The organism is Pseudomonas sp. RW409, from assembly GCF_003184125.1.
Lineage (GTDB): Bacteria > Pseudomonadota > Gammaproteobacteria > Pseudomonadales > Pseudomonadaceae > Aquipseudomonas > Aquipseudomonas chlororaphis_I.
The window spans coordinates 855267-910860 of record NZ_QHHP01000021.1 but is presented as its reverse complement, the minus strand read 5'-3'; the positions used below and the strand labels follow the sequence as shown (position 1 = coordinate 910860).

54 protein-coding genes (1 of these 54 running past the window's edge) are annotated in these 55594 nt (G+C 64.8%); 18 read left to right on the top strand and 36 right to left on the bottom strand.

Annotated features, from left to right (window positions below; genetic code table 11):
- The 8 genes from DK261_RS12920 to DK261_RS12885 all read right to left on the bottom strand — a co-directional run.
- Nucleotides 1-776, bottom strand: partial view of an alpha/beta fold hydrolase gene (locus tag DK261_RS12920; protein WP_110175810.1) — the 5' portion only. Its footprint begins 250 nt before the window's first position; 776 of the gene's 1026 nt are visible here — the first part of the coding sequence; it begins with the start codon at nucleotides 774-776; its stop codon lies beyond the left edge, outside the window.
- 134 nt (nucleotides 777-910) lie between these two features.
- Nucleotides 911-1348 carry a YqaA family protein gene (locus tag DK261_RS12915; protein WP_016704753.1) on the bottom strand — a complete coding sequence of 146 codons (438 nt, stop codon included), beginning with the start codon at nucleotides 1346-1348 and terminating at the stop codon, nucleotides 911-913.
- Nucleotides 1345-1794, bottom strand: a complete 450-nt coding sequence (locus DK261_RS12910; RefSeq protein ID WP_016704754.1) for a DUF411 domain-containing protein — start codon at nucleotides 1792-1794, stop codon at nucleotides 1345-1347. Before DK261_RS12910 ends, DK261_RS12915 begins: the two co-directional genes overlap by 4 nt.
- A 363-nt stretch (nucleotides 1795-2157) precedes the next feature.
- A complete protein-coding gene (gene copD / locus DK261_RS12905; protein ID WP_110175809.1) occupies nucleotides 2158-3072 on the bottom strand; it encodes a copper homeostasis membrane protein CopD in 915 nt (304 codons plus the stop codon).
- A 3-nt stretch (nucleotides 3073-3075) separates the two neighbouring features.
- Nucleotides 3076-3459 carry a copper homeostasis periplasmic binding protein CopC gene (gene copC, locus DK261_RS12900; RefSeq protein ID WP_038579289.1) on the bottom strand — a complete coding sequence of 128 codons (384 nt, stop codon included), beginning with the start codon at nucleotides 3457-3459 and terminating at the stop codon, nucleotides 3076-3078.
- Between the two features lie 57 nt (nucleotides 3460-3516).
- Nucleotides 3517-4446 carry a copper resistance protein B gene (locus DK261_RS12895; RefSeq protein ID WP_110175808.1) on the bottom strand — a complete coding sequence of 310 codons (930 nt, stop codon included), beginning with the start codon at nucleotides 4444-4446 and terminating at the stop codon, nucleotides 3517-3519.
- Complete coding sequence (locus DK261_RS12890; protein WP_110175807.1) at nucleotides 4443-6179, bottom strand: copper resistance system multicopper oxidase; 1737 nt, start codon at nucleotides 6177-6179, stop codon at nucleotides 4443-4445. Before DK261_RS12890 ends, DK261_RS12895 begins: the two co-directional genes overlap by 4 nt.
- A gap of 122 nt (nucleotides 6180-6301) precedes the next feature.
- Entirely contained in the window at nucleotides 6302-6757 is a 456-nt protein-coding gene (locus DK261_RS12885; protein ID WP_009048832.1) for an SRPBCC family protein, read from the bottom strand.
- A 528-nt stretch (nucleotides 6758-7285) separates the two neighbouring features.
- On the opposite strand from DK261_RS12885, the gene DK261_RS12880 reads away from it, so the two are divergent.
- Entirely contained in the window at nucleotides 7286-7816 is a 531-nt protein-coding gene (locus DK261_RS12880; protein WP_009048833.1) for a hypothetical protein, read from the top strand.
- Nucleotides 7817-7877: 61 nt separating this feature from the next.
- Here DK261_RS12880 and DK261_RS12875 read toward each other — a convergent pair whose 3' ends face one another.
- A complete protein-coding gene (locus tag DK261_RS12875; protein WP_009048834.1) occupies nucleotides 7878-8873 on the bottom strand; it encodes an aldo/keto reductase in 996 nt (331 codons plus the stop codon).
- Between the two features lie 119 nt (nucleotides 8874-8992).
- Between DK261_RS12875 and DK261_RS12870 the strand changes: the two genes are divergently transcribed.
- On the top strand, nucleotides 8993-9910 hold the full coding sequence (locus DK261_RS12870) for a LysR family transcriptional regulator (RefSeq protein ID WP_009048835.1): 918 nt from the start codon (nucleotides 8993-8995) through the stop codon (nucleotides 9908-9910).
- Between the two features lie 92 nt (nucleotides 9911-10002).
- Here the strand turns inward: DK261_RS12870 and DK261_RS33540 are convergent, their stop codons facing one another.
- Nucleotides 10003-10134 carry a hypothetical protein gene (locus tag DK261_RS33540; RefSeq protein ID WP_009048836.1) on the bottom strand — a complete coding sequence of 44 codons (132 nt, stop codon included), beginning with the start codon at nucleotides 10132-10134 and terminating at the stop codon, nucleotides 10003-10005.
- Nucleotides 10135-10332: 198 nt separating this feature from the next.
- On the opposite strand from DK261_RS33540, the gene DK261_RS12865 reads away from it, so the two are divergent.
- Complete coding sequence (locus DK261_RS12865) at nucleotides 10333-10521, top strand: hypothetical protein (RefSeq protein ID WP_007928588.1); 189 nt, start codon at nucleotides 10333-10335, stop codon at nucleotides 10519-10521.
- Nucleotides 10522-10540: 19 nt separating this feature from the next.
- On the opposite strand, the gene DK261_RS12860 is transcribed toward DK261_RS12865, so the two are convergent.
- Nucleotides 10541-10921 carry a hypothetical protein gene (locus DK261_RS12860; RefSeq protein ID WP_009048837.1) on the bottom strand — a complete coding sequence of 127 codons (381 nt, stop codon included), beginning with the start codon at nucleotides 10919-10921 and terminating at the stop codon, nucleotides 10541-10543.
- Between the two features lie 305 nt (nucleotides 10922-11226).
- Here DK261_RS12860 and DK261_RS12855 point away from each other — a divergent pair, with 305 nt between their 5' ends.
- Entirely contained in the window at nucleotides 11227-13575 is a 2349-nt protein-coding gene (locus DK261_RS12855) for an acylase (protein ID WP_110175806.1), read from the top strand.
- Between the two features lie 52 nt (nucleotides 13576-13627).
- On the opposite strand, the gene DK261_RS12850 is transcribed toward DK261_RS12855, so the two are convergent.
- Nucleotides 13628-14626, bottom strand: a complete 999-nt coding sequence (locus tag DK261_RS12850; RefSeq protein WP_110175805.1) for a FecR family protein — start codon at nucleotides 14624-14626, stop codon at nucleotides 13628-13630.
- Nucleotides 14627-15007: 381 nt separating this feature from the next.
- On the opposite strand from DK261_RS12850, the gene DK261_RS12845 reads away from it, so the two are divergent.
- The gene (locus tag DK261_RS12845; RefSeq protein ID WP_009048840.1) at nucleotides 15008-16045 is read left to right on the top strand and encodes an Ldh family oxidoreductase; all 1038 of its coding nucleotides are present in this window, start codon (nucleotides 15008-15010) and stop codon (nucleotides 16043-16045) included.
- A 75-nt stretch (nucleotides 16046-16120) separates the two neighbouring features.
- Here the strand turns inward: DK261_RS12845 and DK261_RS12840 are convergent, their stop codons facing one another.
- On the bottom strand, nucleotides 16121-16441 hold the full coding sequence (locus tag DK261_RS12840; RefSeq protein WP_009048841.1) for a YqjD family protein: 321 nt from the start codon (nucleotides 16439-16441) through the stop codon (nucleotides 16121-16123).
- 155 nt (nucleotides 16442-16596) lie between these two features.
- Between DK261_RS12840 and DK261_RS12835 the strand changes: the two genes are divergently transcribed.
- Nucleotides 16597-16851 (top strand): hypothetical protein, encoded by a 255-nt coding sequence (locus DK261_RS12835; protein ID WP_007928582.1) that lies wholly within the window; start codon nucleotides 16597-16599, stop codon nucleotides 16849-16851.
- On the opposite strand, the gene DK261_RS12830 is transcribed toward DK261_RS12835, so the two are convergent.
- Nucleotides 16823-17758: a LysR family transcriptional regulator gene (locus tag DK261_RS12830; protein WP_110175804.1), complete on the bottom strand. Its 936-nt coding sequence runs from the start codon at nucleotides 17756-17758 to the stop codon at nucleotides 16823-16825. The two genes, DK261_RS12835 and DK261_RS12830, sit on opposite strands and share 29 nt — an antisense overlap.
- Nucleotides 17759-17843: 85 nt before the next feature.
- Between DK261_RS12830 and DK261_RS12825 the strand changes: the two genes are divergently transcribed.
- Nucleotides 17844-18764, top strand: a complete 921-nt coding sequence (locus DK261_RS12825; protein ID WP_028682401.1) for a carbon-nitrogen hydrolase family protein — start codon at nucleotides 17844-17846, stop codon at nucleotides 18762-18764.
- On the opposite strand, the gene DK261_RS12820 is transcribed toward DK261_RS12825, so the two are convergent.
- Together DK261_RS12820 and DK261_RS12815 are read right to left on the bottom strand one after the other, a co-directional pair.
- The gene (locus DK261_RS12820; protein ID WP_110175803.1) at nucleotides 18757-19302 is read right to left on the bottom strand and encodes a GNAT family N-acetyltransferase; all 546 of its coding nucleotides are present in this window, start codon (nucleotides 19300-19302) and stop codon (nucleotides 18757-18759) included. The genes DK261_RS12825 and DK261_RS12820 overlap by 8 nt on opposite strands.
- A 39-nt stretch (nucleotides 19303-19341) precedes the next feature.
- Entirely contained in the window at nucleotides 19342-20238 is an 897-nt protein-coding gene (locus DK261_RS12815; protein WP_009048845.1) for a LysR family transcriptional regulator, read from the bottom strand.
- Between the two features lie 114 nt (nucleotides 20239-20352).
- Here DK261_RS12815 and DK261_RS12810 point away from each other — a divergent pair, with 114 nt between their 5' ends.
- Complete coding sequence (locus DK261_RS12810; protein WP_110175802.1) at nucleotides 20353-21876, top strand: MFS transporter; 1524 nt, start codon at nucleotides 20353-20355, stop codon at nucleotides 21874-21876.
- 6 nt (nucleotides 21877-21882) lie between these two features.
- On the opposite strand, the gene DK261_RS12805 is transcribed toward DK261_RS12810, so the two are convergent.
- Complete coding sequence (locus DK261_RS12805) at nucleotides 21883-23136, bottom strand: ferric reductase-like transmembrane domain-containing protein (RefSeq protein WP_110175801.1); 1254 nt, start codon at nucleotides 23134-23136, stop codon at nucleotides 21883-21885.
- Nucleotides 23137-23271: 135 nt separating this feature from the next.
- Complete coding sequence (locus tag DK261_RS12800; RefSeq protein WP_110175800.1) at nucleotides 23272-24159, bottom strand: LysR family transcriptional regulator; 888 nt, start codon at nucleotides 24157-24159, stop codon at nucleotides 23272-23274.
- Nucleotides 24160-24405: 246 nt separating this feature from the next.
- Between DK261_RS12800 and glsB the strand changes: the two genes are divergently transcribed.
- On the top strand, nucleotides 24406-25314 hold the full coding sequence (gene glsB, locus DK261_RS12795; RefSeq protein ID WP_009048849.1) for a glutaminase B: 909 nt from the start codon (nucleotides 24406-24408) through the stop codon (nucleotides 25312-25314).
- Between the two features lie 232 nt (nucleotides 25315-25546).
- Here glsB and DK261_RS12790 read toward each other — a convergent pair whose 3' ends face one another.
- Together DK261_RS12790 and DK261_RS12785 are read right to left on the bottom strand one after the other, a co-directional pair.
- On the bottom strand, nucleotides 25547-26020 hold the full coding sequence (locus tag DK261_RS12790; RefSeq protein ID WP_009048850.1) for an LEA type 2 family protein: 474 nt from the start codon (nucleotides 26018-26020) through the stop codon (nucleotides 25547-25549).
- A 219-nt stretch (nucleotides 26021-26239) separates the two neighbouring features.
- A complete protein-coding gene (locus tag DK261_RS12785) occupies nucleotides 26240-27679 on the bottom strand; it encodes a nucleobase:cation symporter-2 family protein (RefSeq protein ID WP_009048851.1) in 1440 nt (479 codons plus the stop codon).
- Nucleotides 27680-28139: 460 nt separating this feature from the next.
- Between DK261_RS12785 and DK261_RS12780 the strand changes: the two genes are divergently transcribed.
- From DK261_RS12780 to chrA, 6 genes are all read left to right on the top strand, one after another.
- Complete coding sequence (locus DK261_RS12780; RefSeq protein WP_009048852.1) at nucleotides 28140-28856, top strand: YafY family protein; 717 nt, start codon at nucleotides 28140-28142, stop codon at nucleotides 28854-28856.
- 54 nt (nucleotides 28857-28910) lie between these two features.
- The gene (locus DK261_RS12775; protein WP_009043734.1) at nucleotides 28911-29252 is read left to right on the top strand and encodes a nuclear transport factor 2 family protein; all 342 of its coding nucleotides are present in this window, start codon (nucleotides 28911-28913) and stop codon (nucleotides 29250-29252) included.
- Between the two features lie 281 nt (nucleotides 29253-29533).
- Entirely contained in the window at nucleotides 29534-30646 is a 1113-nt protein-coding gene (gene zapE / locus DK261_RS12770) for a cell division protein ZapE (RefSeq protein ID WP_103331876.1), read from the top strand.
- A gap of 32 nt (nucleotides 30647-30678) precedes the next feature.
- Entirely contained in the window at nucleotides 30679-31284 is a 606-nt protein-coding gene (locus tag DK261_RS12765; protein WP_009048854.1) for a DinB family protein, read from the top strand.
- Nucleotides 31285-31378: 94 nt separating this feature from the next.
- A complete protein-coding gene (locus DK261_RS12760; RefSeq protein WP_009048855.1) occupies nucleotides 31379-31870 on the top strand; it encodes a GNAT family N-acetyltransferase in 492 nt (163 codons plus the stop codon).
- A gap of 21 nt (nucleotides 31871-31891) precedes the next feature.
- The gene (gene chrA, locus DK261_RS12755; protein ID WP_110175799.1) at nucleotides 31892-33094 is read left to right on the top strand and encodes a chromate efflux transporter; all 1203 of its coding nucleotides are present in this window, start codon (nucleotides 31892-31894) and stop codon (nucleotides 33092-33094) included.
- 25 nt (nucleotides 33095-33119) lie between these two features.
- Here the strand turns inward: chrA and DK261_RS12750 are convergent, their stop codons facing one another.
- From DK261_RS12750 to DK261_RS33185, 6 genes are all read right to left on the bottom strand, one after another.
- Complete coding sequence (locus tag DK261_RS12750; RefSeq protein WP_110175798.1) at nucleotides 33120-34538, bottom strand: heavy metal sensor histidine kinase; 1419 nt, start codon at nucleotides 34536-34538, stop codon at nucleotides 33120-33122.
- Entirely contained in the window at nucleotides 34535-35209 is a 675-nt protein-coding gene (locus tag DK261_RS12745) for a heavy metal response regulator transcription factor (protein WP_009048858.1), read from the bottom strand. The genes DK261_RS12750 and DK261_RS12745 overlap by 4 nt, the downstream gene beginning before the upstream one ends.
- A gap of 594 nt (nucleotides 35210-35803) precedes the next feature.
- Nucleotides 35804-36025, bottom strand: coding sequence for a hypothetical protein (locus DK261_RS12740; RefSeq protein WP_009048859.1), 222 nt, complete (start codon nucleotides 36023-36025; stop codon nucleotides 35804-35806).
- 186 nt (nucleotides 36026-36211) lie between these two features.
- Nucleotides 36212-38458, bottom strand: a complete 2247-nt coding sequence (locus tag DK261_RS12735; protein ID WP_110175797.1) for a TonB-dependent siderophore receptor — start codon at nucleotides 38456-38458, stop codon at nucleotides 36212-36214.
- Nucleotides 38459-38660: 202 nt separating this feature from the next.
- Complete coding sequence (locus DK261_RS12730; RefSeq protein WP_110175796.1) at nucleotides 38661-40403, bottom strand: phosphoethanolamine transferase CptA; 1743 nt, start codon at nucleotides 40401-40403, stop codon at nucleotides 38661-38663.
- A gap of 283 nt (nucleotides 40404-40686) precedes the next feature.
- The gene (locus DK261_RS33185) at nucleotides 40687-40860 is read right to left on the bottom strand and encodes a DUF6026 family protein (protein WP_007922719.1); all 174 of its coding nucleotides are present in this window, start codon (nucleotides 40858-40860) and stop codon (nucleotides 40687-40689) included.
- Between the two features lie 245 nt (nucleotides 40861-41105).
- Between DK261_RS33185 and gnd the strand changes: the two genes are divergently transcribed.
- The 3 genes from gnd to DK261_RS12715 are packed head-to-tail and all read left to right on the top strand — an operon-like array spanning nucleotide 41106 to nucleotide 44454.
- The gene (gene gnd / locus DK261_RS12725; RefSeq protein WP_223815583.1) at nucleotides 41106-42119 is read left to right on the top strand and encodes a phosphogluconate dehydrogenase (NAD(+)-dependent, decarboxylating); all 1014 of its coding nucleotides are present in this window, start codon (nucleotides 41106-41108) and stop codon (nucleotides 42117-42119) included.
- Nucleotides 42116-43636 carry a glucose-6-phosphate dehydrogenase gene (gene zwf, locus DK261_RS12720; protein ID WP_028682393.1) on the top strand — a complete coding sequence of 507 codons (1521 nt, stop codon included), beginning with the start codon at nucleotides 42116-42118 and terminating at the stop codon, nucleotides 43634-43636. The genes gnd and zwf overlap by 4 nt, the downstream gene beginning before the upstream one ends.
- Nucleotides 43633-44454 (top strand): HAD family hydrolase, encoded by an 822-nt coding sequence (locus DK261_RS12715; protein ID WP_016704774.1) that lies wholly within the window; start codon nucleotides 43633-43635, stop codon nucleotides 44452-44454. The genes zwf and DK261_RS12715 overlap by 4 nt, the downstream gene beginning before the upstream one ends.
- Before the next feature lie 152 nt (nucleotides 44455-44606).
- Here the strand turns inward: DK261_RS12715 and nhaB are convergent, their stop codons facing one another.
- The 10 genes from nhaB to paaA all read right to left on the bottom strand — a co-directional run bounded on the left by nhaB (nucleotide 44607) and on the right by paaA (nucleotide 55499).
- Nucleotides 44607-46109, bottom strand: a complete 1503-nt coding sequence (gene nhaB, locus DK261_RS12710; protein WP_009048865.1) for a sodium/proton antiporter NhaB — start codon at nucleotides 46107-46109, stop codon at nucleotides 44607-44609.
- A gap of 138 nt (nucleotides 46110-46247) precedes the next feature.
- On the bottom strand, nucleotides 46248-48302 hold the full coding sequence (gene paaZ, locus DK261_RS12705; RefSeq protein ID WP_110175795.1) for a phenylacetic acid degradation bifunctional protein PaaZ: 2055 nt from the start codon (nucleotides 48300-48302) through the stop codon (nucleotides 46248-46250).
- A gap of 58 nt (nucleotides 48303-48360) precedes the next feature.
- Nucleotides 48361-49614, bottom strand: coding sequence for an OprD family porin (locus DK261_RS12700; protein ID WP_009048867.1), 1254 nt, complete (start codon nucleotides 49612-49614; stop codon nucleotides 48361-48363).
- Nucleotides 49615-49647: 33 nt separating this feature from the next.
- Entirely contained in the window at nucleotides 49648-51294 is a 1647-nt protein-coding gene (locus DK261_RS12695; RefSeq protein ID WP_028682388.1) for a cation acetate symporter, read from the bottom strand.
- Nucleotides 51291-51599 carry a DUF485 domain-containing protein gene (locus DK261_RS12690; protein WP_009048869.1) on the bottom strand — a complete coding sequence of 103 codons (309 nt, stop codon included), beginning with the start codon at nucleotides 51597-51599 and terminating at the stop codon, nucleotides 51291-51293. Before DK261_RS12690 ends, DK261_RS12695 begins: the two co-directional genes overlap by 4 nt.
- Before the next feature lie 172 nt (nucleotides 51600-51771).
- On the bottom strand, nucleotides 51772-52848 hold the full coding sequence (paaE, locus tag DK261_RS12685; RefSeq protein WP_110175794.1) for a 1,2-phenylacetyl-CoA epoxidase subunit PaaE: 1077 nt from the start codon (nucleotides 52846-52848) through the stop codon (nucleotides 51772-51774).
- A gap of 24 nt (nucleotides 52849-52872) precedes the next feature.
- Nucleotides 52873-53406: a 1,2-phenylacetyl-CoA epoxidase subunit PaaD gene (paaD, locus tag DK261_RS12680; RefSeq protein ID WP_110175793.1), complete on the bottom strand. Its 534-nt coding sequence runs from the start codon at nucleotides 53404-53406 to the stop codon at nucleotides 52873-52875.
- A complete protein-coding gene (gene paaC / locus DK261_RS12675; RefSeq protein WP_110175792.1) occupies nucleotides 53393-54154 on the bottom strand; it encodes a 1,2-phenylacetyl-CoA epoxidase subunit PaaC in 762 nt (253 codons plus the stop codon). Before paaC ends, paaD begins: the two co-directional genes overlap by 14 nt.
- Before the next feature lie 8 nt (nucleotides 54155-54162).
- Entirely contained in the window at nucleotides 54163-54444 is a 282-nt protein-coding gene (paaB, locus tag DK261_RS12670) for a 1,2-phenylacetyl-CoA epoxidase subunit PaaB (RefSeq protein WP_007926505.1), read from the bottom strand.
- A gap of 65 nt (nucleotides 54445-54509) precedes the next feature.
- Nucleotides 54510-55499, bottom strand: coding sequence for a 1,2-phenylacetyl-CoA epoxidase subunit PaaA (gene paaA / locus DK261_RS12665; protein WP_016704782.1), 990 nt, complete (start codon nucleotides 55497-55499; stop codon nucleotides 54510-54512).
- Between the last annotated feature and the right edge of the window lie 95 nt (nucleotides 55500-55594).

Sequence of the window (55594 nt, the reverse complement as noted above, 5' to 3'; positions counted from 1 at the left end):
TAGTACACCGGCTGGGTGAAGATCATGTCGTAAATCAGCGCCGAGTTCCACGCCACCCGCGTGTGCCCAGGCCCCTGGTTGAGGCCGGCGAGCATGTCCACCCAGCGCTCGAATTCCGGCTTCCAGCGGCCGCCGTAATAGGTGCTGCGCTCATAGTTGCGGATACCCTCGGCCGACAGCTTGAGCTCGCGGGCGTACCACTGGTCGACGCTGCGGTAGGGCACGCCGAGGGCCTTCCAGTCTTCCAGGCCGATCGGGTTGACCAGCGCCAGTTGTTGCACCTGCTCGGGGTATTGCAAGGCATAGCGGGTAGCCAGCATGCCGCCGGTGGAATGGCCCAGCAGGCTGACCTGCTGGATGCCCAGCCGGTCCAGCAACTGCCGGGTGTTCTGCGCCAGCTGCTGGAAGCTGTATTGATAGTGCTCGGGCTTGCTGGAGGTGCAGAAGCCGATCTGGTCCGCGGCTATGACCCGGTAGCCGGCGTCGCTCAAGGCCTTGATCGAACTGTCCCAGGTCGCGCCGCAGAAATTCTTGCCGTGCATCAGCAACACGCTGTGGCCGTTGGGCGTGCCCTTGGCCGGTACGTCCATATAGCCCATCTGCAGGGCCTGGCCCTGGGACTCGAAGGCAAAGTGCTGCAGCGGGTAGGGATAGTCGAAGCCTTGCAGCTCGGGACCGTAGGTCGGGCCTTCGGCGGCGAGGGCGGGCAGGGCGGCGGTCAGCAGCAGGCCGGGCAGCCAGCGGCTGAGGCTGCAGCGGGTGGGGCTTAGGGACATACATGACCTCCGAGAGCAATGGGGCGATCCTGGAGCGGCGCGATTAGCGCGACATTAATAAGCAGAGGCCATCGCCAGGGCGAAACGTTCCCTTCGTGGTCATGCTTATGAGCCCGGAGGCTGGCCCCGTCAGCTCAACCGACCCAGCCGAGGGTCATCCAGGCGAGCACGCCATAACGCGCACCCTTGGCCAGGGTGACGACCAGCAGGAAGCGTTTGAGCGGTTCGCCCATGACTCCGGCCACCAGGGTCAGCGGGTCGCCGATGATCGGCAGCCAGCTCAGCAGCAGGGACCAATGGCCATAGCGCTGGTAATGGTTGCGGGCGGTTTGCAGGTGGCGTGGGCCGACGGGGAACCAGCGGCGGTCCTTGTAGCGTTCCAGGCGCTGGCCCAGCCACCAGTTCACCAGGGAGCCGAGGACATTGCCGAGGGTGGCCACGGCCAGCAGCAACCACAGGTTGAACTGGCCGTTGAGCAGCAGGCCCACCAGCACGGCTTCGGATTGCAGTGGCAGCAGGGTGGCGGCGCCGAAGGCCGCCAGGAACAGGCCGAGGCAGGCGGTGAGGATCAATGGGCCGGGTAGTCCGCGACCACCACGTCCTTGCCGTCCTTGGTCAGGCCGATGACCTGGTAGGCATCGGCGGGCATGCCGTCCATTTCCATGCCGGGCGAACCCATGGGCATGCCGGGGGCGGCGACGCCGAGCAGGTCGTCGCGTTTGCTCAGGGCCAGCACCTGGTCGGCCGGCACATGGCCTTCGACGAATTTGCCGTTGATCACCGCGGTGTGGCAGGACGCCAGGCGCGGGGCCACGCCCAGGCGCTGCTTGACTTCGCTCATATTGCTTTCGACATGGTCGTTGACCTTGAAGCCGTTGGCTTGCAGGTGCTCGATCCATTTCTTGCAGCAGCCGCAGTTGGCGTCGCGGTGCACGTCGATGGGGATCAGGTCGGCGGCCTGGGCCAGGGAGCCGACGAGCAGGGCAGACAGGGCTGCCAGGCGCAGAGTGTTGTGCATAGGGAGTCTCTTGATCATCAGGGCGCCTCGGGGGCGCGGTCTTGGGCCGACAGGGTGGCGTATTTTGCTACTTTTCTCGAGCGCGGCGCGGCGCTTGTGTTTCAACGTTATACCAAGCGCTTGTCGTCCGGGCGCCGCGGTTTGTCTGGTGCTGCGCGTTATCGTTCATCGCGGGCAAGCCTCGCTCCTACACAAGCATGTGCATTCTCTGTAGGCGCGAGGCTTGCCCACGATGGGGGCGCCGCGGTTTGTCTGGCACTGCGCGTTATCGTTTATCGCGAGCAAGCTTCGCTCCTACACAAGCATGTGCATTCTCTGTAGGCGCGAGGCTTGCCCGCGATAGCGGTCGCATCATTTCCGTGTTCATTCGGGAGCCGGGCTCAGGATGCCGAGCATGGCCACCAGGCCGACAATCAGCAGGGCCGCCGCCAGTTCCAGGAGCATGCTGCGGCGCAAGGCGGGCAGGGCCGCCTGGGGCGAGGCCTGGTGCAGCGCCTGTTCCAGCTGCGGAACCAGATGGAAGCGGTTCAACGCGGCGAACACCAGCATGCTGGCGAACACCGCCACCTTCAGGCTAAGGAGCAGGCCGTAGGTGCTGGCGCTCAACGTTGCCAGGTCCGGGCCGACGATCAGCAGGTAATTGAGCACCCCGCTGAGGCTCAGGCTGACCACGATCAGCGTGCCCAGGCTGGCAAACCCCTTCAGGGCATCGAGCAGGTGGCCTGCCTGCTGTTCGCCTTCGCAGGCGCCACGGCGCAGCAGCAGGGCGAAAGCCGCCAGCGCCCCCAGCCAGGCGCCGGCGCCCAGTAAATGCAGGATGTCGCTACCCAGGTGCAGGTAACGCTGGCCACCTTCGCTCATCGCCCCGTGACCGCCCCAGGCCAGGCTGGCCAGGGCGGTCGCCGTGCACAGAATCAGGCCGTAGAGGGTGAACCTCGGCCAGCCACTGCTGAACAGAAGCAGCACGCCCGCCAGCAGCAACGCCGCCAGGCGCAGCAGCCAGCTTTGGCCGACATCGGTTTCCAGCACCAGCACGGGCACCAGCGCCGGGTCCAGTTCGGCCAGGCTGGTGGCGCCACTCATCGACAGCGCCAGTTGCAGCAGCGCGGCGCCCGACAGCAGCGCGCCCAGCACCAGGGTGCTCGCCAAAGGCCGGCGAAAACGCCGGCGGCTCTGCGCGCCACGCAGCCCGTAAAGGCCGAACAGTGCCAGGCCGAACAGCAGCATCAGGTCGAGGTACAGGGCAAAACGCAGGGCGACGTTGATGAGTTCGCCCATGGCTCAGTTGACTTCGAAGGTCAGGTTGCCGGTGATCGGATGGGTGTCGGCGGACACCGCCCGCCACTCGACTTTGTAGCTGCCCTTCGGTAGCGGGGTGGCGGGGCTGATGATCATGCTTTTCGGATCGCTGCCGCCGGCCACGCTGGCCTTGACCGGCATCGGTGCGTGGCTCATCCCGGGCATGCCGGTCATCAGCAGTCGGGCCCCGGAGAATTTGGTGGTGAGGGGTTCCGAGAATTGCAGCTCGATCTTCGCCGGTGCCGCGCCCTTGGCGCCTTCGGCCGGGGTCGAGGCCAGCAGCTTGGGGTGCGCCTGGGCGACGCCGGCGAGGGACAAGCCGGCACCGAAAGTGACGGCAATGGCGAGATGCTTGAGGTAGGACATGCAAGGCTCCAGGCGGCATTGGCCGCGTGATGTTTTTAGTTATCTATTGAAGGGCGGTCAGAACCACAGGCGCACACCGAGCACCAGGCGGGCTTCGCTGCTGTCTTCGCCTTCTTCACGGGCGTAGTCCGCGGTCTTGCCGTAGCTGCGGCTCCAGGTCACGCCGACGTAGGGCGCGAACTGGCGGTGCAGCTCGTAGCGCAGGCGCAGGCCGGCCTCCAGCGAGGAGAGCCCCGAGCCGATGCCGCGTTGCGGGTCGTTCTTGCCGTACAGGCTGACCTCCGCGTTGGGCTGCAGGATCAGGCGGTTGGTCAGCAGGATGTCGTATTCGGCCTGGAGCCCCAGGGCACTCTGGCCGCCTTCGCCGAGGTAGGCGGTGGCCTGGCTTTCGAAGTTGTACAGGGCCATGCCTTGCAGCCCGAGGGCGGCCCAGGTCTGTGGCGCGCCGGGTTTGAAGTCCTGGCGCACACCGCTGACCACATCCCACCAGGGGCCGATGGCATGGCCCCAGAGCGCTTCGACCTGGGCGTTTTCGGTCCGGCCGTTAGTGCGCTCGCCCTCGCTGCGCAGCCACAGCCGGTCGATGTCGCCGCCGATCCAGCCGTTCATTTCCCAGGCCAGGGCACTGCCGTCATCGGCGTCCTGGTATTCCAGGCGGTCGACCAGCCACAGCGAGTTGATCGCCTTGTCGTGTACGCCATGGCCGGCCACCGGCGGGAAAGCCGCGCGGCGGTCGGCGTCGGTGAGTGCCGGGATCGGTGTGCGGCTTTGGCTGGGCGCCGCGGGTTCCATGGTCTGCAAGGGTTCGCCGTCCATGCCGGTCATCTGGCTGTGGTCCATGCCCGGCATCGGGTTGCCTGGCATGGAGGAGGCCGGCATGGACGAATGATCCATATTCGAGTGATCCATGCTTTCGGCGGCTTGCAGGGGGCCGGCGCTGAGGCCGAGCAGGGTGGCGAACAGGGTCAAGGCGTTTTTCGGCATCATGCGGCGCTCCCGGCTTCGTCCACTCGTACTTCGCGAAACATGCCCATCTCCATGTGGAACAGCAGGTGGCAGTGATAGGCCCAGCGCCCCAGGGCATCGGCGGTCACCCGGTAACTGCGCTTGCTGCCCGGCGGCATGTCGATCGTGTGCTTGCGCACCAGGAAGCGCCCCTGTTCGTCTTCCAGGTCGCTCCACATGCCGTGCAGGTGGATGGGGTGGGTCATCATGGTGTCGTTGACCAGGGTGATGCGTACCCGCTCGCCATAGGTCAGGCGCAGGGGCTCGGCGTCGCTGAACTTGATGCCGTCGAACGACCAGGCAAATTTCTCCATGTGCCCGGTCAGGTGCAATTCGATGGTGCGGCTCGGTTCGCGCCCGTCCGGGTCTTCGAAGGTGCTGCGCAGGTCGGCGTAGGTCAGCACCCGGCGCCCGTTATTGCGCAGGCCGATGCCCGGGTCGGCGAGTTTCGGCGTCGGGCTCATGGTCTGCATGTCCACCAGCGGGTTGCCGTCTTCCGAGGCCGGGTGGCTTTGCATGGCGCCACCCATGGCGCCGTGGTCCATGCCCGACATGCCTGACATGCCGCTGTGGTCCATGCCAGCCATGCTGCCGTGATCCATGCCCATGTCGGCCATGCTGATCAGCGGCCGCGGGTCGAGTGGCGGGACGGGCGCGCTCAGCCCCGGACGCTGGCTCAGGGTGCCGCGGGCGTAGCCGCTGCGGTCCATGGCCTGGGCGAACAGGGTGTAGGCTTCCTGCGAGCCGGGCTCGACCAGCACGTCGTAGGTTTCCGCCACGGCGATGCGCAGCTCATCGACGCTGACCGGCTGCACGTATTGGCCGTCGGCGGCGACCACGGTCATCTTCAGGCCGGGAATGCGCAGGTCGAAGTAGCTCATGGCCGAGCCGTTGATCAGGCGCAGGCGCAGCTTTTCGCCGGGCTTGAACAGCCCGGTCCAGTTGCCGCCGGGGCTCTGGCCGTTGATCAGGTAGGTGTAGGTATAGCCGCTGACGTCCGCCAGGTCGGTGGGGGTCATTTTCATCTGCGCCCACATCTTGCGATCGGCGAGGGTGGCCGCCCAGCCGTCGCGGCTGACGTCCTCGATAAAGTCACCGACCGTGCGCTTGTGGAAGTTGTAGTAGCCGGGCTGCTTTTTCAGGATGTGCATCAGCCGTTCGGGCGCCTCGTCGCTCCAGTCGCTGAGCATCACCACGTAGTCGCGGTCGTACTGGAAGGGTTCCGGCTCGCGGGCCTCGATCACCAGTGGCCCGTAGACCCCGGCCTGCTCCTGCAACCCCGAGTGGCTGTGGTACCAGTAGGTGCCGTTCTGCCGGACCTTGAAGCGGTATTCGTAGAGGCCGTCGGGGGCGATGCCGTGGAAGCTCAGGCCCGGCACGCCGTCCATGTTGGCCGGCAGGATCAGGCCGTGCCAGTGGATCGAGGTGTCCTCCTTGAGGCGGTTGCGCACCCGGATGGTCACGGTGTCGCCCTCGCGCCAGCGCAGCAGCGGGCCGGGCAGGCCGCCGTTGATGGTCATCGCGGTGCGCGAGGTGCCGCTGTAGTTGACCTGGGATTCACCGATGAACAGGTCGAACTGCTGGCCGCTGAGGGCGGGCAGCTGGCCGTCCGCGCTGCGTGCCCAGAGCGGCTGTTGCCACAGCCCGGTGCCGGCCAGTACGCCACCGGCGGCCAGGCCCTTGATAAAACTGCGTCGTGTGGGTTTTACATGCATGCCCCAAGGCTCCCTCGATCCTGCTGGTCAGGTATGAGACGACCTTAAGCGGCGCGGCCTGTCAGAAAACTGAGGTGAAGATTACAGATTTGTCAGCCAGCGCGGCGCCACCCGTTGCCGGATCAGTGGGCGATCTTTTCCAGGTTGCGCTTGAGGTTGACCATGGCCAGTTGGGACAAGTGCTCGATACGCGGGCGCAGGCTGACCAGGTTGAGGTCGGAGCAGTAATGCAGGGTGCGCTTGAACAGGGTTCCATCCCCGTATTTGCACAACTGATAGTGGATCGAGCCGTCTGCTGGCGGAGAACTGAAGACGATCTTGAACTCCTTGGGAAATACCGCGACCAGTACCCGGCAACTCATGTGGATCTGCAGGCCGAGCAGATCGATGGTTTTGCTGAAGCGATGCCCCGCCGGCAACGAGCCAGCCAGGCCGGTGTCGGCGCGCAGGGAAGCGGGATGCCACTCGTGCCAGCGATCCGGCTGAGTCACGTAGTAGTAGACGGTATCGATCGGCGCGTCGATGTAGAGCTCATGGAAGATGAGCTCGTCCAAAAGGTGCTGCTGACGTTGTTCCATGATGCACCTCCTTGCAGTAGGAGCATCAAATATAGTTGCCCGCGCGCCTGCCATGGAGGCGCGCAAATCAGCCGTTCAGCGGATTTCGAGGTAGCTCGTCAAGAGGGCGATGCAAGGCTTTTCCCGTTGTAAAGGAAGGGCGTCATGCACAGTCGGGTCGTTGCGCAGCAATGTCGTGGAAGATCCCTGCAAGATGGCGTCATGAAGGCTCTTAAGAATACTTGGTCACAACTAACCATTCGGTACATTAATGCCCATAAGTTGTCGCTTAGTTGTCATGAGCTGGATTGTTAAACAATTGTTTCAGCTAGCAAAACCGTGGCTTCCAGGCATTTGTATCGGAAATGTACAAAAATTGTAAAAAGCCGAAATATTTATTGGAGAGGTGCTCTGGCGCGCCGATACTCACGGGCATCGTTTCCCTCAATCAGGCTTTTCAGACGCTTATTAGTTGAACTTGCGCAACCCTCTAGTTGGCTGTGCAAGTGGATATAAGGCTATGGAAAAACCCGTACACAGGAGTCTTTTATGACAATTGGATATGTCGGCGGCTGGACCAGCAAAGCCGGTCTGCTGGTGCAGGACACTGGCACCCGGGGCAAGCCGGTCAGCCAGAGCGTCAAGGTCAAGCAGATGCTGGCCCTGGTCGGCCAGAACCCGCTGGCGCTGAACGTGTTCAAGATGGACGAAATGAAGCTGCACAAGCAGATCAAGGGGTTCGATCCGGAGAACGTCAGCGCCAAGCAACTGGGCAACATGAGCACCTTCCTCAAGCAGAAGGGCCTGATCAGCGACGTGACGGCGATGACCCTGCTCAACGCCGGCGACAAGTTCGACCGCTTCGGCGTGCAGTCCGACCCGGATGCCAAGTTCAACGCCCTGGAGTACTTCGCGATCCAGCTGGACAACATCCAGACCAACAACCTCAAGGGCAACAAGTACGCCAGCTACCTGATCCCCGAGTACAAGAAAGCCATCTACGTGCTGCAGAACCTGCAAAGCTACGGCAAGGGCAACGGCACCACGGTGACCGACAAGAATCACTCCGCCAAGGCGTGAGGCGACCAACAAAGGCCCTCGACCGATCAACCGGTCGAGGGCCTTTTTTGTGGCCGGCCGTCTATCGGTCGAGCAGGGCCATCACCGCTTGCGGGTAACGCTCGCCGGCGGTGGCGTCGGGGCTGAAGATCCGCTCCAGGGCCAGCAGTTCATCGGCGCTGAGGTGGACCTGCAGCGCGGCGACGTTCTCTTCCAGGTACTTGCGTTGCTTGGTGCCCGGAATCGGGATCAGGTAATCACCCTGCGCCAGCACCCAAGCCAGGGCCAGTTGCCCGGTGGTGATGCCCTTGGCCACCGCGAGTTGCTTGACCTGTTCCACCAGCAGCAGGTTCTTGGTGAAGTTCTCGCCCTGGAAGCGTGGGCTGAAACGCCGGTAGTCGTCGGCGGCGAAATCTTCCGGGCTCTTCAGGGCGCCGGTGAGAAAGCCTCGCCCCAGTGGGCTGTAGGGCACAAAGGCGATGCCCAGGCGTTGGCAGGCCGCAAGGCAGCCGTTGTCTTCCTGGTCGCGGCTCCACAACGAATATTCGCTTTGCAGGGCGCTGATCGGATGCACCTTGTGGGCCCGCTCCAGCGTTGCCGCCGAGGCTTCGCTGAGGCCCAGGTAGCGAACCTTGCCGGCCTGTACCAGCTCGGCCATGGCGCCGACGGTTTCCTCGATGGCCACGTCCGGGTCGATGCGGTGCTGGTAATACAGGTCCAGGGTTTCCACGCCCAGGCGCTGCAGGGTGCCGTCGATCGCCTGGCGAATGTAGTCGGGGCGGCCGTTCACTCCGCGCGCCGCCGGGTCGCCCGGGTCGCGGACGATGCCGAATTTGCTGGCCAGGAACACCTGGTCGCGTTTGCCGCGGATCGCCTGGCCGATCAGGATTTCGTTGCTGTGGGGCCCGTACATGTCGGCGGTGTCCAGCAGGTTGATCCCCAGCTCCAGGGCGCGATGCAAGGTGGCGGTGGCCTCCCTGGTATCAGTGCCGGTGGTGTAGAAGTCGGTCATGCCCATGCAGCCAAGGCCGATGGCGGACACCTGCGGGCCGTTCTTGCCCAGTTGACGGGTTTGCATAGGAGAAGCTCCGTTGGATGGTGTGGCGGCCATTGTTCTCCTCGACAAAAACAAGATAAACCGGCTAAAAGCGCTATCACTATTCGTTATTTCTAAATAATCCGTGACAGGCCAAGCCAATGGACCGTTTTAACGCCATGCGTGTGTTCACCCGTATCGTCGACCTCGGCGGTTTCGCCAAGGCCGCCGACAGCCTGCAGATGCCCCGGGCTTCGGTGACGGTGCTGATCAAGCAGTTGGAGGCGCATCTGGGCGTGCAACTGCTGTTGCGCACCACCCGCCAGGTCACGCCGACCCTGGACGGTGCTGCCTACTACCAGCGCTGCGTGCGGCTGCTGGCCGACCTCGAGGAAACCGAAGCGGTGTTTTCCGTGGCGCGGCACAACCCGCGCGGCACCTTGCGCATCGACATGCCGGCGGGGATCGGGCGGCTGGTGGTGATCCCGGCGCTGCCAGCGTTCTCCGAGCGTTATCCGTTGATCGACCTGGAAATCGGCCTCAACGACCGGCCGGTGGACCTGATCCGCGAAGGGGTGGACTGTGTGTTGCGCGGTGGCCTGTGCCTCGACGATTCACTGGTGGCCCGGCCGTTGCTGGCGCTGGAGCAGGTGACGTGCGCCAGTCCCGCTTACCTGCGCCAGCGCGGTGTGCCGCAGAGCCTGGACGACCTGGCCGGGCATCAGATGATCGAATACTTCTCTAGCGTCAGCGGCAAGCGTTATGGCCTGGAGTTCGAGGTGCAGGGCCAGGTGCTGTTGCCGGAGCTGCCCAAGCAGGTGTCGGTCAACAGCGCCGATGGTTACCTGGCCGCCTGCGAGGCGGGCTACGGGCTGGTGCAGACACCTTATTACCATGTCGCCCAGCAGTTGGCCGAAGGTCGGCTGATCGAGGTGCTCCGGCACATCCCGCCACCCAGGATGCCGTTGAGCGCGCTGTACCCGCCGCACCGGCACCTGTCGACGCGGGTCAGGGTGTTCGTCGACTGGCTGGTGGAACTGTTCGCCCAGCCGGGGATTCACAACACCCGGCTGGCGTAGCTCGACAGTAAAGACAGACGCCCGCGGCGAGGCGGGCGTCGGGCAATTTCGTGGTGGGGTTACAAGGGGGAAATACTGGCGGGCTGGGTGACTTAGCGAGGGTAGTGGTAGCCGGGGCCGCCGTCGTAATGGCGGTGATGCCAGCCGTCGTGAGGGAAGATGATGCAGCCGGACAGGGTCAGCATCGCCAGCAGGGGAATCAGCCAGGTGATTCGACGGAACATCGTGCAGTCCTCAAAGGGCTCTTGGGGTTTTAACCGCCGCGATGCAGCGAAAACTTTTCGGCGGCTGTAACATGAGACCCCGTTTGCCCGCGCCCATCCCCGATTCTCGGTAGGCGTTTGGCATCTGTTTCGATACAGAATCGATACATTTTCAGGCGGCATTTTCAGGCCGCACCTTTACAGGTTCAGGAACCCGCAATGACCCAGAAGCAACGCTTGATCTATTCGATTGTGATTTCCCTGGTGGTACTGGGAATCATGCTTGGCCTTTCTTACCTGCAGAACGCCGGGATGATCACCGAGAAAATGTTCCAGTACATCGCCATTGGCGTGGCGGTGACCGTGGTCGTGATCAATGGCGTGATGCGGCGCAAGGTGAAGCCTTGAGAGACACCCCCCGACGGCCTCAGTCGCGGCCGTCGAGTATGGCTTCAGCCTGTTGATGCAGGCTGAAGCTCTTGTCTGCATTGAGGGTGATCACGCCTTCGCTGCACAGCCGCTTCAACACCTCGCGCACGCTGAGGAACGACAGCGGGATATCCAGCTCCAGCAAATGACTGTGAATGCCACGCACCCCCAGGGCGCGCTGGTTTTCGGCTGCCTGCAGCAAGGCATCGATGACTTTCAGGCGAATCAGGCTGGTGCGCAGGCCGAAGCTCTTGAGCAGGTGCCTGATGCGTTCGTTGCGGTTGCGCTCGGCTTGCTTGCCGAAGACACCGGCGCCGGCGTTCAGGGAGGACGCGGGTTGTGCGGTGTGGCCATCCGTTGGCAGTTGCGGGTCGTACATGCAAAAACTCCTTTTCAGAGCCTGATCAGGAAAATGACGGGTGCTCTCATATAACTAGACGAATGAGCCGCGCAAATCATGAGGAATCAGATGTAGAAAATTTGTCAGACCTTTGTCGTCGCCAGGTCGGCGGGCGATCCGCGCCTGGCGCCGAGCCGCTAAATTTTCCGTGGCGGTTTCGTCTGTAAGGGCAGGCGGGCCTTGGCTGATGCCGGGCGGCGCCGTCCTTTCCAGGCTGGAATCCGTGTCCTTGTGCCGCATCTCGCGCCAGCTCGGGTTCTGCGTTTTTTCGATCAGGAGTCGGCGTGATTATTTCCAGGCAGTTGCCCAGGTTTTGCCTTGCGGGTTTGTTTCTCGGGTTGAGCCTGGGGGCTCAGGGACGCGAGGTACAGGGCGGCGAGGCGAGTGCCGATATTCGCCGTACCGGTTTTGGTGTCCCGCATATTCGCGCCGCCGACGAACGTGGACTGGGTTATGGCATCGGCTATGCCTACGCCCAGGACAACCTGTGCCTGCTGGCCAACGAAGTGCTGACGGTCAATGGCGAGCGCTCGAAGTACTTCGGCCCGCAGCAACAGACCGTCGAGCAACGGGAAAACCTCACCAGCGACCTGTTCTTCAACTGGCTGAACACGCCCCAGGCGGTGTTCGGCTTCTGGCAGGCGCAGACGCCGCAGGTGCGGCAACTGATCGAAGGGTATGTCGCCGGCTATAACCGCTCCCTGGCCGAGCGCCGGGCCCAGGGCCTGCCTGAGCAGTGCCAGGGTGACTGGGTACGGCCGTTGACCGCCCTGGACCTGGTCAAGCTGACCCGTCGGCTGTTGGTGGAAGGCGGCGTCGGCCAGTTCGCCGAAGCCCTGGTGGGCGCGACACCGCCATCGGCCACGGCGCAGCTGAAGCAATCGGCCCAGGTCTTCGCCCAGGCGGATGCCCGCGGCCAGCGTTTCGCCCTGGACCGCGGCAGCAACGCGGTGGCCGTGGGGCGCGAGCGCTCGTTCAATGGCCGCGGCATGCTGCTGGCCAACCCGCATTTCCCGTGGGTGGGCGGCATGCGTTTCTACCAGATGCACCTGACCATTCCCGGCAAGCTGGATGTCATGGGCGCCGCCTTGCCCGGCCTGCCAATGATCAATATCGGTTTCAGCCAGCACCTGGCCTGGACCCACACGGTGGACACCTCCAAGCACTTCACCCTGTACCGCCTGCAACTGGACCCCAAGGATCCGACCCGCTACCTGCTCGACGGCCAGTCCCTGCCGCTGGACAAACAGACGCTCAGCGTCAAGGTGAAGGGTGAGGACGGCCAGCTCACCACTGTCAGCCATAGCGTCTACAGCTCGCAATTCGGCCCGCTGGTGCAGTGGCCCGGCAAGCTGGACTGGGACAACCGCTTCGCCTACAGCCTGCGCGACGCCAACCTGGAAAACGACCGGGTGTTGCAACAGTGGTACGCAATGAACCAGGCCCGCAGCCTCAAGGAGCTGCAAGCGTCGGTGCATCAGCTGCAGGGTATTCCCTGGGTCAATACCCTGGCGGTGGATGACCAGGGCCAGGCCCTGTACATGAACCAGTCGGTGGTGCCCAACGTCAGCGCGGAAAAACTCGCGCGTTGCAGCGACCCGCGGATCGGCACCCAGCTGATTATTCTCGACGGTTCCCGCGCGGCCTGCGCCTGGGACATCGACCCGGCTGCCGCGCAAAAGGGCATCTACCCGGCCAGCCAGCTGCCGCAACTGCTGCGCAGTGATTACGTGCAGAACTCCAACGACTCGGCATGGATGGTCAACCCGGCCGCGCCGCTGCAAGGTTTCTCGCCGCTGATCAGCCAGCAGGACCTGCCGCTGGGGCAGCGCGCGCGTTTTGCCCTGAATCGCCTGATCGGCACGGGCCAGGCCGCGCCGCTGAGCGCCGCCGACCTCAAGCACATGGTGATGGACGACCAGGTGTACCAGGCCGGGCAGGTGATGCCGGACCTGTTGCAGTTCTGTGCCGCCGACCTGGGCAGCGATGCCCGGGCCCTGGCGCCGTTGTGCGCCAGCCTCGAGGCCTGGGACCGCAGCGCCAACCTGCAAAGCGGATTGGGCCTGGTGCATTTCCAGAACGTCATGGAGCAGTTGGAAGCGGTCGACGACCGTTGGCGCGTGGCCTTCGATGCCCGGGACCCGCAGCACACGCCGCGTGGCCTGGCGATCGACCGGCCGCAGGTGGCCAAGGCGCTGCGCGAGGCGATGCTGGCTTCGGTGCAACAGGTGGCCGAGTCGGGCCTGAAGGCCGACAGCCGTTGGGGCGATATCCAGGTGGTCAGCAGCGGCGGCCAACAGACGCCGATTCATGGCGGCCCGGCCAGCCTGGGCGTGTACAACGCGATCCAGAGCGTCCCCGCGGCCGATGGCAAGCGTGAGGTGGTCAGCGGCACCAGCTACCTGCAAGTGGTGACCTTCGATGACCAGGGCCCGCATGCCCAGGGCCTGCTGGCGTTCTCGCTGTCCAGCGACCCGGCGTCGCCGCACTCGCGGGACCAGACCGAGGCGTTCTCGAAGAAGCAGTGGCATGTGTTGCCGTTCACCGAACAGCAGATCCAGGCGGACCCGCAGTACCGCTTGCAGGTGATTCACGAAGTGGACGATCGGTTGCGCAAGCTCGCGACCCAGTAAGCGCGTTCAACCGGGCATCAAGCGCAGGCCGCACCCGCGAGGGTAGCGGCCTTCAGCTTTTTGGCGTGGTGCCTGGCAGCGAATTGATGACCGGATTGCCGTCCTGGTTGCGGGTCAGGTACACCGGCAACACCTTGGGCAGCGTGGTCACCAGGCTCTTGACCGCGCTGACGTCGTAGATGCCGCCGACCCGAATGTTGCCTGTGGCGCTGTCGGCCAGCATCACCGGCCTGCTGAGGTAGCGGTTGATCAGCGGCAGGGCCTCGCCGAGGGCCAGGTTGTCCAGCACCAGCTTGCCCTGGCGCCAGGCCAGCGAGCTGTCGTTGGCATCGGTCTGGCTGATCTGCAGCTGGTGATCGCCCTGGCGATAACGCGCCTGCATGCCCGGATCGAGACGGAAGCCGCCATCGGGGTGGCTGTTGTCGCTGTTCACCAGCACCGAACCCTCGAGCAGGGTGACCCGTACCTGATCCTCGTACATCCAGACGTTGAACTGGGTGCCGGTGACCCGGACCTCACCGCTGGCGGCCTTGACCACGAACGGGTGGCTGCTGTCATGGCTGACCTTGAAGAAGGCTTCGCCTTTTTTCAGGGTGACCCGGCGCTGATCCTTGTAGTTGCTGTAGGTCAGCTCGGTGCCCAGGTTGAGTTCGACCTGGCTGCCATCGGCCAGGGTCACCTGGCGCATGCTGCCGTCGGCCTGGAAGTGTTCGTAGGAGGAGGGCAGCCAGCCCAGGCTCCAGCCGCTGTAGGCGGCCAGGGGCAGGGCCAGGGCGCTGATCGCCGCAGCCATGCCATAGGCGCGCCAGGGTTTGCGTGGCGCCAGGGGCAGGACGGTGGTGGCTGGCGGACGTGGCAGATGGTCGGCGACTTCCCAGATTTCCTGCATCGCTTCGTATTCGAAGGCATGCAGCGGGTGGGCGTCGCGCCATTGCTCGAAGGCCTGGCGTTCGGCGGCCGTACAGTCCGCGGCATGCAGACGCATGCACCACTGCGCGGCGGCATCGGTGATGGCGTCGTATTCGGCTTCTGTAAGGTGCTGTTCGCTCATTGGCTCTTCCTGGTTTCGCGCATTCTACCCTTCGCAGCCAGGCTTGTAGAACCGCCGTCATGGCTGATGCCTATCAAAAGTGGCACTTATTTTTGCCTCGAAGCCCCTGCAACACAGGGCTTTGGCCAGCAGTATCCACAGTTGGAGTGAAAAAATGATCAAAAACACACGGTCGGCTGTCATCGCTACTGCCACCTTTGTTTGCCATCCTCGGCTGACAGCCTGTTCGCGGCTACTCTGTCAGTTCCTGGCATCGCCTGTGCGAGGTCATGGCCGTGGTTGACAGGGCGCGCGCAAAGCGTTGTTTAATCGTCGGGCGCACTCACCCACGTGCATCCTCATACGCTGTAGCCCATTCCAATAATTAATCCGGAGCTCCAGATGTCTGTATCACCCCCGGCTGTTGAAACACCGCAGGAACACCTGTCGCTCGAGGCACTGGTGACGCTGCTGGAAACGATCTTCCTGCGCCATGGCACCAGCGCCGAAGTGGCGCGTTGCCTGGCGCAGAACTGTGCCGCTGCCGAGCGCGACGGCGCCCACAGTCATGGCGTGTTCCGTATTCCCGGTTACGTGTCGACCCTCAACAGCGGCTGGGTCAACGGCAAGGCCGTGCCGGTGGTCGAAGACGTGGCCCCGGCCTTTGTCCGGGTCGATGCGGGTAACGGTTTCGCCCAACCGGCGCTGGCGGCGGCGCGGGCGCTGCTGGTGGAGAAAGCGCGCCACGCCGGGATCGCCATTCTGGCCATCCGCAACTCCCATCATTTCGCCGCGCTGTGGCCGGACGTCGAGCCATTCGCCGAGGAAGGGCTGGTCGCCCTGAGCGTGGTCAACAGCATGACCTGCGTGGTGCCCCACGGCGCCGATCGGCCGTTGTTCGGCACCAACCCGATCGCTTTTGCCGCGCCCCAGGCCGCTGGCGATCCGATCGTCTTCGACCTGGCCACCAGCGCCATCGCCCATGGCGACGTACAGATCGCCGCGCGCAAGGGCGAACGCCTGCCGCCGGGCATGGGCGTGGACGGCCTCGGCCAGCCCACCGACGACCCGAAAGCCATCCTCGAAGGCGGCGCGCTGCTGCCGTTCGGGGGGCACAAGGGTTCGGCGCTGTCGATGATGGTCGAGTTGCTGGCGGCGGCGCTGACCGGTGGCCATTTCTCGTTCGAGTTCGACTGGTCCAACCATCCCGGCGCGAAGACGCCCTGGACTGGCCAGTTGTTGATTGTCATCGATCCGAGCAAGGGCGCCGGGCAGAATTTCGCCGAGCGCAGCCAGGAGCTGATCCGGCAGATGCACGGCGTAGGGCTCAAGCGCCTGCCGGGGGATCGCCGCCATCGCCAGCGGGAAAAGTCCCTGCGCGAGGGGATTGCCCTGGACGCTGCGGAGTTCAAGCAACTGCGGGAGTTGGCCGGGCTTTAAAACGCGGTTTCAAAACGCAAGGACCAGGCGAGCATGACGCTGGCCTGGTCCTTTTTTCACGGGCGGCAAGGCTTGTTACGAACGACGTCCCAGCAACAGGCCCACCACCAGGCCGACGCCGGCGGAGATGGCCACGGTCTGCCACGGGTGGCCGCCGATGTACTGCTCGGTGGCTTCCACCACCGGCTTGCTGCGCTCGCGCACGCTGGACACCGAGTCCAGCGCCTGCTTGAGTTTCAACCCGACCTGCTGGCGCAGGTTTTCGCCTTCCTCACCGACCAGCGATGCGCTGCTTTTCAGAAGCTTTTCCGATTCCTCGATCAACGCCTGGAGCTCGCTGAATTCCTGGTCCTTGATTTGTTCGTCAGCCGCTTGCGCAGCAGTTTTACGAGCCATTGAGTTACTCCTTGCGGGTCAGTGATGCGATGAACAATGGAGTCGCGGGGCTGGCGAAAAGTTGCAGATATTTTCTCCACCCGCGCCATGCCGGCGGGAAAACCCCAGCCGTCACAGTGTAAGATGTCGGCTATTTTACGCAGCAGGAAATTCCCATGAGCTTCAATCTGGCCAACAAGACTCTCGCCGAGCGTGCAGAGATCGAAGATGAAAAGTCCCGTCTGTTCGAGCTGTGGCAGAGCAACCTGGGCAAGGCCAAGGGCGAAGCCGCACGGTTGTTCGGCGAGCGCGGCAAGCGCAAGGGCAAATGGGCCGAATGGGTGCGTGCCGAGCTCGACGGCATGTCGCCGCCGGAGTACGCCAACATGGTGCGCAGTGAAGTCAATCGCCTGATGGCGGCGAACAAGTAAGCTCGAAGCTGGCGACGATCGCCTCGCGCACTTTCAGCACCACCGGATCGATCTGCGCGCTGGTGCGCCAGCCCAGTTCGATCGGGTAACGCGGCAGGTCCAGCGGGCAGGGCAGCAGCGCCAGCCCGGTCAGTTCGGCGATGCTCCGCGCGGCATGGGCCGGAATGGTCGCCACCGCCTGGCTGCCCTTGAGCAGATGGGGCAGCGCGGCAAAATGCGTGGTCGAGGCGCAGACCTGGCGACTCAGCCCCAGGGCCGCCAGACCCTCGTCGGTAATCCCGATAAACCCTTGCGACGACACCAGCACATGCTCGCGGGCGACGAACTCGTCGAGGTCGATGGCCTGCTGTCCGGGCCTCAGGCTCGCCGGGTCCGCCAGGCACAGATAACCACCTTCCCCCAATACCTGGCGGCTGAGCATGCGTTCGGCGAAACCGCCGGCGCTGATGGCCAGGTCGATGCTGCGCTGCAACAGCGCTTCGCCGACGATCTGGCTGTGGCTCTGGCGAAAGATCAGGCGCAGCTTCGGCGCCCGCCGGACGACTTCCTCGATCAGGCGCCGGCCGTAGGCAATCTCGAAATCGTCCGACAGCCCGATCGCCACCGAGCGGCCCTGATAATGGCTGGCATGGGGATCGACCATGGCCAGGCTCTGCCGGCATTTGTTCAAGGCCTCGCTGACCACCGGCTTGAGCTGGTTGGCCCGCAGGGTCGGCGCCAGGCCGCGCCCGGTGCGCACGAACAACTGATCGCCGTACAGCCCGCGCAGGCGCCGCAGCGCCGCGCTCATGGCCGATTGGGTGACGCCCAGGCGCAGGGCGGCGCGACTGGCGCTGGATTCGTCGTGCAGGGCTTCGAAGGCCTTGAGCAGGTTGAGATCGACCTGGGCGATATTCATCTGGTTCATATCATTCAGTATCAGGATGGGCTTTCTGCATGATCGGCGAGCGCCGGACAATGGGCAACACTTCACCGCCACAGGAGTTTTCCCGATGTCCAAGTCCGTTGTCGCCGCGTTGCAGATCGGCTCCCTGCCTGGAGGCAAGGCCGATACCCTGGAGCAGATCCTGTCCTATGAGGACGCCATCATCGAGGCCGGCGCGCAGCTGGTGGTGATGCCCGAAGCCTTGCTCGGCGGCTACCCCAAGGGTGAGGGCTTCGGTACCCAGCTCGGCTATCGCCTGCCGGAAGGCCGCGAGGCCTTTGCCCGTTATTTCGCCAACGCCGTCGAGGTACCGGGCGCGGAGACCGAGGCCCTGGCCGGCCTGGCGGCGCGCACCGGGGCCAACCTGGTGCTGGGGGTGATCGAGCGCGCCGGCAGTACCCTGTATTGCACGGCGCTATATTTCGACCCGCAGCATGGCCTGGTGGGCAAGCACCGCAAGCTGATGCCCACCGGCACCGAGCGCCTGATCTGGGGCAAGGGCGACGGTTCGACCCTGCCGGTGCTGGACACCCAGGTCGGCCGGATCGGCGCGGTGATCTGCTGGGAAAACATGATGCCGTTGCTGCGCACCGCGATGTACGCCAAGGGCGTGGACGTCTGGTGCGCGCCGACCGTGGACGAGCGCGAGATGTGGCAGGTCAGCATGCGCCACATCGCCCATGAAGGCCGTTGCTTTGTGGTCAGCGCCTGCCAGGTGCAGGCGTCACCTCAGGAACTGGGGCTGGAGATCGCCAACTGGCCGGCCGAGCGCCCGCTGATTGCCGGCGGCAGCCTGATTGTCGGGCCCATGGGCGAGGTGCTGGCCGGGCCGCTGGTGGGCCGTGCCGGCCTGCTGACGGCGCAGATCGACACCGCCGAGCTGGTGCGGGCGCGCTACGACTACGACGTGGTCGGCCACTATGCGCGCCCGGATGTGTTCGAGCTGACGGTGGACGAACGGGCCAAGGCCGGCGTGCGTTTCATCTGAGGCGACGCCATTGCTCGCGGGTGATTTCCCAGATATCACGGGGCAATCGCCCGCAGACAAAGTCGTCTTCGTCACTGCGGATCAAGCGCATGCCGCTGCGCTCGGAAATCCGCCGCGAGGCCAGGTTCGGCGCGGCCTTGGGCACCCTCATCAGCTCGCGCCCCAGCACTTCGAACCAGTACTCGGTGACCGCCGCGCTGGCCTCGCTCATGTAGCCCTGGCCTTGCCATGCCGGAGCCAGCCAGAAGCCGCGGTTGTTGTCGGTCTGGTCCATCAGGCTGACATTGCCGATCAGTTGCTCCGGCGCGCTGTTCAGGCGGATCGACCAGTGCCATTCCTCACCGCGCTCGATGGCCGGCAGCGCCAGGTCGCGCAGATACGTCAGGGCGCCATCGGCGGGATAGGGCCAGGGCACCCGCGCATTGAGATAACGCACCACTTCCCAGTGCGGGAACTGCTGCTGGATGGCCTCGGCATCGGCCAGCTCCAGCGGGCGCAGGATCAGGCGTGCGGTGTAGAGGGTGGGGATCGGCTTCATGTTCGCAGCACATTCCTTGTGTGGATCGGGTGTGGTTTTTCAGCGTCCGCCCAACACCAGGCGTTCGCTGAGAAAGTCGACGAACACTCGCAGTTTCGGCAGCAGATGTCGACTGCCGGGCCAGAGCACCGAGAACTTGCCGCTGTCGATCTGATAGTCGTCCAGCACCGACACCAGCGAGCCGTCGGCCAGCGCCGGGCGCACCACGAAATCCGGCACGAAGGCGAGGCCCAGGCCCTGGGTGGCGGCGAAGATCAGTGACTCCAGGTTGTTGCTGGTCAGGGCGCTGCGCAGCACCAGCGGCGGCGCGTCGTTGGGCAGGCGCAGTTTCCACTCCTGTAGCTGCGGGGTGCCGGGAAACTTGTAGCGCAGGCAGGCATGCCGCTCCAGGTCCCGGGGGCACTCGGGCACACCATGGCGGGCGAAGTAGTGCGGGGCGCTGACCAGCACGAAGCGGAACGGCCCCAGTGTGCGGGACTTGAGCTGGGAGTCCGCCAGCTCGCCACTGCGGATCACCGCGTCGACACCTTCGGCGATCACGTCGATCAGCCGGTCATTGAAATCCAGGTCCAGCTCGATGTCCGGGTAGCGTTCGGCGAACTCCGGCAGGATCGGCAGCAGCATGCGATAGCCGATCGCGGGCAGGCTGACCCGCAGCTTGCCGCGGGGCTTGTCGCTGATGCGCGCGAGCTCGGCCTCGGCGTCCTCCACCTCGCCGACGATGCGCTGGCAACGTTCGAAGAACAGCGTGCCTTCGTCGGTCAGGCTGATGCGCCGGGTACTGCGATTGAGCAGGCGCACGCCGAGCCGTTCTTCCAGGCGGGCCAGGCTTTTGCCCACCGCCGAGGCGGAGAGGCCCAGGCGTTCCGCCGCGCCGACAAAACTGCCGGCCTGCACTGTGCGCACAAAGGCCAGCATGCCACTGAGGTTGTCCATGGGGATCTCGATTGGAGCGTTTATGTCCGTAAAGAACGGACTTGAGCCCTGTTTGTGGGTGATTGCGGCGAATCTACCATTGATCGCACTTTAACGTTCCCCCCTGAGGTGCCGATGAATTCGCCAACCGATGTGCCTGCCGCGTTCGCTGACGCTGTCGCGGGCGGTTCTTCCTACGCGGTGCTGGCCGCGGTGTGCCTGGCGGCGCTGATCCTGCCGCTGACCTTCGTCGGCGTGGCGGTGGCGACCCCGGCCATTGGCCGCGAGTTGGGCGGTGGCCCCCTGGCCCTGAGCTGGATCACCAATGCCTTCATGCTGAGTTTCGGCAGCGTACTGATGGCCGCTGGCACCCTGGCCGACGAGTACGGGCGCAAGCGCGTGTTCAGCCTCGGTGTCGGCCTGTTCGCCCTGACGTCGCTGGCCCTGGCCTTCGCGCCTTCGGTGCTCTGGCTCGACCTGTTGCGGGCCGTGCAGGGGCTGGCCGGCGCGGCGGCGCTGGCGGGCGGTTCGGCGGCCCTGGCCCAGGAGTTCGAGGGCCCGGCGCGGACCCGCGCCTTCAGCCTGCTGGGCACCACCTTCGGTGTCGGCCTGGCATTCGGGCCGATCCTCGCCGGGGTGCTGATCGAGGCCTACGGCTGGCGCTCGATCTTCGTCTCCGGGGCCTTGATCGGCGGCCTGTCGCTGCTGTTCGGCGTGCCGCGCATGCAGGAGTCCCGCGACCCGGACGCGGCGGGTGTCGACTGGCCCGGCACCTTGAGTTTCACCGCGGCGCTGGTGGCGCTGACCTGGGGCATCTTGCAGGCGCCGCAAAGCGGTTGGGGCAGCCCGGTGGTCTGGGGCCTGCTGCTGGTGGCTCTGCTGGCGTTGTTGCTGTTCATCGTGGTGGAGCTGCGGGTCAAGCGGCCGATGCTCGACCTGTCGCTGTTTCGTTACCCGCGCTTTATCGGCGTGCAGCTGCTGCCGATCGCCACCTGCTATTGCTTCGTGGTGTTGCTGATTCTGCTGCCGATCCGCTTTATCGGCGTGGAAGGCTACAGCGAGATCGATGCCGGCTTGATGATGATCGCCTTGTCCGCACCTATGGTGGTGGTGCCGTTGCTGGCGGCGTGGCTGACCCGCTGGTTCAGCGCCGGGACTCTATCCAGCGTCGGCCTGGTGATTGCCGCGCTCGGGCTCTATCTGCTCAGCCGGATCGCCCCGGGGCAGGCGCCGGCGGCCAATGTCTTGCCCATGCTGCTGATCGGCCTCGGTGCCGGTTTGCCCTGGGGCTTGATGGACGGGCTGTCGGTCAGTGTGGTGCCCAAGGAACGGGCGGGGATGGCCACCGGCATCTTCAGCACCACCCGGGTAGCGGGCGAGGGCATTGCCCTGGCCCTGGTGGTGGCCCTGCTGGCCGGCTTGCTGCAACTGTCCATGGCCGCGACGCTGCCGGAGCATCCGCAGTTGCCGCTGGCCGCCCAGCAACTGGCCAGCGGCAACCTGCAGGCCAGCGCAGCGTTGTTGCCCGAGCTGGGCCGGGAGCTGTTGCTCGGGCTGTACGCCAAGGCCTTCACCTGGCTGTTGTATGCGTTGATCGCCATCACCCTGGTTGCGGCGCTGGTGGTGCGGCTGATGCTGCACGAGCCGCGCCGGGCTTGAGGGCGGTCAGCGGAACTCGAAGAACTCGTAGTGCAGGTTGCGCTCGGGAATTGCGTATTCGCGCATCAACGCCTTGACCCGCGCCAGCAAGCCCTTGGGCCCGCAGAAACTGATCTGGATCTGTTGCGGATCGGTTTCGCTGGCCAGCCGTTTCAGGGTTTCGCCCAGGCGGTCGGCGCCGTCGGTGTGGCCGATGAAGTCCACCCCGCGTTCCTCGGCCAGGCCCTGCAAGGTTTCGATGCTGGGGAAGGCCCGTGACGGGTTGCAGCAGTAGACCAGGGTCGCCCGGTCGAAGCGCCCGGCGGCGGCATCCTGCAGCCAGGAGATAAAGGGCGAGATGCCGACGCCACCGCCGATCCAGATCTCCCGGCCGGCATCGAGCCGGCGCTTGAAGCGGCCATAGGGCGCGTAGAGGTCGGCGAGCATGCCGACCTTGACCTGCTGGCGCAGCTTCTGGGTGTAGTCGCCCAGGGCGCGGATCACGAACTCGATGCGCCCGTCGCTGGCGTGGGCGCTGGCGATGGTGAAGGGGTGCGGTTCACGCAGGCCTTTTTCGCGCATGGCGAGAAAGGCGAACTGCCCGGCCTTGAAGGCGAAGCCGCGGTGCAGCGGGGTCAGCTCCAGGTGCAGGGAGTTTTTCTCCAGGGTCACCGCGCTGACCCGGTATTCGCCGGCCTTGGCCAGCAACGGATAGAGCAGCAGCTTGTACAGGGCGCCAAGCAGGCCCAGGCCGCAGAGTGCGGTGAGCCAGATGCCCGAGGGGTTGTCCAGGGCGATCGGCGACTTGAAGCTCAGCCAGTGCAGGATGACGATCGCGAACAGCGGCCCGGACAGCTTGTGCCACCAGCGCCACTGGCCGTAGGGAATGTTGCGGTTCAGCGCCAGCAGCACAATCAGGCCGAGGGCGACGTAGCTCAGCTGCCGCACCATGCGCGTCCAGTACTTGGACAGCTCGATGATCGGCACGCTTTGCCAGAGATCCAGGTTGGCCTTGAACACCAGGTGATAGCTGGCGAAGACCAGCGCCCAGATGCCCAGCCACTTGTGGCTTTCATAGACCCGGTCGAGGCCGCCGAACAGTCGCTCGACCCAGCGCCAGCGGCTGGCCAGCAGGCAGGACAGGGCCATATAGGCCAGCGCCGTGGCGCCGAGGACCAGGCTCAGGGTGGCGGAGGTCAGCCAGGTGTCGCTGGGGATTTCCAGCAGCACGGTGAGGGTGGTGATCAGCAGGACGCCGATCACCGAGTACCAGGTTTTCAAGGGGGACACCTCCAGAAAGATGGCGCCAGTGTCGGCGCACAGGATGGGCTGCGGGCGGGTGAGGGCGCAGCCGGGGTGAGGGGGGTAGTTTACTGGCAGAGCGGCAGCCCTGGGCTGATCTGCATCAGCGCTCGCTCAGTGCGGGTCGGGCAAGGGGTTCTCCACCAGCCAGTCCTGGGCGAAATCCAGGTAGGCGCGGACGATGTTCGAGGGCGGGCGCTGGCTCGGGTAAAGCAGGTGCAGCTGTTGTTCGGGCATCGGCAGGCGGGGCAGCAGGGCGTGCAGGCGACCGTCGCGCAGCGCTTCGGCGGCGAGAAAAGCCGGCAGCTCGGTGACCACCTTGGCGGTCAGCGCCAGCTGGCGCAGGTGCAGGTAATCGTTGGCGGCGAACAGCGGGTTGGGGCTGTAGGACTGGTCGCCCAGTTGCCACTGTTCCCGGGCATCGGCATGGCGCGACCAGACGGCGCAGGGAAAACCGCGAAGGTCGGCAGGGGTTTGCGGGGTGCCGAGGCGCTCCAGTAGCAGCGGGCTGGCGACCAGCATATGCCGGTAGCTGCCGAGCAGGCGCGCCGGGCGATCCTCGTCGAACAGCGGCCCGGCGCGCAGGGCGACGTCGACCCCATCCTGCGCCAGGTCGCTTTCCCGCTCACTGGTGTAGACCGCGACCTGGACCTCGGGATGGCGCCGCTGGAACTCGGCCAGCAGTTTCCACCAGCTCTCGAACGCCGCCGGCACCGACACGCTCAGGCGGCCCTGCAAGTGAATTCGATCATTTCTGACAGCCTGTTCGCCCTCGGCCAGGGCCTCGATACCGCGGCTGGCGTGTTCGTAGAGCTGGCTGCCGGCGGCGGTCAGCCGGGTGCCGCGGGCGGAGCGTTCCAGCAGTTGCACGTTGAGGCTGCGTTCCAGTTCACGGATGCCCCGGCGGATGGTGGCCAGCGGTAGTTGCAGCAGGTTGGCGGCGGACGAAATGCTGCCGCATTGGACCACGCTGACAAACATCCTGGCGGCGTTGAGATCCATGAGCGCTCCCTGTCGAATGTAGGGGAAAGCCTATCAGCTGCGGCTCTGCCCGATCAAAAATGCGCGGTCCGCGGGCGATTTTTATCGCCGGTTTTTCGCCCGCGCGGGGGGCTGTACGAAGGGCGGGTGAGGGCCGTGTGAGGGCCGTATGAGGGATAACCACGACAACTGTGTTCTCGACCCGGCTGAGTGCGTCTAGCAGCGGTAGCTTCGCGGCGGTGCGAGGCACGAAGTGCGAGTCTGAACATGCAAGCGTTGTTGAACGAGATCCTCGACGAGGTCCGTCCCCTGATTGGCCAGGGCAAAGTGGCCAGCTACATTCCGGCGCTGGCCGACGTGCCGGCCAACCAGCTGGGGATTGCCGTGTATGGCAACGATGGCCAGGTGTTCAGCGCCGGCGACGCCGATACGCCGTTCTCGGTGCAGAGCATTTCCAAGGTGTTCAGCCTGGTGCAGGCCATCGGCCATTCCGGCGAGGCGATCTGGCAGCGCCTGGGGCATGAGCCTTCCGGACAGCCTTTCAACTCGCTGGTGCAGCTGGAGTTCGAGCGTGGCCGTCCGCGCAACCCGTTCATCAACGCCGGGGCGCTGGTGATCTGCGATATCAACCAGTCGCGTTTCGCCGCGCCGGCGCTGTCCATGCGCGATTTTGTGCGGCGTCTGTCCGGCAACATGCAGGTGCTGGTGGACGGCCGCGTCGCCGATTCGGAATACCAGCACCGCGCGCGCAATGCGGCGATGGCCTACCTGATGCAGTCCTTCGGCAACTTCCACAACGATGTCGAGTCGGTGCTGCGCAGCTACTTCAGCCACTGCGCGCTGCGCATGAGCTGCGTCGACCTGGCGCGGGCCTTCTGCTTCCTGGCCAACGACGGCTTCTGCAAGCACAGCGGCGAGCAGATCCTCACGGCGCGCCAGACCCAGCAGGTGAACTCGATCATGGCCACCAGCGGCCTGTACGACGAAGCCGGCAATTTCGCCTACCGCGTCGGCCTGCCGGGCAAGAGCGGCGTGGGTGGCGGCATCGTCGCGGTGGTGCCGGGGCAGTTCACGGTGTGCGTGTGGTCACCGGAATTGAACGCGGCGGGCAATTCCCTGGTGGGCATGGCGGCGCTGGAATTGCTGAGCCAGCGCATCGGCTGGTCGGTGTTCTAAGGGTGGCGAGAGCATTGCGGCCGGTTGCGGGTGCTGCGCACCCGATCGCAGGCTGCGCCAGCGGCTACAGGAATGCGGTGCTTGTGTAGCCGCTGCCGAGCTTGCGAGGCTGCGCTCGGTTTGGGCGGCATTCCGACGTAGCAACCGCAAAGCCTGAGTCCGTGGTCTGTCTGGATAAACGCGTTGGCAGGCTTGGCGACGGCTGCGCCGCCGGCTACAGGGAAGCGTGCGATTACCAGGTGAAGTTGGCGGTCTTCGGCAGGCTCAGCTGGCCTTTCTCGACGAAACGCATAGTGCCGAACGGGCCGCCGGCGAGCTTGCCGCGCAGCACGTAGGGCAGGTCGTCGAGGCTTTGCGTCTGGCTCAGGCCCAGGGTCTGGCGCAGCACGGCGAAGGCCGAGACGCTGACCGGCACCACCAGCACACCCTCGGAGAAACGCCCGATGCTGCCGCTCTGGTCGCTGACCCCGGAGGCCAGCGGCCGGCCGTTGACCTCCAGGTCCAGGGCCACGCCGTTGTAGTTGATCGCGGTTTCGTTGGGGTTCTGCAGGCGCAGCTTGACGGCGAAGCGCACTTCCAGGTCCTGGCTGGGCAGGGGTTCGATACCGACCACATTGATATTCAGCGGATCGTGCTGGGGAAACAGGGCGCAGGCGCTCAGGCTGAGCAACAGCAAGGAAAGGGTGAGGCCGAGGAATCTGCGCATTGGAAGCTCTCTGCAAAGAAAGAAGGCAGTGTTGAATCTATCGCGCCCGGGTCTGCACCACAAACCGAAGGTTGCTTGAGGGGCGCCATCTTCTGTAGGAGCCAGGCTTGCCGGCGATGAGGCCGGCAGGGCTGGTAGTGAGCTTGAGGCCTGCCGTCTGGTGGTGTCGCCACCGACGCCATCGCGAGCAAGCTTCGCTCCTACAGAAACACATTGCGCTTACGCGTTGGCTTTGGCGCTTACATCCGGGTCCTGCATGACCTTGAGGGTCGCCGCTTCCGGGTCGAACTCGTCTTCTTCCAGCTCGATGAACTCTTCCGGCAGGAAGATGTTCAGCAGGATCGCGCACATCGCGCCCACGGTGATCGGCGATTCGAAGATGTTGTGCAGCGCCTTGGGCAGTTCGCGCAGGACTTCCGGCACCGCCGCCACGCCCAGGCCCATGCCCAGGGAAATCGCCACGATCAGCACGTTGCGTCGATGCAGCCCGGCTTCGGCGAGGATCTTGATCCCGGCCACGGCCACGGTGCCGAACATGATCAGGGTCGCGCCGCCCAGCACCGGCTTGGGCATCAGTTGCAGCACCGCGCCGATCACCGGGAACAGCCCCAGCAGCACCAGCAGGCCGGCGATGAAGTACGCCACGTAGCGACTGGCCACGCCGGTCAGCTGGATCACCCCGTTGTTCTGGGCGAAGGTGACCATCGGCAGGCTGTTGAACACCGCCGCCACCATCGAGTTGAAACCGTCGGCCAGCAGCCCGGACTTGATGCGCTTGATGTACAGCGGGCCCTTGACCGGTTGTTGGGAAATCATCGAGTTGGCGGTCAGGTCGCCGGCCGCTTCCAGGGGCGAGATCAGGAAAATCACCGCCAGCGGAATGAAAGCGATCAGGTCGAAGGAGAAACCGTACTTGAACGGCACCGGCACGCTGACCATCGGCACTTCCGGCATCGTCGCCAGGTCGACCCGGCCCAGCAGCCAGGCGACCACGAAGCCCAGGGTCAGGCCGATGACGATCGAGCCCAGGCGCAGCATCGGATGACTGAAGCGGTTGAGTACCACGATGGTCAGCAGTACCAGGGCGGCCAGGCCGAGGTTGCTGGCGGCGCCCAGGTCCGGCGCGCCGAAGCCGCCGGCCATGTCGGTGACCGCCACCTTGATCAGCGACAGGCCCATCAGGGTGATGATGGTGCCGGTGACCACCGGGGTGATCAGCTTGCGCAGCTTGCCGATGAACTGGCTGAGGAACATCTCGATAAAGGCCGCGCAGAAGCAGATGCCGAAGATGGTCGAGAGGATTTCTTCGTTGCTGCCGCCACGGCCCTTGACCATCAGGCCGGCGCTGAGCAGCACGCTGATAAAGGAAAAGCTGGTGCCCTGCACGCACAGCAGCCCGGAGCCGATCGGCCCCAGGCGCCGGGCCTGGACGAAGGTGCCCAGGCCCGAGACGAACAGCGCCATGCTGATCAGGTAGGGCGTTTCGTTCTGCAGGCCCAGCACGCCGCCGAAGATCAGGGTCGGCGAGATGATGCCGACAAAGCTCGCCAGCACATGTTGCAGCGCGGCGAAGATCGCCGCGCTGAAATGCGGGCGGTCCTCCAGGCCATAGATCAGGTCGGACTTGTAGCGCGGCGTGGAGCGATCAGGTGCGGTCATGGGAAAAGCCTGCCAATGACGTGTCGATAGGGCATGAAACACGTGGAGAAAAGGGGCGCGACGCGGGCTGTCGGAGGACGTAAGGCAAAATCTGCGGACCCGGTCAGAAAAATGGAGGCGCAGGATGCCAGAAAGGCGTCGGGGCCAGAAGGGTTGATTTAACGCCGCGCCACAACGCACTACAGGCCGCGCGTTCCTCCTGATCCACCGCGGACTCAGGTTTTGCGGCAACTGCGTTGCCGATCGCAGCCTCGCGGGCTCGGCAGCGGCTACAAAGGCACCGCGTCCGTAGCCGCTGCCGAGCGTCAGCGAGGCTGCGATCGAGCTGAGCGGCATTCCGACAAAGCGCTCGCCAAACCAGGCACCGCGTTTCTCCAGCGAGGTCAGAGTTCGCTACTGACAGATCCTGACAGGGGGCTCTGTTAAGCTGCGCCGATCCTTCCCTGCCGAGCCTGATGACGTGTCGCGCACCACTCGTTTGTTGACCCTGTTGCAAGTGCTGCGCGGCAAGCGCTGCCCGGTGACCGCCGCGGCGCTGGCGGCCGAGCTGGAGGTGTCCGAGCGCACCCTGTACCGCGACATCGCCGAGCTGACGGCCCTGGGCGCGCCGATCCATGGCGAAGCGGGGATCGGTTATGTGCTGCGCAGCGGCCTGTTCCTGCCACCACTGATGCTCAACGCCGACGAGACCGAAGCCATCGTCCTCGGCCTGCGTTATGTCGACCAGCGTGGCGACGAGGTGCTGGGCAAGGCCGCCGCCGATGCCCTGGCGAAGATCGCCGCGGTGCTGGCCCCGGCGGCCCAGGAAGCCTTGCACAACCCGACGGTGCTGCCCGGCCCGCCGGCTTATTGCTACCCGGAAAACGTGGTGCCGCTGAACGTGTTTCGCCAGGCGATCCGCGAGCAGGCCAAGCTGCACATCGATTACGCCGATGTGAACAAGACCCCCAGCCAGCGCCTGATCTGGCCGCTGGCCCTGGGCTTTATGAACGAGGCGCGGGTGATAGTCGCCTGGTGTGAGCTGCGCGATGATTTCCGCACCTTTCGCACCGACCGGATCGCCGCCGCGAGCGAGCAGGGCCAGCGATATCCGGGGCGCCGCAGCGACCTGTTGCGCACCTGGCGCCAGCGCATGCAACTGGACGATGCCGGGCGTTTCACTCCTGACAAGAACTGACGCGACGGCGTTTTAGCATGGCTCCCGCAACGATAAACAAGGAGCCGCAGTACCATGTCCAGCACAGCCACTTCTCTCGCACCGGCGATCGCCGCCTACCTCGCAGCCACCAATGGTCGTGACAGTTCGGCGGTCGCCAGTTTCTTCGCCGAAGACGCCCAGGTGTTCGATGAGGGCCAGCATCAGGCCGGCACCCGCGCCATCGCCCAATGGATGGAGGACACCGCCCGCCGTTACCAGCCACGGCTCGAGGTGCTCAAGGTCCAGCAGCGCACCGGCAAGGTGCTGGTGGACAACCTGATTTCCGGCAGCTTCCCCGGCAGCCCGCTGGAGTTGCGCTACGTGTTCCGCCTCGACGAGCAGGGCAAGATCGCCCGGCTGGATATCTCGCTGTAGCCGTCGCGCCCGCGCTCGCTGTAGCCGCTGGCGAAGCCTGCGATCGGCAACGCAGTTGCCGTGCGCGTTCTGCCTGACACACCGCGTGCCCGGGTTTTGCGGCAACTGCGTTGCCGATCGCAGCCTCGCGCTGCTCGGCAGCGGCTACATAGGCGTCGTGTTCCTTGTAGCCGCTGCGGAGCGACAGCGAGGCTGCGATCGACCTCGGCGGCATCCCGACGCAGCGGTCGCCGGGTGAGGCATGGCATACTGCGCGGCCCATTTGCGGATGCGTGGACCCCATGCCTTTCGATTCTCCCCTCAGCGCCTATCAGTACGCCCTCCAGGAGCGCGGTTTTGTCGCCGACGAGGCCCAGGAGCGGGCGATGCTGGCCCTGCAGCAGTGCCATGTCGCCCTGCATGAAGGGCGCAAGTCGATCACCGGGGTCTATCTGTGGGGCCCCGTGGGCCGGGGCAAGACCTGGCTGATGGACCAGTTCTATCAAAGCCTCGAGGTGCCGGCGCGACGTCAGCACTTCCACCATTTCATGGGCTGGGTCCACCAGCGCTCATTCCAGCTGACCGGCACCGCCGACCCGCTGCAAGCCCTGGCCCGCGAGCTGAGCGAAGAGGTGCGGGTGCTGTGTTTCGACGAACTGTTCGTCAACGACATCGGCGACGCGATCATTCTCGGGCGCCTGTTCCAGGTGATGTTCGAACAGGGCGTGGTGATGGTCTGCACCTCCAACCAGCCGCCGCAACAGCTGTATGCCGACGGTTTCAACCGCGAGCGTTTTTTGCCGGCGATTGCCGCGATCGAGGCGCATATGCAGGTGGTGGCGGTGGACGGCGCCCAGGACCATCGCCTGCACCCGGGGGCGCTGACCCAGCGTTATTGGCTGACCCCGGCCGGCCAACCGAGTGCCCTGGGCCCGGTGTTCGAACAGCTGGCGGCGGGGCAGGCGGCGTCCAGTGCGGTACTGCCGGTGGGCTACCGCGAGGTCCAGGTGATCAAGGCCAGCGAGCGGGTGCTCTGGTGTCGTTTCGCCGACCTGTGCGAGCAGCCGTTCGCCGCCATGGACTTCATGGCCCTGTGCGACCGTTTCAGCGCGATCCTGCTCAGCGAAGTGCCCGAACTCAGCGCGCAACAGCGCCCGGGACGGATTGCCCGGGGCACCGAGGACGGCGCCGAGCGAGTGGTGGCCGGCGATCGCGAGCTGCCGCAGTTGTCGGTGCACGATGACAGCGTGCGGCGGTTCATTGCCCTGGTGGACGAGTGCTACGACCGCAAGGTGCCGCTGTACCTCGAAGCGCGGGTGCCGATGGAGGCCTTGTACACCGAGGGCTACCTGGAGTTTCCATTCCGCCGTACCCTCAGTCGTCTGAAGGAGATGCAGCTGCAGCGTTTCGGCTGAACACGCCTGATCATCACACGGGAGACCTGACCGTGAACCAGCCCCTGTCCCATCATCTGCTGACCATGGCTTACCAGAACGCCTGGGCCAATCACCGCCTGGGCAAGGCCTGGGAAATACTCACCCCGAGCGAGCTGGCGGCGCCGCGGGTGAGCTTCTTTCCCAGCCTGAAAGCCACCCTCAACCACATCCTCACCTGCGACTGGTTCTACGTCGACGCGCTGGAGCGGGAGCTGCGCGGCGAGGCGCCACGGGCCGACTGCTATGTGTTTTTCGAGATTGAGGAGCCTTTCGACCAGGCCGCCGACCTGCGGCGCGAACAGGCGCTGGTGGACCGCCGGCTGATCGCCTATTGCGAGCAGCAACGGGATGTGGACCTTGCGCGGATCGTCACCATCGCCCGGGAAAAGCCGCAGCGCGATACCCGGCTGCGCATGCTTTCGCACCTGTTCGAGCACCAGTTGCATCACCGTGGCCAGGTGCATGCCATGCTCAGCGGCACCCGGGTGGCGCCGCCGCAGCTGGACGAGTTTTTCTGTGCGGGCGAGGCGGCCCTGCGCGCCGAGGATTTTGCCGAGCTGGGCTGGAGCGAAGCGCAGATCTGGGGCGCGGAGGCGGTCGAGGACAAAGAACGGTAGCGCTTGACGCGCTAGCCGCTCGTTTGGTCATGTGCCGGTGTTTACAATCGCTCTCCCGGGGACCCGCCCGGATCAATCACTGTTGAGGACAGACATGGACGTTGCAGACGTATTGGTACTCCAGGCCAGCTACACCAATCCGGTACACGCCGAGGCAATCGCCCTGGTGCTCAATCACTATGCCCAGGACCCGATGGGCGGCGGCCAGCCGCTGGACGCCGATCTGTTGCGGCAGTTGCCCGGCGAACTGGCCAAGCGCCCCCATGCTTTCAGCGTGCTGGCCTTTGTCGGAGGCGAACCGGCCGGGCTGGTGAATTGCTTCGAGGGCTTTTCCACCTTTGCCGGCCGGCCGCTGGTCAATGTGCACGACGTGTCGGTGATCGATAAATTCCGCGGCCTGGGCCTGAGCCAGAAGATGCTGCAGAAGGTCGAGGAGATCGCCCGCCAGCGCGGCTGCTGCAAGATCACCCTGGAAGTGCTGGAGGGCAACGCGGTGGCCCAGGCGTCCTACCGCAAGTTCGGCTTCGACGATGCGATGCTCGACCCGAGCCATGGCCGGATGCTGTTCTGGAACAAGACCCTGTAAGCCCCTGGAGCCCGCCGGCCGATGAATTCACGCCCCCAGGATGCCACCGTGACCCGCCGTGACAGCGCCTGGGCGGTGTTCCTGGTGTTCCTGCGGCTGGGGCTGGGTTCCTTCGGCGGGCCAGTGGCGCACCTGGGGTATTTTCGTACCGAGTTCGTCCAGCGCCGCGCCTGGCTGAGCGAGGCGGCCTATGCCGAACTGATCGCCCTGTGCCAGTTCCTCCCAGGGCCGGCCAGCAGCCAGGTGGGCTTTGCCCTCGGTTGGTCGCGGGCGGGGCTGGCCGGTGCACTGAGCGCCTGGCTGGGTTTCACCTTGCCCTCGGCGCTGATCCTGATTGCCCTGGCCATGGGCCTGACCGGCAGCGGCACGGGGCTGCCCGGTGGGCTGGTGCATGGCTTGAAGATAGTCGCGGTGGCGGTGGTGGCCCAGGCGTTATGGGGCATGGCCCGTGCCTTGTGCCGCGGGCCGCTGCGGATGCTGATCATGCTGGCCTCGGCGGCCAGTGTGCTGCTCTGGCCGAGCACCCTCGGCCAGGTCTGCGTCATGTTGCTGGCGGGCATGGTCGGCGCGGGTCTGCTCCAGCCGACCTTCAACGACCGCGAAGACGGCCTGGCAATCGCAGTCGGCAAGCGCACGGGCTACCTGGCCCTGGCGTTGTTTGCCCTGTTGCTGGCCGGCTTGCCGTTGCTGGCCGGGTTCTGGCCCAGCCTGCCGCTGGTGCTGGCCGACGGTTTCTATCGCGCTGGCGCGCTGGTGTTCGGTGGCGGTCATGTGGTGCTGCCGTTGCTGCAAAGTGAGGTGGTCACGCCGGGCCTGCTGAGCAACGATCTGTTCCTCGCCGGTTATGCCGCCGCCCAGGCGGTGCCGGGGCCCTTGTTTTCTTTCTCGGCCTTTCTCGGCGCGGCCATCGACGGCTGGAGCGGCGCGCTGCTGTGCCTGGTCATGATTTTCCTGCCGGCCATGCTGCTGATCGTCGGTGTCCTGCCGTTCTGGCAGAACCTGCGCCACCTGGGCCGGGTCCAGGCCGCGCTGGCCGGAGTCAACGCGGCGGTGGTCGGCCTGCTGGCGGCGGCGCTGTACGACCCGCTGTGGACCAGCACCATCCTCAAGCCGCTGGACCTGGGGCTGGCGCTGCTGGCCCTGGCCGCGCTGATGCGCTGGAAGTTGCCGCCCTGGCTGGTGGTGCTCGCCGGTGGCGCCGTCGGCCTGCTGCTGGGGGCCTGACGCCACACTCCTGCAATTAGCAGCATTACGCCCGCGGCGGATGATTGAGCCGGGCAAACACCAGGCGGAACAAGGTAAAGCTGCCCGGTACGCTGCTGACCTCGGTCCGCCCCTGATGCAGGTTCATGATCGAGCGCACGATCGCCAAGCCCAGTCCCGTACCGCCTTCGGCGCGCGAGCGGCTGCTGTCGACCCGGTAGAAACGCTCGAACAGGTGCTCCAGGTGCTGCTCCGGGATGCCGGCGCCGGGGTTGCCCACCGACAGCGACACGCTCGAATCGTGCTCCTCCACCAGGATCGAAATGTTCGACGCCCGGGGGCTGTGGCGGATGGCGTTGGACAGCAGGTTGGAGATCGCCCGCTGGATCATCAGGCGGTCGCCGTACACCAGGCCATCGCCGGACAGGCTGATGCCCAGGTGCTTTTCCTCGGCGCTCAGGGCGAACAGCTCCGTGACTCGTCGTGCTTCTTCCCCCAGGGAGATTTCTTCGAACGCCACCTGGGACGCCGGATGGCTGACCTGGGCGAGGAACAGCATGTCGCTGACGATCCGGGTCAGGCGCTCCAGCTCTTCGGTGCTCGACTCCAGCACCGCCTTGTACTCGTGGGGCGGGCGCTCCCGGGACAGGGTGACCTGGGCCTTGCCCATCAGGTTGGTGATGGGCGAGCGCAGCTCGTGGGCCAGGTCGTCGGAGAATTGTGAGAGCTGCTGCACGCCGCCGTCGAGCCGGTGCAGCATGAAATTGATGCTGTGGGCCAGCTCGGCCAGCTCCCGCGGCAGGTTGTCCGGCGACAGGCGATGGGTCAGGTCCTGGGTGGTGACCTTGGCGGCGACCCGGCTGAACTGCTGCAACGGCGCCAGGCCACGCTGCACCACCCACCAGGCGCCGATGCCGATCAGCATCAGCAGCAGGGGCAGGGCGATCACCGTGGAACGCAGGTAGGCACTGAGCAGCGCCTGGTCGTTGGCCCGGTCCAGGGACAGCACCACCCGCACCTGTTCGCCATTGCGCAGGGTTATCAGGCTGGAGGCGCTGAGCAACCGATTGCCGGCGCTGTCGAGCCAGTCGAGGAACGCCGGGCTTTCCGGCTGGGTCAGGGCTTCGGGCAGCGGACCCAGGTTGCGATTGCCGATGTTCAGCAGCGCTTCGGCCTGGGGCTCGGCGCCGAAAATGCTCAGGTGCAGGTTGTCGTGGCCCATTACCAGGTCCAGCAGCGAATGCGGGCGGGCGGCGATATCGCCGGTCTTCAGGTCGCTGGTCAGGGTGTGGCGGATCTGTTCGAGCTTGCTGTCCAGGCTTTCCCGCGCCAGGCTGCCCAGTTCATGGCTGAGGGCCAGGTAGGCCAGGGTCGCGAGCAGTAAAACCAGGCCGGCGCCCATCAGGCTGACGGTCAGCCCCAGGCGCATGGACAGGCTGCTGGCGGTGCGTTGCGCGGCTTTCATTGGCGCACTTCCAGGACATAGCCGACACCACGGATGGTGTGGATCAGCTTGATATCGCTGGCGTCGTCGATCTTCGCCCGCAGGCGGCTGATGGAGACCTCCACCACGTTGGTGTCGCAGTCGAAGTTCATGTCCCAGACCAGGGAAATGATCTGGGTCCGGGTCAGCACCTCGCCCGACTGGCGCATCAGCACCTGCAGCAGGGTGAATTCCTTGGTGGTCAGGTCGATGCGCCGCGAACCGCGATAGGCCCGGTGCCGGCGCGGGTCGAGCTCGAGGTCGGCGACCCGCAGGGTGTCGGTCGCCGGCAGGTTCTCGCTGCGCCGCAGCAGGGTGCGCACCCGCGCCAGCAGTTCGGGGAACTCGAATGGCTTGACCAGGTAATCGTCGGCCCCCAGGTCCAGTCCCTTGACCTTGTCGGCCAGGCGCCCGCGCGCCGAGAGCATCATCACCCGGGTGCTGCTGTCCTTGCGCATGTCTTCCAGCACCTGCCAGCCGTCCTTTTCCGGCAGATTGACGTCCAGAATCACCAGTTCGTAGTTTTGCTGTTCGATCAGGTAAAGCCCGTCGACGCCGGTGGCGGCGCGGTCGACCACATAACCGCTTTCGGTCAGCCCCTGATGCAAGTAATCGGCAGTTTTACGCTCGTCTTCGACAACCAGAATGCGCATGGAAAAGTGACCTCTTGATCATTAAAAAGAATTCAATGGCGCTGGATATGAAGTTGTTGTTGGACCAGCCATAAAACCCCGCGAAGTTGCAGCTGATAAATAGCCTCAGCCGTTCGGGTGAGGGAATGCTCAAGCCTGAAGTGGCTTTAGGGTCAAGATTTAAAGTGCCTGATATCAATGGCTTGTGCCTGTTTTAGACAGCCGGTCACTGACTGCCCCAAGTAAGGTGATCCATTGTAGGAGTGAAGCTTGCTCGCGATGGTCGTTAACGCTACTGCGTATTGAGTGGAGACGCGCGGTGCTCTCAAGTTCATCGCGGGCAAGTCGGATCGCCGCCCGCTCGCTCCTACAAACTGATCATGTGTTATTTACTGTTTCAATATATGTCTAAGTTCAGCGGGAACTTATATTAATACAGCGGGCAGTGACGGTTGCCTATATGGCGTAATTGTCATTTTGACGTCAGAAAGTTGATAGCCCATGGTCATGTCGCTGATATCGACGGCGATAAAAAAGGCGCCCGTGAAAGGGCGCCGGAAGATCCTCTCTGGCAAAGGAGCATTATCGCCAGAGAGGAGTAGAGCTCGGGGCGTTTCAGGCGTCCGGTTGCGCAGGGGTGCGGCTCGGATCCTCGACGGGTGCCTGGGGTTTTTTCCCGCTCTCGGAGGATGTCTGTTCGCTATCGGTGCGGGGTATCTGCTGGCTGATGGGGAAGTTGTCCCAGTAGTGCTTCATGCGTTCAGCGCCGCCTTCGGCGAACGCTGCACCCGAGCTGGCAATCATCAGACCGGCGAGCAGGAGTGTGGAGGCTTTCATGTGCGGTGTCCCATTGACGGTTATCGGAATTCCGTCGCGTCCCTGTGACGAAGCAGTGAGAGAAGTCTGATGCGATCTTATTAACGGGGGGTTAACAGGGCGCTGAAGGCGGGATGACAATTCTGTCATCCCGGATGAGAGGCACTGACGGCCCACTGATATGGGCCGTGTAGGAAGAAGGGCGGGTTACAGCTTCCAGCCCAGGCTCAGGGTCATGGTGCGCGGTTCGCCCCAGTAGACGCCGTTATAGAAGCCGACCCGTTCGTAGTACTTCTTGTCGAACAGGTTGGTGACGTTGAGCGAGGCCGACAGGTGCGGGTCGAACTCGTAGCGCGACATCAGCCCGGCCACGCTGTAGGCCTGCTGATGGATGCGGGTGTTTTCGGTGACGATACGCCCGTCGCCGTCGCGCCCCACCGGCCGCCGGCTGCTGCCGTAGATTTCGCTTTGCCAGTTCAGGCTGCCGCCGACGGTCAGCGCCCGCCACTGGCCCGGCAGGCGATAGGCCGTGGACAGGCGCAGCATGTTCATCGGCTCACCGCCGTTGGCGCGCTGCTTTTCGCCATCCAGGGCATGGGTGTAGGTGTAGCCGGCGGTGAGGTTCCAGCCCGGGAGGATTTCCCCCGAGACCTCGGCCTCGAACCCTTGCACCTTGCCGCCTTTGCCGCCCGACTTGTAGAACTCCTCGCCGGTGACCGGGTCCGGCGGCACCGAACTGTCCAGTTCGGCGACGTTGTCCTGCTTGCTCCAGAACACCGCGGTGGCCAGGTTCAGGCGTTCCTCCAGCAGGCTGCCCTTGAGCCCCAGCTCGTAGTTGCTGCCGACTATCGGTTCGAGGTATTTGCGGCTGGCGTCGCGCTCGGTCTGGGGCTTGAAGATGTCGGTGTAGCTGACATACACCGTGTATTCGGGGGTGAGGTCGTACAGCAGGCCGGCGTAGGGCGTCCACATGTCGTTGTGCTGCTGGCGGGTGTCCTCGAAGCTGGTCAGCTGGTTGTTGGCGTCGTAGCTGCGAGAGCGGCTGTGGGCGCTCCAGCTGCCGTAACGGCTGCCGAGCACCGCATGCAGGTCGTCGCTCAGGCTCAGGCGGGTGGCCAGGTAGCCGGCCTTTTGCCGGGTGCTGTCGCCGGAGCCGGGCAGGTTGGTCACGGTGTCGGGAAACTTGGCGATGCCGCCCATGTATTTCCAGTCGGTGATGCTGGCGTAGCCCGGCGGTGTCGGGCCGTCGACGGTGTAGGGCGACGACTCGCGGCGCTCGGCCTCGCCGTAGCCCAGCATCAACTCATGCTCGCGGCCCAGCAGGCTGTAGGGGCCGGCCAGGTTGAAGTCGTACACGCGCATTTTCTGCGTGCCGATCATATGGCTGGCCCAGGCGGTCATGCCCGAGCGGTCGGCTTCCGGGAAACCGGCGCCGCCGTAATAGACCTTGCCGTCGCTGTCGCTGTCGCGGTGGGTGTAGGCGGCTTTCAGGTGCCAGTCGTGGCCCAGGCGCTGGTCGAGGGTGGCGAAGGCGGTCTTGTCCTTGAGCGGCCAGGAACTCCAGTGCGCCGCCATGTTGGTGGCGCGCGGCAGGTTGGCCTTGCCGCCCGAGGCGTTCCAGTAGGGCACGGTGCCCCAGGAGGTGCCCTGGACCTGCTTGTCCTGGTAGTCGTAGCCCACGGCCAGGGTGGTGCTGTCGGTCAGGTCGGCCTCGAGAATGCCGTAGCCGACTTCCCGCTGCAGCTGGTAGTGGTCGCGAAACGACTGGCTGTCACGATAGGCCAGCACCGTGCGCCCGCGCAGGCGACCGTCGAACCCCAGGGGGCCGCCGACATCGACGTAGCTGTAGTAGTTGTCGTAGCTGCCGCCACTGACGCCGGCCTTGGCTGCCCATTCGTGGGTCGGCCGCTTGCGCACCATGTTGACCGTGGCCGAAGGGTCGCCGGCGCCGGTGGTCAGGCCGGTGGCGCCGCGGACCACCTCGATGCGGTCGTAGATGATGGTGTCCGAATCGGACTTCATGCGGTTGAAGGTGTTGAGCATGCCATCGATCTGGAAGTTGTTGATGGAGTAGCCGCGGGAGGAATAGATCACCCGGTCGGAGTCCAGGTGCTGGACCACCACCCCGGTGGTTTGCCCCAGCACTTCGGACAAGGTATCGAGTTTGAAATCGTCCATCTGCTGGCGGGTCACCACCGACACCGATTGCGGGGTTTCCTTGATCGACAGGTTCAGGCGCGTGGCGGTGTTCATGCTGCCGGTGGTGTAGGAACCGCTGTTTTCCGTGGTCGCGCCCAGGCCCTGGGCGGTGACGCTGGTGGCATCGAGCTCCAGGGCCTGGGCGCCAGGCTCGGCACTCTGCGCGGGTTCGTTTTCAGCCAGCAGCCCGGGGCTCAGAACCGCGCCGCACAGGCCGAATGTCAAAGTCATGGAACGGGTGAATGGCGCGAACATCGCTGCCGTCTCCTTGTCGTCGAGGGAAAAAATCCGTTTGCACTGAGACGAAAAGGAGGAAGGGTATTTAGGTTAAACGAGAATAATTATTATCTTTCAGATACAACAATGCCCCATGAAGGGGCATTGAAGGCCGGTAGTACGGGGCTGCGTGAGCCCCGTAGGAAAAGGCTTATTCTGGCATCGCTTATTTCTGTGAGATTTATTTTTGTACCACCGCGGTGGGTGGCGGCGCCTTGGGCTTCATCAGGCTGAAGTCGATCAGGGCTTTCTCGTTGCGCTCATAAGGATTGCCGATCAGCAGCGGGCGCGGCTTGAAGCTGTCGCTGACCAGGCTCTTGCTGCGGTCCAGCTCGTCGGAGCTCAGGCCGGCCATGTCGGCCCAGGTATGGATCAGGTGCGAACTGCTGTAAGGGCGGCCGAGGTCGCCGGCGAAGTTCCAGTCGTGGTCCTGCTTCCACTTCGGCGAGGCCCAGGCGATGAAGGGAATGGTGTACATCGGCGCGGTCGGCTTGCCTTCGTTGCGGCCCAGGGTGTTGTGGCCGGCGGAGTCGAACACGTCTTCGCCATGGTCCGACAGGTACAGCAGGAAGCCATTGGGGTCGGTCTTGGCGTAGTCCTTGATCAGGCTCGAGACCACGAAGTCGTTGTACAGCACCGCGTTGTCGTAGCTGTTGTAGGTCGGTACCTGGTCGTCGCGCACGCCGGCCGGCACGCCGTTGCGGTCGGTGAACTTGTCGTAGCTCGGCGGGTAGCGGTACTGGTAGCTCATGTGGGTGCCCAGCAGATGGACCACGATGAACTTGCGCGGCGCGCCGTCGGCCAGCGCCTTGGAGAACGGCTCCAGCACGTCGCCGTCGTACTGGCGGGCGTTCTGGTTGCGGTTGTTGTTCAGGTACACCTGCTCGTCCGCCTGCTCGGAGAAGGTGGTGAGCATGGTGTTGCGCTTGGTCATGGTCTGCTGGTTGGTGATCCAGTAGGTCTTGTAGCCGGCCTGCTTCATCACGCTGACCAGGGACGGGGTCTTGAGGTACAGGTCGGGGTTTTCTTCGTCGGCGAAGGTCAGTACCTGCTGCAAGGCTTCGATGGTGTAGGGGCGCGGGGTGATGACGTTGTCGAAGATCGCCAGCTGGTCCTTGAGCTTGTCCAGCTCCGGCGTGGTCTGGCGCGGGTAGCCGTAGAGGCTCATGCGCTGGCGGTTGGTCGACTCGCCGATCACCAGGACCAGGGTCGACGGCTGGTTGGCCATGCTGTCCTTGAGGTTGTGCAGCGGCGGGATCTTGCTCACGTTGTCGAGCATGCCCTGCATGTTTTCCAACTGCTCGCGGTAGCGCCGGTAGGCCACCACCATCTGCCATGGCACCGCGGGCTCGATGCGCGTCTCGAATTTCTCCAGACCGCCGGCGAAGCTGCCGGTGCGTGCGGTCTGCTTGATCAGCGGGTAGCCGATGACGGCGATCAGGATTGCCATGGCCGCCACCAGCGCGCGGCCGCGTGGCAGGTAGACCGGGCGCAGGCGGGTCCAGAGGAAGATGGCGAAAGCGGTATGGGCGAGGAACGCCAGCACCATCCACCAGGCGAAGTACTGGGTCAGGTACTCACCGGCTTCGGAGGGGTTCGACTCGAACATGATGAAGATGACGCTCTGGGAGAACTCCTGCTGATAAATGAAGAAGTAACCCAGGCTGGCCATGGAACAGGCCCAGAGCACCACGCCTATGACGGCGGCCATCGCGCGGGTGCGGGCCGGGAACAGCAGCACCGGCGCCAGCCAGATCGCGCTCATGATGAACGCCTGGCGGAAACCGGCGAAGCCGGAAGTGTCGGTCAGCTGGATCAGTAACTGGGTGATGCCGGAGAAGTACCAGAAGAACAGGAAGAGCCAGCCCAGGCCCGCCCAGTCAAACCCTTTCGCGGACGTCTTGTCGCGTTTAAACACAGCCATCGAGCGCTCCAGCTTCATTGAACAGGACATTCGCCGGAAAGCTTCGACTACCTCGGCGAACGCGCGCCGCGCCCGTGGGGCGGCAATATTGCGCCGGAGTATCCATAAGAAGGTGTGAAAACTTTGTGAGTTGGTACCTGCGTGTCAGATAATGCCGTCGCCAGGAGGCGGGTAGGGTAAAAGGCGACGGGCAAAAAGAAGCCGGCGATCCATCGAGGACTCGGCCGGCTTCATTAACAACCTGTTGCAAGGACCGGCCACGGCGGGCGGGTTCCTCGGATCCTCAGGCGTGGAGCTGGGTGACGGCAGCCACCTGACCCTGGTTCTGCAATGCCAGGCGCAGTTGCGCCAGCTCTTGCTTCAACTGGTCGCGCTCGTTCTTCAGTTCGCGCAACTCGTCACGACGGATAGTGACGTAGAGGGTTTGTGCAGGTCGTGCCGGTAGTACTGTGCCCATTGCTCACCTCGCAAATGGCGTGCATCAACTGTGGTCCGGCCGCTCGAATTCCGGGGCCTGAAACACTATCGGCGGCAATTTTGATTTCTTTTACCGGCAAAGGGAACTTTTTTATTTTCAGCGGTCGTTGTGCCTTCGCGGCGATTCGCGTCGTTATCCACTCACTGCTTGGGAAACACTGCTTTAGGAAACTTAGTCCAGCCGCTCTGGACTAACCCTCACTGGCCTCGTTGGGCTATAACCTTTTGACACAATTTAGTAGTAAGGAGCATCAGCACATGCAACTGGGGATTATCGGACTGGGCCGCATGGGCGGGAACATTGCGCGGCGCCTGATGCTCAATGGGCATGAAACCGTGGTCTATGACCGCAACAGCGCTTTTGTCAGCACCCTGAGCGGCGAAGGCGCCAAGGGCGTCGCCGACCTGCCGGCCCTGGTCGCTGGCCTGGAAAAGCCACGCGCGGTCTGGGTCATGCTGCCGGCTGGCGCACCCACCGAAGACACCATCGAAACCCTCAGCCAGTTGCTCGAACCGGGCGACGTGATCATCGATGGCGGCAACACCTACTATAAGGACGACATTCGTCGCGCCCAGGCGCTGGCGGAAAAGGGCCTGAACTACATCGACGTCGGCACCTCCGGCGGCGTCTGGGGCCTGGAGCGCGGCTACTGCATGATGATCGGCGGCGACGCCGAGGTGGTGCGCCGCCTGGACCCGCTGTTCGATGCGCTGGCACCGGGCATGGGCGACATCCCGCGGACCAAGGACCGGGTGGCTGAAGACGATCGCGCCGAGCGCGGTTACATCCACGCCGGCCCCGCCGGTGCCGGGCACTTCGTCAAGATGATCCACAACGGCATCGAGTACGGCATGATGCAGGCCTTCGCCGAGGGCTTCGACATCCTCAAGACCAAAGCCTCGCCAAGCCTGCCGGAAGACCAGCGCTTCGACCTCAACGTCGCCGATATCGCCGAAGTCTGGCGCCGCGGCAGCGTGGTCTCGTCCTGGTTGCTGGACCTGACCGCCGATGCCCTGGCCAGCGATCCGCAACTCGACGGTTTCTCCGGCGAAGTGGCCGACAGCGGTGAAGGTCGCTGGACCATCGAAGCCGCCATCGAGCAGGCAGTGCCGGTTCCTGTGCTGTCGAGCTCGCTGTTCGCCCGTTTCCGTTCCCGCCAGCAGAGCACCTATGGCGACAAGATGCTGTCGGCCATGCGCTTCGGCTTCGGCGGCCACGTGGAGACTCCGAAAAAATGACCTCCTCGCGAAAGAAGTCCAAGGCTCAACCCGCTCCACCCACCACACTGTTTCTGTTCGGCGCCCATGGCGACCTGGTCAAGCGCCTGCTGATGCCGGCGCTGTACAACCTCAACCGTGACGGCTTGCTGGATGAGGGGTTGAAGATTGTCGGCGTCGATCACAACGCGATCAGCGATGTGGACTTCGCCAAGAAGCTCGAGGACTTCATTCGCACCGAGGCCGCCGGCAAGGTCGGCAACGGCGCGCAAGCGCTGGACCCGGCGCTCTGGGCCAAGCTGGCCAATGGCATCAGCTATGTCCAGGGCGACTTCCTGGATGACAGCACCTACGACGCGCTGGCGGCGAAAATCGCCGCCAGCGGCACCGGCAATGCGGTGTTCTACCTGGCCACCGCACCGCGCTTCTTCAGTGAAGTGGTGCAGCGCCTGGGCGCGTCGGGGTTGCTGGTCGAAGGCGACAATGCGTTTCGCCGGGTGGTGGTCGAAAAGCCGTTCGGCTCCGACCTGCAAACGGCGCAAGCGCTCAACGAATGCCTGCTCAAGGTGATGAGCGAGAAGCAGATCTATCGGATCGACCATTACCTGGGCAAGGAGACGGTGCAGAACATTCTGGTCAGCCGTTTCTCCAACAGCCTGTTCGAGGCTTTCTGGAACAACCATTACATCGACCACGTGCAGATCACCGCGGCGGAAACCGTCGGGGTGGAAACCCGTGGCAGCTTTTATGAAAACACCGGCGCCCTGCGCGACATGGTGCCCAACCACCTGTTCCAGCTGCTGGCGATGGTCGCCATGGAACCGCCGGCCGCCTTTGGCGCCGATGCGGTGCGCGGCGAAAAGGCCAAGGTGGTGGGGGCGATTCGTCCCTGGAGCACCGAAGATGCCCTGGCCAACTCGGTGCGTGGCCAGTACGTGGCGGGCAAGGCAGGCGACAAGCCGGTGGCCGGCTACCGCGAAGAGGCCAACGTGGCCGCGGACAGCAACACCGAAACCTACGTCGCCCTCAAGGTGATGATCGACAACTGGCGCTGGGTCGGCGTGCCGTTCTACCTGCGCACCGGCAAGCGCATGAGCGTGCGCGACACCGAGATCGCCATCTGCTTCAAGCCTGCGCCGTACGCGCAGTTCCGCGATACCGAGGTCGACCACTTGCAGCCGACCTACCTGCGCATCCAGATCCAGCCCAATGAAGGCATGTGGTTCGACCTGCTGGCGAAAAAGCCCGGGCCGACCCTGGACATGGCCAATATCGAGCTGGGGTTCGCCTACAAGAACTTCTTCGAGATGCAGCCTTCCACCGGCTACGAGACGCTGATCTACGATTGCCTGACCGGCGATCAGACCCTGTTCCAGCGCGCCGACAACATCGAGAACGGCTGGCGTGCGGTGCAGCCGTTCCTCGATGCCTGGAAGGAAAAGGCCAAGGTCCATATCTACCGGGCCGGCGAAGACGGACCGGCGGCCGGCGACGAGTTGCTGACCCGCGACGGCCGTGAATGGCACAGCCTCGGATGAGGGGCGAGGGGCAGCATCCCATCCAGTTCCTGCTCAGTGATATGGACGGCACCTTGCTGCTGCCCGATCACAGCCTGAGCCAGCGCACCATCGCCGCGGTACGCGCGCTGCGCGAAGCCGGGGTGTACTTCAGCCTGGCCACCGGGCGGCCGCCGCGGGCCATGTTGCAGCAGATCGAAGCCTTGGGCGTCGACCTGCCGACCGCGGCGTTCAATGGCGGCACCATCGTCAATCCCGATGGCAGTTTCCTGGTGCGCCACCCTGTGCCGGTAGCGGTCGCCAACACGGTCCTGGCGCTGCTGTCGCCGCAGCCGGAAGTGGAGGTCTGGGTGTTTGCCGACGGTGAATGGCTGCTGCGCAATCCCCACGGGCCGATGGTGCCGCGCGAGCAGCATGGCCTGGGTTATCCGCCCGTGGTGGTGGAGTGTTTCGATGACTATCTGCCGCGCATCGACAAGATAGTCGCCGCCAGTGCCGACACCGAGCTGTTGGTGGAGCTGGAGGCGCGTTTGCTGGCGCAGGTCGGCGGGCAGGCGCAAATCTCCCGTTCGCAGCCGGTGTACCTGGATGTGACGGCGTTGCAGGCCAACAAGGGGCAGGCGCTGATCACCCTGGCGGAGTTTCTCGGGGTGCCGCTGGAGCGCACCGCGGCGCTGGGGGATGGTGGCAACGACCCGGCGATGTTCCAGCAGGCCGGGTTGTCGATTGCCATGGGCCAGGCCGAAGCGGCGGTACAACGCCAGGCCGACCTGGTGACGGGCAGCAATGTCGCCGATGGCGCCGCCGAAGCGATCGAACGATTTATCCTGCCGCGTTGAAGCAACACCTGTAGCCGCTGCCGCAGGCTGCGATCGACCCGCAGGGTCGCGGCGGTCTCCAGATCGCTGAAGGCCTTCGGCCTTATCGCAGCCTGCGGCAGCGGCTACAGGTTTATCGTTCGCGGCCCGAGCCTGTGGTAGCGGCTACGGGTTTACAGCCAGTAACTCACCGCATACCAGCCCAGCACACCCATCACCAGGGTGTAAGGCAATGCCATCCATACCATGCGCCCATACGACAGGCGCACCAGCGGCGCGATCGCCGAGGTCAGCAGGAACAGGAACGCCGCCTGGCCGTTGGGCGTGGCCACGCTCGGCAGGTTGGTGCCGGTGTTGATCGCCACCGCCAGGGTCTCGAAGTGCTCGCGGCTCATCTGCCCGGAAACGAAGGCCTGCTTCACTTCGGTGATGTAGATGGTGGCGACGAACACGTTATCGCTGATGGCCGACAACAGCCCGTTGGCGATAAACAGCATGCCCGGCTGCTGGCCCGCCGGCAGCGCCAGCACCCACTGGATCAGCGGGGTGAACAGCTGCTGGTCGTGAATCACCGCCACCACCGCGAAAAACACCACCAGCAGGGCGGTGAACGGCATCGCATCCTTGAAGGCGTTGCCCAGGCGATGCTCGTCGGTGATGCCGGTGAAGGCGGTAATCAGCACGATCACCATCAGGCCGATCAGGCCGACCTCGGCGATATGCAGGGCCAGCGCGGCAATCAGGATCAGCGCGGCCACGCCCTGTACCAGCAGCGCCGCGCGTTGCCGGTCGGTGCGTTCGGCGTTGTCTTCGGCGGCGTAGTTGGCCAGCACCGCGCGCACGTTGTCCGGCAGCAGGGTGCCGTAGCCGAACCAGCGCAGTTTCTCCAGCAGCATGCAGGTCACCAGACCGGCCACTAGCACCGGCAGGGACACCGGGGCGACCTTGAGGAAGAAGTCGGCGAAGTGCCAACCCATTTCATGGCCGATCAGCAGGTTCTGCGGCTCGCCCACCAGGGTGCAGACGCCACCCAGGGCGGTGCCCACCGCGCCATGCATCAGCAGGCTGCGCAGGAAGGCGCGGAACTGTTCCAGGTCCTGGTGATGCAACTGAGGCAGGTGCTGGTCGTCGTTGAATTCGCTGTCCTGGCGCGGGTCGTTGCCGGAGGCCACCCGGTGATACACCGAATAGAAGCCCACCGCGGCGCTGATGATCACCGCGGTGACCGTCAGCGCGTCGAGAAACGCCGAGAGGAAGGCCGAGAGAAAGCAGAACAGCAGGCCCAGCAGCGCCTTGGAGCGCACCCCCAGCAACAGCCGGGAGAACAGGAACAGCAGCAGTTCCTTCATGAAATAGATGCCGGCCACCATGAACATCAGCAGCAGGATCACCGGGAAGTTGTGCACCAGTTCGTCGTACAGCGCCTGGGGCGTGGTCATGCCCAGCGCCACGGCTTCCAGCACCAGCAGGCCGCCGGGCATCAGCGGGTAGCACTTGAGGGCCATGGCCAGGGCGAAGATGAACTCGGCCACCAGCATCCAGCCGGCCGCCACCGGGCCGACCGTGAACAGCAGCAAGGGGTTGAGCAGCAGGAAGGCGAGGATGCTGGCTTTGTACCAGCGCGGTGAATGGCCGAGAAAGTTGTGGGTGAAAGCCTGGGCCAGTGAACCGGACATTGGCTGCTCCTTGTATTGACGAAGCGCGCAACTTGCCGCAAGCACCGGTGAAGATCAAGAAACTCTGAAACCTTTTGCCACAAATGCCACCGAGGCCCGTGCAGGAGCCGATAAACCAGCTCCTGCGGGCCGCGTCGGTCAGTCTTCGCGTTTGACCACCAGGGTCAGGATGTCGTAGCTAGCCACCAGTTCACCCAGCTGGTTAGTGACCTCCACGTCCCAGGCCACCACGCCCTGGGGGATGCCTTGCGGGCTCTTCTTGCCCTGGTCGATCTTGCGCTTGCAGGTCAGGCGCGCCTGGATGGTGTCGCCGATGCCCACCGGATTGATGAAGCGCAGGGTATCCAGGCCGTAGTTGGCCAGCACCGGGCCCGGCGCCGGGGACACGAACAGCCCGGCCGCCGCCGACAGCACGAAGTAACCGTGGGCGATGCGCTTGCCGAACTGCGACTCCTTGGCCGCGATCTCGTCGAAGTGCATATAGAAGTGGTCGCCGGACAGGCAGCCGAAGTTCACCAGGTCGGCCTCGGTCACCGTGCGCCTGTGGGTCAGCAGCGACTCGCCGATCTGCAGGTCCTGGAAGAACCGGCGGAACGGATGCACCTCGGTCTCGATGACCTTGGCGCCCCGCACGTATTCGCCGGTGACCGCCGCCAGCATGCTCGGCGAGCCTTGCACCGCCGCCCGTTGCAGGTAGTGCTTCACCGCGCGCAGGCCACCGAGCTCTTCACCGCCGCCGGCGCGACCCGGGCCGCCGTGCTTGAGCTGCGGCAGCGGCGAGCCATGGCCGGTGGATTCGGCGGCGGATTCGCGGTCCAGCACCAGCAAGCGCCCGTGCCAGGCCGCGGCCACCGGGATGGCCTTGGCGGCGATGTGTGGATCGCGGGTCACCAGGCTGGCCACCAGGCTGCCTTTGCCTCGCGCGGCCAGTGCCAGGGCTTCGTCGAGGTCGTCATAGGCCATCAGCGTGCTGACCGGGCCGAAGGCCTCGATATCGTGGGCGCCGCCTTCGGCATGCGGGTCGCGAGCCTGCAGCAGGGTTGGGGCGAAGAACGCGCCCTGGCTGATGTTTGTACCGCGCGGCTCGAAGCCGTCGCGGGCGCCGAACAACAGGTCGCTGCTCTGTAGCAGGCTCTCCAGGCGTTCGGCCACATCCCGCTGCTGGTCGTGGGAGGCCAGCGCGCCCATGCGCACGCCTTCCACCGCCGGATCGCCGACCACCACCTTGGCCAGCCTGTCGCGCAGGCGGCTGGCGACCGCGTCGATGTGCCTGGCCGGCACGATGGCGCGGCGAATGGCGGTGCATTTCTGCCCGGCCTTGGTGGTCATTTCCCGGGCCACTTCCTTGATGAACAGCTCGAACTCTTCATCGTCCGGGCTCACGTCCGGGGCGAGGATCGCGCAGTTCAGCGAGTCGGCCTCGGCATTGAACGGCACCGAGTTGCGAATCAGCTGCGGATTGGCCCGCAGCTTGGCCGCGGTGTCGGCCGAGCCGGTGAAGGTCAGCACGTCCTGGCCCTGCAGGCGGTCCAGCAGGTCGCCGGTGCTGCCGATCACCAGTTGCAGGCTGCCGGCGGGCAGCAGCCCCGATTCATCCATCAGGCGTACCACGGCTTCGGTCAGGTAGCTGGTGGCGGTGGCCGGCTTGACGATGCACGGCATGCCGGCGAGGAAGCTCGGGGCGAACTTTTCCAGCATGCCCCAGATCGGGAAGTTGAAAGCATTGATATGCACCGCCAGGCCGCCGCGGGGCACCAGGATATGGGTGCCGGCGAAGCTGCCGAGCTTGCTCAGCTGCAGCGCCGGGCCTTCGTGGACGATATTGCCCGAGGGCAGTTCCCGCGAACCCAGGCTGGCATAGGTGAACAGGGTGCTGTTGCCGCCCTCGATGTCGATCCAGCTGTCGGCGCGGGTGGCGCCGCTGTGGTGGGAGATCGCATACAGCTGTTCCTTGCGTTCGCTCAGGTACAGCGCCAGCGCCTTGAGCCGCTGGGCGCGCTGCTGGAAGTCCAGGGCCATGAGGGAGGCGATGCCCTGGCGCCGGCCATGGTCGAGCGCCTCGGCGAAATCCAGGCGCTCCTCGTGGGTGCGGGCCAGTTCGTGGCCGTCGATGGCGCTGCGCAGCACCTGGGCGCCGTGTTGGCCGATCCAGCGGCCGGCGATGAAGCTTTGCAGGGTAGGGGCGTGAGGCATCACGATTCCTCCGGATGATGAATGAGGCCGGCGCGGCCAACGACCGCGCCGGCGGGGTTTACCAAAGAGCCAGGGTGTAGCCGAGGATCAGGCGGTTCTCGTCGAGGTCGGTGGCCAGGCCGTTGCCCGAACGAAAGGTCACGTTGCGCCAGCGGAGGCTCAGGTCCTTCAGCGGTCCGCTCTGGATCACGTAGGTGATGTCGGTGTCGCGCTCGGTCTCGCGGCCGTTGTCGACAGTGCCCGCCTTGACGTGGCGGCCGTCGGTGTAGCGGGTCATGAAGGTCAGGCCGGGCAGGCCCATGGCCGCGAAGTCGTAGTCGTAGCGCAGCTGCCAGGAGTCTTCCTCGGCGCGGGTGTAGGTGTTGTAGGTCACCAGGTTGACCACGTAGGGATCGCCACCGTTGAGGAACGGGAAGGCGCTGTCGCCGGACAGTTGCTGCCAGGTGGCGCTGATTTTGTGCGGGCCCTTGATCAGGCTGAACATGCTGTTGAAGTTGCGGTTGTCGATCCGCCCGGCACGCTCGGCGCCGTCGCCACGGCTGTCGAAGTAGCGCAGGTCGCTGCGCAGGCTGAAGCCGCCGCCCAGGGGCTGGGTATGCAGCAGGCCGAGGTAGTGCTGGCGATAGATCTGTTCGAGCTTGCCGTAGTAATAGCTGAGGCTCAGTTGCGGGCTGAAGGCGTAGCTGGCGCCGGCGAAGTCGAAATGATCGCTGCGGGCGGCGCCATAACCGATGTCGTCGTTGCTCGAGGAATCGCGCAGGTTGGCTTCGGTCAGGCGCCCGGCATTCACCGTCAGGCCGCTGATTTCCTGGCTGGTCAGCAGGCCGCCCTGGAAGGTCGAGCCGAGCAGGCGGGTGTCGTTGTAAGTCGCCACGGGCAGCAGCGGTTGCAGGGTGCCGATCTTCAATACGCTTTTCGACAGGCGCAGCTTGCCGGTCAGGCCCAGTTCGCTGAACTCGTCCGCCGGTTCGTGGCTGTTGGGGCCGAACGGCAGCAGGCCGGTGCCACGGCGATCCGGGCTGGAGTCGAGCTTGAGCCCGAGCTCGCCAAGGGCATCCAGGCCGAAACCCAGGGTGCCCTCGGTGTAGCCGGACTCGATCCGCGCGGTGAAGCCCTGGGCCCATTCCTCGGCCTTGGACTGCGCGGCGTTGGCCTGGCGGAAGTCACGGTTGATGTAGTGGTTGCGCATTTCGATCCGTGCCTTGCTGTCACTGATGAAGTCGGCTTGTACGCTGCAGGTGAACAGGCCCAGGCCCAGCGAGGCCATGGCCGGCAGCAGGTGTTTCGGTGAGGCGATGGAAACGGGGTTCATTGTTGTTATTCCCTGTCATCGATCGGAACGGGTTCAGTGTTTGCTGGCGCCGGAGGCGCCGATGCCGGTCATCGAGCGGATGAACTGCGCGAGGTAGCGACCACGCTCCAGCTCGGCCCGCGCCGAGGTGTCGGTCACCGAGAACAGCCAGGCGCTGAAGAACGCCAGGCTCATGGAGAACAGTGCCGGGTTGGAGTAGGGGAACAGCGCCCGTTCGTGATGCAGCACGTTGACCCAGACCGCCGGGCTCAGCACCAGCAGCACGATCGCCGACACCAGCCCGGCCAGGCTGCCGGTCACGGCGCCGCGGGTGGTCAGGCCTTTCCAGAACATCGAAAGGAACAGCACCGGGAAATTCACCGAGGCGGCGATGGCCAGCACCAGCCCGGACAGGAAGGCGATGTTCTGCGACTCGAACAGCAGGCCGAGGACGATCGCCAGCACGCCGATGCACAGGGTGGCGATGCGCGACACGCGCATTTCCTGCTGCTCGCTGGCCTGGCCCTTGCGCAGCACGCAGGCATACAGGTCGTGGGACACCGCCGAGGCGCCGGACAGCGCCAGGCCGGCGACTACCGCGAGGATGGTGGCGAAGGCCACCGCCGAGATGAAGCCGAGGAACAGGTTGCCGCCCACCGCCTGGGCCAGGTGCACGGCGATCATGTTGCCGCCGCCGATGATCGCGCCGTTGGCGTCGCGGAACGCCGGGTCGGTGCCGACCATGACGATCGCGCCGAAGCCGACCACGATCAGCAGCAGGTAGAAGTAGCCGATGAAGCCGGTGGCGTAGAACACGCTCTTGCGCGCTTCCTTGGCGTCGCTGACGGTAAAGAAGCGCATCAGGATATGCGGCAGGCCAGCGGTGCCGAACATCATGCCCAGGCCCAGGGAAATGGCATCGATGGGGTTCGACAGCAGCCCGCCGGGGGCCATGATCGCGCTGCCCTTGGCGTGCACGGCGCTGGCCCCGGCGAACATCGCCTCGGTGCTGAAGCCGAAATGCCGGAGCACCATGAACGCCATGAAGCTGGTGCCGAACAGCAGCATCACCGCCTTGATGATCTGCACCCAGGTGGTGGCGAGCATGCCGCCGAAGGTCACGTAGAACACCATCAGCACGCCGACCAGCATCACCGCATAGAGGTAGCTGATGCCGAACAGCAACTCGATCAGCTTGCCGGCGCCGACCATCTGCGCCACCAGGTACATCAGGGCCACGGTCAGGGTGCCGAAGGCCGAGGTCAGGCGCACCGGGGTCTGTTCCAGGCGGTAGGACACCACGTCGGCGAAGGTGTACTTGCCCAGGTTGCGCAGGCGTTCGGCGATCAGGAACAGGATGATCGGCCAGCCGGCGAGCACGCCCAGGGCGTACAGCAATCCGTCGTAGCCGTTGAGGAACATCATCGCCGAGATGCCCAGGAAGGACGCCGCGGAGATCATGTCGCCGGCGATCGCCAGGCCGTTCTGCAAGCCGCTCATGCCGCCGCCGGCGGTATAGAAATCACTGGCCGAGCGGGTACGCAGGGCGGCCCAGCGGGTGACGCCGAGGGTGAACAGGACAAACACCAGGAACATGCCGATGGCGTTCCAGTTCAAGGGGCGCGCGCTGCCTTCGGCGGCCAGTGCCAGGTCGGTGGCGAACACGCACGGCAGGGCGAACAACGCCAGCAAGGGCTTCATTGGGCGCACTCCTGCTTGAGCTTTTCGTTCAGCGGGTCGATCACGTTATTGGCGCGATAGACGTAAAAGCCGGTGAGGGCGAAGGCCAGCAGCACGATCGCCACGCCCACCAGCATGCCGACCGTGGTCACCCCGCCACTCAGCGAGCGCCCCAGGGTGCTGGGGGAAAACGCCACCAGCAGCACGAAGCCGTAGTAGATCACCAGCATGGCCAGGGTCAGGGACCAGTAGAGGTTCTGTTTGCGCCGCACCAGCTGGACGAAGTCGGGGTGCTGGCGGATCTGTTCGATGTCTTGCGGGGTCATGGGAGCGCTCTCTTGATGTTGTTTTTGTTTTGGTTGAAACGCGGTGAATTTTTTCTGTAGCCGCTGCCGCAGGCTGCGATAAGGCCGAAGGCCTCCAGCGATCTCAAGACCGTGCGCCCGCTTCGTCGGAGTGGCGCCCAAGTCGATCGCAGCCTCCGGCAGCGGCCACAGGTCAGAGCTGGTCGAAGTCCAGCACCACCTTGTCGCTGACCGGGAACGACTGGCACGACAGTACGTACCCGGCCGCCACTTCGTAGTCCTCGAGGGCGTGGTTGCTGTCCATTTCCACTTCGCCTTCGATCACCTTGCACTTGCAGGTGGAGCACACCCCGGCGCGGCACGAATAGGGCAGCTCGGCGCCCTGGGCATTGCCGGCATCGAGGATGCTCTGGCTGTTGCGCGGCAGGTCGAAGGCCAGGGCGCGACCGTCGTTGATCACGGTGATCTGGCTGACCGCCGCATCGAGCTGTCGGGCCGCCTCGCGCTCCTCGCGCTTGTGCGGGCTGCCAGCGGCGGCGAACAGCTCGAAGTGAATGCGCTCGGCGGCCATGCCGTGGGCTTTCAGGCTGTCGCGCACGGTTTCGGTCATCGCCTGCGGGCCGCAGATGAAGGCGGCGTCCAGGGCCTTGACGTCGAGCCAGCGGGAAAACAGCCGGGCACATTTGTCGGCGTCGATCCGGCCGTTGTAGAGGTCGACGTCCTGCTGTTCGCGGCTGAACACGAAGATCAGGTTCAGGCGTTGCAGGTAGCGGTTCTTCAGGTCTTCCAGCTGTTCGCGAAACAGGGCGGCGGAGCTTGCGCGGTTGCCGTACAGCAGGGTGATGCGGCTGTGGGGCTCGGTTTCCAGGGTGCTCTTGATGATCGACAGGATCGGCGTGATGCCGCTGCCGGCCGCCACCGCCAGGTACTGGCCATGGCGCTCGGGGTCGAGCTGGACATGGAAGTGCCCGGCCGGCGGCATCACATCCAGGCAATGCCCGGGCTTGAGCCGGTCATTGGCGAACGCCGAAAAGCGCCCGCCGGCCACGCGCTTCACGGCAATGCGCAGCTCGCCGTCGTTGACCCCGGCGCAGATCGAATAGGAACGGCGCACTTCCTCGCCCTCCAGCTGGGTGCGCATCACCAGGTGCTGGCCCTGGGTGAAATGAAAGCTGTCCTGCAGGTGCTGCGGAATCTCGAAGGCGATGGACACCGCGTCGCGGGTTTCGCTGCGCACATCCTTGATGGTCAGGCTGTGGAATTTGCTCATGGTTGTTCTCCCACTGACACGGCGTCAGATGCACTTGAAATAGTCGAACGGCTCCAGGCAGTCCCGGCAGCGATACAGCGCCTTGCAGGCGGTCGAGCCGAACTCGCTGAGCTGTTCGGTGTGGCTACTGCCACATTGCGGACAGCAGATGGCAGCGCTTTCGCCCAGCAGGCTGCGCTTGCTGCTACTGGCCACAGGCGGGGCGATGCCGTAGGCCCGCAGCCGTTCGCGGCCGCTGGCGGTGATCCAGTCGGTGCTCCAGGCCGGGGTCAGCCGGCGTTGCAGGCGGGGCGCGGAAAACCCGGCGAGTTCCAGGGCGGCGCGGATATCGCCCTCGATCACCTCGGTGGCCGGGCAGCCGGAATAGGTCGGGGTGACCACCACCTGCAGGTGGCCGTCGTGCCAGCCGAGGTCGCGGACGATGCCCAGCTCCACTACGCTGACCACCGGCACCTCCGGGTCCATGACCGCGCCGAGGATGTTCCAGGCGGCTTCCAGGTCGCCCGGTTGCTGGGCGCGGGCGCCGCGGTCGCTGGAAATCAGCTCACCAGGTCGCATCGGGGTAGGCTCGTGGCAGCGCCTGCATTTCCGCCAGCAGAATGCCCAGGTGTTCGCTGTGCAGGCCGCGGCGGGCGTCCAGGTAGAAATGGCTGGGGGCCGGTGGCAGGGGCAGGGTGGCGCTGGCGAAGATCCGCGTCACCGTGGCCTGCCAGGCGCTGGCGACCTGCGCGGGGGCGGCGATGAGGCCGGCGCCGTGCAGGTGGTTTTCGCTGTCGTCGCCGCTGATCAGTTCGACAGTGAAGCGCCAGAGCAGGGGAATCGCCTCCAGCATGCGCTGGTGGCTGTGCTCGGTGCCGTCGCCCAGGCGCTCGACCCATTCGCTGGAGCGGCGCAGGTGATAGGTGACTTCCTTCACCGCCTTGGCGGCGATCCCGGCGATGCGCTCGTCGCTGGACCGGGCCAGGCCCTTGAGCACTTCCAGGTGCCAGGCGTCGTAGAGAAACTGCTTGAGCAGGGTCACGGCGAAATCGCCGTTGGGCTGCTCCACCAGCAGCAGGTTGCGGTAGGCGCGCTCGTCGCGGCGGAACGCCAGGTGGTCGGCGTCGCGGCCGTCGTCCAGCAGTTCGGCGGCGTAGTCCAGCCAGTTGCGGGCCTGGCCCACCAGGTCGAGGCCGACGTTCATCAGCGCCAGTTCTTCTTCCAGGGCCGGCGCGCGGCCGCACCACTGGCACAGGCGCTGGCCCTGGACCAGGGCGCTGTCGCCCAGGCGCAGCAGGTACTGGATCAATTCGTTTTGCGTGTTCATGGTCGACCTCACATGTGCCCGACTTCGGCCGGCAGCTCGTAGAAGCTGGCGTGGCGATAGACCTTGTCGTCCGCCGGGTCGAACAGCGGGTCCTTTTCATCCGGGGACGAGGCGACGATCAGCGCCGAGGGCACCACCCACAGGCTCACGCCTTCGCTGCGGCGGGTGTAGAGCTCGCGGGCGTTCTCGATGGCCATGGCGCTGTCGGCGGCGTGCACGCTGCCGACGTGCTTGTGGTTGAGCCCGTGCTTGCTGCGCACGAAGACTTCGAAGAGGGTCCATTCAGACATAAGGGTGACTCCACATCAGGGGCTGAAGCGCTGTAGCCCTGGCCGCGGGTTGCCGTGGCCAGGGTTCACGCGGCGTTTTTATTGGCTTTCTTGCGGGCATGGGCGACCGCGGCTTCGCGGACCCAGGCGCCATCCTCGATGGCCTTGCGCCGGGTGGCGACGCGTTCCTGGTTGCACGGGCCGTTGCCCTTGAGCACTTCGTAGAATTCGTCCCACTGGATCTCGCCGAAGTCGTAGTGGCCGCGTTCGGCGTTCCACTTCAAGTCCGGGTCCGGGCAGGTGCAGCCGAGCAGTTCCAGCTGCGGGATGGTCTGGTCGATGAAGCGCTGGCGCAGTTCGTCGTTGCTCTGGCGCTTGATCTTCCAGGCCATGGACTGCGCGCTGTTGGGCGAGTGTTCGTCGCTGGGGCCGAACATCATCAGCGCCGGCCACCACAGGCGGTTGATGGCGTCCTGGACCATGTCCTTCTGCGCCTGGTTGCCCTCGCGCATCAGGGTCAGGAGGATTTCGTAGCCCTGGCGCTGGTGGAAGCTCTCTTCCTTGCAGATGCGCACCATGGCCCGGGAGTAGGGGCCGTAGGAGGTGCGCTGCAGCACCACCTGGTTGACGATCGCCGCGCCGTCCACCAGCCAGCCCACCGCGCCCATGTCGGCCCAGTTCAGCGTCGGGTAGTTGAAGATGCTCGAATACTTGGCGCGGCCGCTGTGCAGTTTGGCGATTTCCTCGTCGCGGTCGGCGCCCAGGGTTTCCATCGCGCTGTACAGGTACAGGCCGTGGCCGGCTTCGTCCTGGATCTTGGCCATCAGTTGCAGCTTGCGTTTGAGGGTCGGGGCGCGGGTCACCCAGTTGCCTTCGGGCAGCATGCCGACGATTTCCGAATGGGCGTGTTGGGAAATCTGCCGGATCAGGGTTTGCCGATAGGCATCCGGCATCCAGTTCTTGGCTTCGATCTTGATTTCCGAATCGATTTTTTCCTGGAAGGCACGTTCCTGTTCGGACATCTCCGAACGGGGCTTGATGCTTTTGACTCCGGTCTCTACCAGCTGTGCGTACATGGTGCGTCTCCTGCCGTGAAGGATTGCCTGGGCATGGAGAACTTTATATGTGATACAAAAATAAATATCAAACACAAAATAACGTGTCGTATATG

Bases quoted from the DNA above. Each gene is read 5' to 3' on its own strand.
- DK261_RS12910 (WP_016704754.1), bottom strand. From the start codon at position 1,794: ATGCACAACACTCTGCGCCTGGCAGCCCTGTCTGCCCTGCTCGTCGGC.
- copD (WP_110175809.1), bottom strand. From the start codon at position 3,072: ATGGGCGAACTCATCAACGTCGCCCTGCGTTTTGCCCTGTACCTCGAC.
- copC (WP_038579289.1), bottom strand. From the start codon at position 3,459: ATGTCCTACCTCAAGCATCTCGCCATTGCCGTCACTTTCGGTGCCGGC.
- DK261_RS12895 (WP_110175808.1), bottom strand. From the start codon at position 4,446: ATGATGCCGAAAAACGCCTTGACCCTGTTCGCCACCCTGCTCGGCCTC.
- DK261_RS12890 (WP_110175807.1), bottom strand. From the start codon at position 6,179: ATGCATGTAAAACCCACACGACGCAGTTTTATCAAGGGCCTGGCCGCC.
- DK261_RS12885 (WP_009048832.1), bottom strand. From the start codon at position 6,757: ATGGAACAACGTCAGCAGCACCTTTTGGACGAGCTCATCTTCCATGAG.
- DK261_RS12880 (WP_009048833.1), top strand. From the start codon at position 7,286: ATGACAATTGGATATGTCGGCGGCTGGACCAGCAAAGCCGGTCTGCTG.
- DK261_RS12875 (WP_009048834.1), bottom strand. From the start codon at position 8,873: ATGCAAACCCGTCAACTGGGCAAGAACGGCCCGCAGGTGTCCGCCATC.
- DK261_RS12870 (WP_009048835.1), top strand. From the start codon at position 8,993: ATGGACCGTTTTAACGCCATGCGTGTGTTCACCCGTATCGTCGACCTC.
- DK261_RS33540 (WP_009048836.1), bottom strand. From the start codon at position 10,134: ATGTTCCGTCGAATCACCTGGCTGATTCCCCTGCTGGCGATGCTGACC.
- DK261_RS12865 (WP_007928588.1), top strand. From the start codon at position 10,333: ATGACCCAGAAGCAACGCTTGATCTATTCGATTGTGATTTCCCTGGTG.
- DK261_RS12860 (WP_009048837.1), bottom strand. From the start codon at position 10,921: ATGTACGACCCGCAACTGCCAACGGATGGCCACACCGCACAACCCGCG.
- DK261_RS12850 (WP_110175805.1), bottom strand. From the start codon at position 14,626: ATGAGCGAACAGCACCTTACAGAAGCCGAATACGACGCCATCACCGAT.
- DK261_RS12845 (WP_009048840.1), top strand. From the start codon at position 15,008: ATGTCTGTATCACCCCCGGCTGTTGAAACACCGCAGGAACACCTGTCG.
- DK261_RS12840 (WP_009048841.1), bottom strand. From the start codon at position 16,441: ATGGCTCGTAAAACTGCTGCGCAAGCGGCTGACGAACAAATCAAGGAC.
- DK261_RS12835 (WP_007928582.1), top strand. From the start codon at position 16,597: ATGAGCTTCAATCTGGCCAACAAGACTCTCGCCGAGCGTGCAGAGATC.
- DK261_RS12830 (WP_110175804.1), bottom strand. From the start codon at position 17,758: ATGAACCAGATGAATATCGCCCAGGTCGATCTCAACCTGCTCAAGGCC.
- DK261_RS12825 (WP_028682401.1), top strand. From the start codon at position 17,844: ATGTCCAAGTCCGTTGTCGCCGCGTTGCAGATCGGCTCCCTGCCTGGA.
- DK261_RS12820 (WP_110175803.1), bottom strand. From the start codon at position 19,302: ATGAAGCCGATCCCCACCCTCTACACCGCACGCCTGATCCTGCGCCCG.
- DK261_RS12815 (WP_009048845.1), bottom strand. From the start codon at position 20,238: ATGGACAACCTCAGTGGCATGCTGGCCTTTGTGCGCACAGTGCAGGCC.
- DK261_RS12810 (WP_110175802.1), top strand. From the start codon at position 20,353: ATGAATTCGCCAACCGATGTGCCTGCCGCGTTCGCTGACGCTGTCGCG.
- DK261_RS12800 (WP_110175800.1), bottom strand. From the start codon at position 24,159: ATGGATCTCAACGCCGCCAGGATGTTTGTCAGCGTGGTCCAATGCGGC.
- glsB (WP_009048849.1), top strand. From the start codon at position 24,406: ATGCAAGCGTTGTTGAACGAGATCCTCGACGAGGTCCGTCCCCTGATT.
- DK261_RS12790 (WP_009048850.1), bottom strand. From the start codon at position 26,020: ATGCGCAGATTCCTCGGCCTCACCCTTTCCTTGCTGTTGCTCAGCCTG.
- DK261_RS12785 (WP_009048851.1), bottom strand. From the start codon at position 27,679: ATGACCGCACCTGATCGCTCCACGCCGCGCTACAAGTCCGACCTGATC.
- DK261_RS12775 (WP_009043734.1), top strand. From the start codon at position 28,911: ATGTCCAGCACAGCCACTTCTCTCGCACCGGCGATCGCCGCCTACCTC.
- zapE (WP_103331876.1), top strand. From the start codon at position 29,534: ATGCCTTTCGATTCTCCCCTCAGCGCCTATCAGTACGCCCTCCAGGAG.
- DK261_RS12760 (WP_009048855.1), top strand. From the start codon at position 31,379: ATGGACGTTGCAGACGTATTGGTACTCCAGGCCAGCTACACCAATCCG.
- chrA (WP_110175799.1), top strand. From the start codon at position 31,892: ATGAATTCACGCCCCCAGGATGCCACCGTGACCCGCCGTGACAGCGCC.
- DK261_RS12750 (WP_110175798.1), bottom strand. From the start codon at position 34,538: ATGAAAGCCGCGCAACGCACCGCCAGCAGCCTGTCCATGCGCCTGGGG.
- DK261_RS12745 (WP_009048858.1), bottom strand. From the start codon at position 35,209: ATGCGCATTCTGGTTGTCGAAGACGAGCGTAAAACTGCCGATTACTTG.
- DK261_RS12740 (WP_009048859.1), bottom strand. From the start codon at position 36,025: ATGAAAGCCTCCACACTCCTGCTCGCCGGTCTGATGATTGCCAGCTCG.
- DK261_RS12735 (WP_110175797.1), bottom strand. From the start codon at position 38,458: ATGTTCGCGCCATTCACCCGTTCCATGACTTTGACATTCGGCCTGTGC.
- DK261_RS12730 (WP_110175796.1), bottom strand. From the start codon at position 40,403: ATGGCTGTGTTTAAACGCGACAAGACGTCCGCGAAAGGGTTTGACTGG.
- DK261_RS33185 (WP_007922719.1), bottom strand. From the start codon at position 40,860: ATGGGCACAGTACTACCGGCACGACCTGCACAAACCCTCTACGTCACT.
- zwf (WP_028682393.1), top strand. From the start codon at position 42,116: ATGACCTCCTCGCGAAAGAAGTCCAAGGCTCAACCCGCTCCACCCACC.
- DK261_RS12715 (WP_016704774.1), top strand. From the start codon at position 43,633: ATGAGGGGCGAGGGGCAGCATCCCATCCAGTTCCTGCTCAGTGATATG.
- nhaB (WP_009048865.1), bottom strand. From the start codon at position 46,109: ATGTCCGGTTCACTGGCCCAGGCTTTCACCCACAACTTTCTCGGCCAT.
- paaZ (WP_110175795.1), bottom strand. From the start codon at position 48,302: ATGCCTCACGCCCCTACCCTGCAAAGCTTCATCGCCGGCCGCTGGATC.
- DK261_RS12700 (WP_009048867.1), bottom strand. From the start codon at position 49,614: ATGAACCCCGTTTCCATCGCCTCACCGAAACACCTGCTGCCGGCCATG.
- DK261_RS12695 (WP_028682388.1), bottom strand. From the start codon at position 51,294: ATGAAGCCCTTGCTGGCGTTGTTCGCCCTGCCGTGCGTGTTCGCCACC.
- DK261_RS12690 (WP_009048869.1), bottom strand. From the start codon at position 51,599: ATGACCCCGCAAGACATCGAACAGATCCGCCAGCACCCCGACTTCGTC.
- paaE (WP_110175794.1), bottom strand. From the start codon at position 52,848: ATGAGCAAATTCCACAGCCTGACCATCAAGGATGTGCGCAGCGAAACC.
- paaD (WP_110175793.1), bottom strand. From the start codon at position 53,406: ATGCGACCTGGTGAGCTGATTTCCAGCGACCGCGGCGCCCGCGCCCAG.
- paaC (WP_110175792.1), bottom strand. From the start codon at position 54,154: ATGAACACGCAAAACGAATTGATCCAGTACCTGCTGCGCCTGGGCGAC.
- paaB (WP_007926505.1), bottom strand. From the start codon at position 54,444: ATGTCTGAATGGACCCTCTTCGAAGTCTTCGTGCGCAGCAAGCACGGG.
- paaA (WP_016704782.1), bottom strand. From the start codon at position 55,499: ATGTACGCACAGCTGGTAGAGACCGGAGTCAAAAGCATCAAGCCCCGT.